This is a genomic window from Agromyces sp. NPDC055658 (assembly GCF_053618155.1).
The window spans coordinates 54152-99434 of sequence record NZ_JBSHHD010000012.1 but is presented as its reverse complement, the minus strand read 5'-3'; the positions used below and the strand labels follow the sequence as shown (position 1 = coordinate 99434).

Annotated in this window: 38 protein-coding genes and 1 riboswitch (1 of these 39 only partly in view); of the genes, 14 read left to right on the top strand and 24 right to left on the bottom strand. The window is 71.9% G+C overall.

The features are described 5' to 3' along the window. Window positions 1-58: 58 nt before the first annotated feature. The 5 genes from typA to ACWGPE_RS07970 form a co-directional block, all read right to left on the bottom strand. On the bottom strand, window positions 59-1963 hold the full coding sequence (gene typA, locus ACWGPE_RS07990) for a translational GTPase TypA (protein WP_231430500.1): 1905 nt from the start codon (window positions 1961-1963) through the stop codon (window positions 59-61). A gap of 299 nt (window positions 1964-2262) precedes the next feature. After that, window positions 2263-3981 (bottom strand): dipeptide ABC transporter ATP-binding protein, encoded by a 1719-nt coding sequence (locus ACWGPE_RS07985; RefSeq protein WP_231430499.1) that lies wholly within the window; start codon window positions 3979-3981, stop codon window positions 2263-2265. Then, complete coding sequence (locus ACWGPE_RS07980; RefSeq protein WP_231430498.1) at window positions 3978-4937, bottom strand: ABC transporter permease; 960 nt, start codon at window positions 4935-4937, stop codon at window positions 3978-3980. The genes ACWGPE_RS07985 and ACWGPE_RS07980 overlap by 4 nt, the downstream gene beginning before the upstream one ends. Beyond that, window positions 4930-5856 (bottom strand): ABC transporter permease, encoded by a 927-nt coding sequence (locus ACWGPE_RS07975; RefSeq protein WP_231430497.1) that lies wholly within the window; start codon window positions 5854-5856, stop codon window positions 4930-4932. The genes ACWGPE_RS07980 and ACWGPE_RS07975 overlap by 8 nt, the downstream gene beginning before the upstream one ends. Before the next feature lie 132 nt (window positions 5857-5988). Then, a complete protein-coding gene (locus ACWGPE_RS07970; RefSeq protein ID WP_231430496.1) occupies window positions 5989-7617 on the bottom strand; it encodes a peptide ABC transporter substrate-binding protein in 1629 nt (542 codons plus the stop codon). 206 nt (window positions 7618-7823) lie between these two features. Between ACWGPE_RS07970 and ACWGPE_RS07965 the strand changes: the two genes are divergently transcribed. Further along, window positions 7824-8648, top strand: a complete 825-nt coding sequence (locus tag ACWGPE_RS07965; protein ID WP_255679888.1) for a CPBP family intramembrane glutamic endopeptidase — start codon at window positions 7824-7826, stop codon at window positions 8646-8648. Here the strand turns inward: ACWGPE_RS07965 and ACWGPE_RS07960 are convergent. Continuing rightward, entirely contained in the window at window positions 8590-9075 is a 486-nt protein-coding gene (locus ACWGPE_RS07960; RefSeq protein ID WP_231430494.1) for a hypothetical protein, read from the bottom strand. The genes ACWGPE_RS07965 and ACWGPE_RS07960 overlap by 59 nt on opposite strands. Before the next feature lie 176 nt (window positions 9076-9251). Here ACWGPE_RS07960 and ACWGPE_RS07955 point away from each other — a divergent pair, with 176 nt between their 5' ends. Next, the gene (locus ACWGPE_RS07955; protein ID WP_231430493.1) at window positions 9252-9467 is read left to right on the top strand and encodes a hypothetical protein; all 216 of its coding nucleotides are present in this window, start codon (window positions 9252-9254) and stop codon (window positions 9465-9467) included. A 12-nt stretch (window positions 9468-9479) separates the two neighbouring features. Here ACWGPE_RS07955 and ACWGPE_RS07950 read toward each other — a convergent pair whose 3' ends face one another. From ACWGPE_RS07950 to ACWGPE_RS07940, 3 genes are all read right to left on the bottom strand, one after another. Next, window positions 9480-9995, bottom strand: coding sequence for a COG4315 family predicted lipoprotein (locus ACWGPE_RS07950; protein ID WP_231430492.1), 516 nt, complete (start codon window positions 9993-9995; stop codon window positions 9480-9482). An 81-nt stretch (window positions 9996-10076) separates the two neighbouring features. Continuing rightward, a complete protein-coding gene (locus ACWGPE_RS07945) occupies window positions 10077-10778 on the bottom strand; it encodes an anti-sigma factor family protein (protein WP_231430491.1) in 702 nt (233 codons plus the stop codon). Continuing rightward, window positions 10775-11305 carry a sigma-70 family RNA polymerase sigma factor gene (locus ACWGPE_RS07940; RefSeq protein ID WP_452048478.1) on the bottom strand — a complete coding sequence of 177 codons (531 nt, stop codon included), beginning with the start codon at window positions 11303-11305 and terminating at the stop codon, window positions 10775-10777. The genes ACWGPE_RS07945 and ACWGPE_RS07940 overlap by 4 nt, the downstream gene beginning before the upstream one ends. 101 nt (window positions 11306-11406) lie before the next feature. Here ACWGPE_RS07940 and ACWGPE_RS07935 point away from each other — a divergent pair, with 101 nt between their 5' ends. After that, window positions 11407-11922, top strand: a complete 516-nt coding sequence (locus ACWGPE_RS07935; protein ID WP_231430489.1) for a DUF2231 domain-containing protein — start codon at window positions 11407-11409, stop codon at window positions 11920-11922. Between the two features lie 111 nt (window positions 11923-12033). Here the strand turns inward: ACWGPE_RS07935 and gcvP are convergent, their stop codons facing one another. The 3 genes from gcvP to gcvT form a co-directional block, all read right to left on the bottom strand. Next, the gene (gene gcvP, locus ACWGPE_RS07930; protein ID WP_452048477.1) at window positions 12034-14922 is read right to left on the bottom strand and encodes an aminomethyl-transferring glycine dehydrogenase; all 2889 of its coding nucleotides are present in this window, start codon (window positions 14920-14922) and stop codon (window positions 12034-12036) included. A gap of 12 nt (window positions 14923-14934) precedes the next feature. Then, a complete protein-coding gene (gene gcvH / locus ACWGPE_RS07925) occupies window positions 14935-15306 on the bottom strand; it encodes a glycine cleavage system protein GcvH (protein WP_231430487.1) in 372 nt (123 codons plus the stop codon). 71 nt (window positions 15307-15377) lie between these two features. Further along, complete coding sequence (gene gcvT, locus ACWGPE_RS07920) at window positions 15378-16553, bottom strand: glycine cleavage system aminomethyltransferase GcvT (RefSeq protein ID WP_452048476.1); 1176 nt, start codon at window positions 16551-16553, stop codon at window positions 15378-15380. A gap of 164 nt (window positions 16554-16717) precedes the next feature. Next, window positions 16718-16830: riboswitch (glycine riboswitch) on the bottom strand. A gap of 158 nt (window positions 16831-16988) precedes the next feature. Here gcvT and ACWGPE_RS07915 point away from each other — a divergent pair. Further along, the gene (locus ACWGPE_RS07915) at window positions 16989-20222 is read left to right on the top strand and encodes a hypothetical protein (RefSeq protein WP_452048475.1); all 3234 of its coding nucleotides are present in this window, start codon (window positions 16989-16991) and stop codon (window positions 20220-20222) included. Window positions 20223-20267: 45 nt separating this feature from the next. Here ACWGPE_RS07915 and ACWGPE_RS07910 read toward each other — a convergent pair whose 3' ends face one another. Both ACWGPE_RS07910 and ACWGPE_RS07905 read right to left on the bottom strand, forming a co-directional pair. After that, window positions 20268-22253 (bottom strand): multicopper oxidase family protein, encoded by a 1986-nt coding sequence (locus ACWGPE_RS07910; protein WP_452048474.1) that lies wholly within the window; start codon window positions 22251-22253, stop codon window positions 20268-20270. A 34-nt stretch (window positions 22254-22287) separates the two neighbouring features. After that, window positions 22288-22770, bottom strand: coding sequence for a DUF6220 domain-containing protein (locus ACWGPE_RS07905; RefSeq protein WP_231430483.1), 483 nt, complete (start codon window positions 22768-22770; stop codon window positions 22288-22290). Window positions 22771-22975: 205 nt separating this feature from the next. On the opposite strand from ACWGPE_RS07905, the gene ACWGPE_RS07900 reads away from it, so the two are divergent. The 6 genes from ACWGPE_RS07900 (at window position 22976) to ACWGPE_RS07875 (ending at window position 30453) form a co-directional block, all read left to right on the top strand. Beyond that, window positions 22976-23680: an NUDIX hydrolase gene (locus ACWGPE_RS07900; RefSeq protein WP_275505676.1), complete on the top strand. Its 705-nt coding sequence runs from the start codon at window positions 22976-22978 to the stop codon at window positions 23678-23680. Next, window positions 23677-25011: a quinolinate synthase NadA gene (gene nadA, locus ACWGPE_RS07895; RefSeq protein WP_231430481.1), complete on the top strand. Its 1335-nt coding sequence runs from the start codon at window positions 23677-23679 to the stop codon at window positions 25009-25011. Before ACWGPE_RS07900 ends, nadA begins: the two co-directional genes overlap by 4 nt. Before the next feature lies 1 nt (window position 25012). After that, on the top strand, window positions 25013-26665 hold the full coding sequence (gene nadB / locus ACWGPE_RS07890) for an L-aspartate oxidase (RefSeq protein ID WP_452048473.1): 1653 nt from the start codon (window positions 25013-25015) through the stop codon (window positions 26663-26665). Next, on the top strand, window positions 26665-27570 hold the full coding sequence (gene nadC, locus ACWGPE_RS07885; protein WP_452048472.1) for a carboxylating nicotinate-nucleotide diphosphorylase: 906 nt from the start codon (window positions 26665-26667) through the stop codon (window positions 27568-27570). Before nadB ends, nadC begins: the two co-directional genes overlap by 1 nt. Next, window positions 27567-28712, top strand: coding sequence for a cysteine desulfurase family protein (locus ACWGPE_RS07880; RefSeq protein ID WP_452048471.1), 1146 nt, complete (start codon window positions 27567-27569; stop codon window positions 28710-28712). The genes nadC and ACWGPE_RS07880 overlap by 4 nt, the downstream gene beginning before the upstream one ends. Before the next feature lie 202 nt (window positions 28713-28914). Beyond that, on the top strand, window positions 28915-30453 hold the full coding sequence (locus tag ACWGPE_RS07875; protein ID WP_231430477.1) for an MDR family MFS transporter: 1539 nt from the start codon (window positions 28915-28917) through the stop codon (window positions 30451-30453). A gap of 66 nt (window positions 30454-30519) precedes the next feature. Here the strand turns inward: ACWGPE_RS07875 and ACWGPE_RS07870 are convergent, their stop codons facing one another. Continuing rightward, window positions 30520-32154 (bottom strand): substrate-binding domain-containing protein, encoded by a 1635-nt coding sequence (locus tag ACWGPE_RS07870; protein WP_452048470.1) that lies wholly within the window; start codon window positions 32152-32154, stop codon window positions 30520-30522. A gap of 245 nt (window positions 32155-32399) precedes the next feature. Between ACWGPE_RS07870 and ACWGPE_RS07865 the strand changes: the two genes are divergently transcribed. Next, window positions 32400-33068, top strand: a complete 669-nt coding sequence (locus tag ACWGPE_RS07865) for a phosphoribosyltransferase (protein ID WP_231430475.1) — start codon at window positions 32400-32402, stop codon at window positions 33066-33068. A gap of 13 nt (window positions 33069-33081) precedes the next feature. Here ACWGPE_RS07865 and ACWGPE_RS07860 read toward each other — a convergent pair whose 3' ends face one another. Further along, window positions 33082-33909, bottom strand: coding sequence for a putative protein N(5)-glutamine methyltransferase (locus tag ACWGPE_RS07860; RefSeq protein WP_452048469.1), 828 nt, complete (start codon window positions 33907-33909; stop codon window positions 33082-33084). Between the two features lie 186 nt (window positions 33910-34095). On the opposite strand from ACWGPE_RS07860, the gene ACWGPE_RS07855 reads away from it, so the two are divergent. Continuing rightward, entirely contained in the window at window positions 34096-36000 is a 1905-nt protein-coding gene (locus ACWGPE_RS07855) for an anthranilate synthase family protein (protein ID WP_452048468.1), read from the top strand. Here ACWGPE_RS07855 and ACWGPE_RS07850 read toward each other — a convergent pair. From ACWGPE_RS07850 to ACWGPE_RS07825, 6 genes are all read right to left on the bottom strand, one after another. Beyond that, window positions 35963-36424 (bottom strand): nitroreductase family deazaflavin-dependent oxidoreductase, encoded by a 462-nt coding sequence (locus ACWGPE_RS07850; RefSeq protein WP_275505669.1) that lies wholly within the window; start codon window positions 36422-36424, stop codon window positions 35963-35965. The two genes, ACWGPE_RS07855 and ACWGPE_RS07850, sit on opposite strands and share 38 nt — an antisense overlap. A gap of 23 nt (window positions 36425-36447) precedes the next feature. Beyond that, window positions 36448-37050: a GNAT family N-acetyltransferase gene (locus ACWGPE_RS07845; RefSeq protein WP_275505668.1), complete on the bottom strand. Its 603-nt coding sequence runs from the start codon at window positions 37048-37050 to the stop codon at window positions 36448-36450. A gap of 54 nt (window positions 37051-37104) precedes the next feature. After that, window positions 37105-37965: an Fpg/Nei family DNA glycosylase gene (locus ACWGPE_RS07840; protein WP_231430470.1), complete on the bottom strand. Its 861-nt coding sequence runs from the start codon at window positions 37963-37965 to the stop codon at window positions 37105-37107. A gap of 55 nt (window positions 37966-38020) precedes the next feature. Next, a complete protein-coding gene (locus ACWGPE_RS07835) occupies window positions 38021-38827 on the bottom strand; it encodes a GNAT family N-acetyltransferase (protein WP_452048467.1) in 807 nt (268 codons plus the stop codon). A 77-nt stretch (window positions 38828-38904) separates the two neighbouring features. Continuing rightward, window positions 38905-40143: an MFS transporter gene (locus tag ACWGPE_RS07830; RefSeq protein WP_452048466.1), complete on the bottom strand. Its 1239-nt coding sequence runs from the start codon at window positions 40141-40143 to the stop codon at window positions 38905-38907. Beyond that, window positions 40127-41338 (bottom strand): amidohydrolase family protein, encoded by a 1212-nt coding sequence (locus ACWGPE_RS07825; protein WP_452048465.1) that lies wholly within the window; start codon window positions 41336-41338, stop codon window positions 40127-40129. The genes ACWGPE_RS07830 and ACWGPE_RS07825 overlap by 17 nt, the downstream gene beginning before the upstream one ends. Before the next feature lie 150 nt (window positions 41339-41488). Here ACWGPE_RS07825 and ACWGPE_RS07820 point away from each other — a divergent pair, with 150 nt between their 5' ends. Together ACWGPE_RS07820 and ACWGPE_RS07815 are read left to right on the top strand one after the other, a co-directional pair. Then, complete coding sequence (locus tag ACWGPE_RS07820; RefSeq protein ID WP_452048464.1) at window positions 41489-42958, top strand: chlorohydrolase family protein; 1470 nt, start codon at window positions 41489-41491, stop codon at window positions 42956-42958. A 338-nt stretch (window positions 42959-43296) separates the two neighbouring features. After that, window positions 43297-43512 (top strand): hypothetical protein, encoded by a 216-nt coding sequence (locus ACWGPE_RS07815; RefSeq protein ID WP_231430465.1) that lies wholly within the window; start codon window positions 43297-43299, stop codon window positions 43510-43512. 44 nt (window positions 43513-43556) lie between these two features. Here the strand turns inward: ACWGPE_RS07815 and ACWGPE_RS07810 are convergent, their stop codons facing one another. Both ACWGPE_RS07810 and ACWGPE_RS07805 read right to left on the bottom strand, forming a co-directional pair. After that, window positions 43557-44396 (bottom strand): DNA-formamidopyrimidine glycosylase family protein, encoded by an 840-nt coding sequence (locus tag ACWGPE_RS07810; protein ID WP_452048463.1) that lies wholly within the window; start codon window positions 44394-44396, stop codon window positions 43557-43559. A 57-nt stretch (window positions 44397-44453) separates the two neighbouring features. Beyond that, a protein-coding gene (locus tag ACWGPE_RS07805) for a hypothetical protein (protein WP_452048462.1) crosses the window boundary here: on the bottom strand, window positions 44454-45283 show its 3' portion. Its footprint extends 748 nt past the window's final position; only the last 830 of its 1578 coding nucleotides appear in the window; the start codon falls outside the window, past its right edge — the gene reads right to left on this strand; it ends in the stop codon at window positions 44454-44456.

Sequence of the window (45283 nt, the reverse complement as noted above, 5' to 3'; positions counted from 1 at the left end):
CGCGGATGCCTCGGGGCCGGCCCCGGGGCATCCGCGTCGTGTGGTGGCGGAGCTGCGCTCAGCCCTGCTTCTTGAGGCGCGACGCCGCACGGGCGCGCGCCGTCTGGTCGAGCTCGACCTTGCGGATGCGCACCTTCTCGGGCGTGACCTCGACGCACTCGTCCTCGCGGGCGAACTCGAGGCACTCCTCGAGCGTCAGCTGGCGCGAGGGCGTCATCGACTCGAAGGTGTCGGCGGTCGACGAACGCATGTTCGTGAGCTTCTTCTCCTTCGTGATGTTGACGTCCATGTCGTCGGCGCGCGAGTTCTCGCCGATGACCATGCCCTCGTAGACCTCTTCGGTCGGGTTCACGAAGAAGGTCATGCGCTCCTGCAGGGCGATGATCGCGAACGGGGTCACGACGCCGGCGCGGTCGGCGACGATCGAGCCGTTGTTGCGGGTCGTGATCGCACCCGCCCACTCGTCGTACCCGTGCGAGATCGCGTTCGCGATGCCGGTGCCGCGCGTGATCGTCAGGAACTCGGTGCGGAAGCCGATGAGACCGCGGCTCGGCACGATGAACTCCATGCGCACCCAGCCGGTGCCGTGGTTCGACATGTTGTCCATGCGGCCCTTGCGGGCGGCGAGCAGCTGCGTGATCGCGCCGAGGTACTCCTCGGGGGCGTCGATCGTGAGGTGTTCGTACGGCTCGTGCGTCTTGCCGTCGACCTGCTTCGTGACCACCTGCGGCTTGCCGACGGTGAGCTCGTAGCCCTCACGGCGCATCTGCTCGACGAGGATCGCGAGCGCGAGCTCGCCGCGGCCCTGCACCTCCCACGCGTCGGGGCGGCCGATGTCGAGCACGCGCAGCGACACGTTGCCGACGAGCTCGCGGTCGAGCCGGTCCTTCACCATGCGGGCGGTGAGCTTGTGGCCCTTGACCTTGCCGACGATCGGCGAGGTGTTGGTCCCGATGGTCATCGAGATCGCGGGGTCGTCGACGTGGATCGCGGGCAGCGGACGCACGTCGTCGGGATCGGCGAGCGTCTCGCCGATCGTGATGTCCTCGAAGCCCGCGACGGCGATGATGTCGCCGGGGCCGGCCTCCTCGGCCGGGAAGCGCTCGAGCGCCTTCGTCTTCAGGAGCTCCGTGACGCGCACGTTCGAGTGCGAGCCGTCGTGGCGCACCCAGGCGACCGTCTGCCCCTTCTTGATCGTGCCGTTGAAGACGCGCAGGAGCGCGAGGCGGCCGAGGAACGGCGACGCGTCGAGGTTCGTGACCCACGCCTGCAGCGGCGCCTCGTCGTCGTACGAGGGCGCGGGGACGTGCTCGAGGATGGCGCCGAACAGCGGCTCGAGGTCTTCGTTGTCGGGCAGCGCGCCGTTCGCGGGCCGCGTGAGCGAGGCGCGGCCGGCCTTGCCGGATGCGTACACCACCGGCACGTCGAGCAGGGCGTCGACGTCGAGGTCGGGCACGTCGTCGACGAGGTCCGACGCGAGGCCGAGCAGCAGGTCGTGGCTCTCCTCCTCGACCTCCTCGATGCGGGCATCGGGACGGTCGGTCTTGTTGACGAGCAGGATCACGGGCAGTCGCGCCTCGAGCGCCTTGCGCAGCACGAAGCGGGTCTGCGGCAGCGGGCCCTCGCTCGCGTCGACGAGCAGCACCACGCCGTCGACCATCGAGAGACCGCGCTCGACCTCGCCGCCGAAGTCGGCGTGGCCCGGGGTGTCGATCACGTTGATCGTGACGGGCCCGTCGGTCGCGTGGACCCCGTTGTACTCGACGGCGGTGTTCTTCGCGAGGATCGTGATGCCCTTCTCGCGCTCGAGCTCGTTCGAGTCCATCGCGCGGTCGTCGACGTGGGCGTGCTCGGCGAACGAGTGGGTCTGCTTGAGCATCGCGTCGACGAGCGTCGTCTTGCCGTGGTCGACGTGCGCGACGATCGCGACGTTGCGCAGGGAATTGCGGGTGGCCTTCGCCATGGATTTTCGTCCTCGCGGTGAGGCATCCGCCGGATCGGCCCGCCGGCCCGGAAACGGGCTCGGCTGGGCCGCGCGGATGCGCTGGATGGGAGTCTGTGGGAGCGCGGACGACCGTGGATCGACGGTTCGCGCCATGACAGCCTACCGCGCGCAACCGTGTGAACGCCGAACGCCCGGCATCCGATGTCGGATGCCGGGCGTTCGGGCGCATCTTGGGCGGCGTGGATGCCTCTCGGCCTCCTGCGCCCCCAGCTCGATGTCTCGCGCGCTTCGGAGCAGGTTGGCTGCCTTGCGGCGGCCTACGCCCCCAGCTCGATGTTCGCCCCGGGGATGGCGGCGAGCAGGTCGCGCGTGTACTGCTCCTTGGGGCTGCCGAAGACCTCGTCGGTCGTCGCCGCCTCGACGATGCGCCCCTTCTGCATCACGCAGACGTTGTCGGCGATGACGCGCACGACCGCGAGGTCGTGGGTGATGAAGAGGTACGTGAGGTTGAGCTCGGCCTGGAGCTCGGCGAGCAGGCGCAGGATCTGCGCCTGGACGAGCACGTCGAGCGCCGACACGGCCTCGTCGAGGATGACGATCTCGGGCTTGAGCGCGAGCGCCCGCGCGATGGCGATGCGCTGTCGCTGGCCGCCCGAGAGCTCGTTCGGATAGCGGCCGAGGAGCGTGCGCGGCAGCGACACCTGGTCGAGCAGCTCGAAGACGCGCTCGCGACGCGATGCCTTCGTACCGACCTTGTGCGTCTGCAGCGGCTCGGCGATCGTGTTGCCGATGTTGCGGAGCGGGTTGAGCGAACCGTACGGGTCCTGGAAGACCGGCTGCATGCGGCTGCGGAGCGCGAACAGCTCCTTGCCGCTCGTCGACGCCAGGTCCTTTCCGCCGACGACGATCTTGCCGCTCGTCGCCTCTTCGAGCTTCAGCAGCATCTTCGCGACGGTCGACTTGCCCGAGCCCGATTCACCCACGAGCGCCGTGGTGGTGCCGCGCCGGATCTGGAACGAGACGTCGTCGACCGCCTTGAAGTCGCCGGAACCGCGGATCTTGAACACCTTGGTGAGGTTCTCGACCACGATCGCCGGCGGCTGCGCGGCGGCGGCCTCGAGTGCCTCGGCGCGGGCCTCGGCCGTCGCGATGAGGTCGATCGCCTCGCCCGCCGCGGTCGCCGCGTCGGCCGCGATGGCCGACTCGGCCGCCGCGATGCTGCCCGTCGCCTGGATGCGGCGCGAGGCGAGGCTCGGTGCCGCGGCGACGAGTCGCTGCGTGTACGGGTGCTGCGGGTTCTGCAGGATCTCGCGCGACGGGCCCGCCTCGACGACCTGGCCCTTGTACATGACGAGCAGCTGTTCGGCGCGCTCGGCCGCGAGGCCGAGGTCGTGCGTGATGAACAGCAGGGTCGTGCCGAGCTCGCGGGTGAGCGACTCGAGGTGGTCGAGGATGACGCGCTGAACGGTGACGTCGAGCGCCGAGGTCGGCTCGTCGGCGATGAGCAGCTGCGGGTTCGCCGCGAGGCCCATGCCGATGAGCACGCGCTGGCGCATGCCGCCCGAGAACTGATGCGGGTACTGCTTGAGGCGACGGTCGGCGTCCTGCAGGCCCGCCTCCTTCAGCACCTGGATCGCACGCGCCTTGACCTCTTTGCGGCCCGTGGCGATGCCGTTGGCACGGATCGCCTCCTCGACCTGGAAGCCGATCGACCACACGGGGTTGAGGTTCGACATCGGGTCCTGGGGCACGAAACCGATCTTGCGACCGCGGATGTGCTCCATCTCGTTCTGCGAAGCCTTGGCCAGGTCTTCGCCGTCGAGCAGGATCTGCCCGCCGGAGATGTGGCCGGTGCCCGGCAGCAGGTTGATGATCGCGTGCGCGGTCGTCGACTTGCCGGAGCCCGATTCGCCCACGATCGCGAGGCTGGAGCCGCGGTCGAGCGTGAAGCTCACGCCGCGGACCGCCTGCACGACACCGTTCTGGGTGCGGAACGCGACCTCGAGGTCTTTGACTTGGAGCAGGGGGGTGCTCATCGCTGGGCCCTCGCCTTCGGGTCGAGTGCGTCTCGCACGACTTCACCGAGCATGATGAACGAGAACACGGTCAGGGAAAGCGCGATCGACGGGTAGATCAGCACCTGCGGAGCGGTGCGGAGCGTCGTCTGCGCCTGGGCGATGTCGTTGCCCCACGACATGATGTTCGTCGGCAGGCCGACGCCGAGGAACGACAGGGTCGCCTCGGCGACGATCGCGCCGGCGAGCGAGATCGTCGCGATGACGATGACCGGGGCGATGGAGTTCGGCACGACGTGCGCCCAGAGGATCTTGAACCGCGATACGCCGATCGCCGTGGCGGCGGTGACGAAGTCGGAGTTCTTGACCCTCAGGATCTCGGACCTCAGCACTCGGGCTGTGGCCGGCCACGCGAAGATGCCGATCGCGAGGGAGATGACCCACACGCTGCGGTAGTTCGCGAGCACCGTCATGATCACGACCGCCGCGAGGATGTAGGGGATCGAGAAGAAGATGTCGCCGACGCGCGAGAGGATGCCGTCGGTCCAGCCGCCGTAGTAGCCCGCGAACGCGCCGAAGATCACACCGAGCGTGAACACGAGGATCGTCACGATGATGCCCACCGAGAGCGAGGTGCCCGCACCGTGCACGATGCGCGACCAGACGTCGCAGCCCTGCCGGGTGAAGCCGAGCGGGTGACCCGCGACGGGTGCGCCGTTGCTGTTGGCGAGCAGGCAGTTCGCGTTCGGAGGCTCGTTCGTGAACAGTCCGGGGAACAGCGCGATGAACACGATGATGAGGATCAGCGCGGACGAGATCCAGAACATCGGTCGGCGGCGCAGGTCGGCCCACGCGTCGATCCAGAGGTTCGACGGCTTGCCCTCGGTCTTGACCGAGTCGATGGCCTCGAGCTTGGTCTCCTCCAGCGGGGCGACGTAGTGCTCGATCGGGAGCTTCGATGAAGACTGGTCAGGCATAGCGGATCCTCGGGTCGAGCACGGCGTAGAGAAGGTCGATCAGGAGGTTCACGATGAGGTACAGCAGCACCATGATCGTGACGAAGGACACGACGGTGGGTCCTTCACCTCGGATGACCGCCTGATAGAGGGTTCGACCGACGCCGGGCACGTTGAAGATGCCCTCGGTGACGGTCGCGCCGACGAGGAGCGTGCCGAAGTCGGTGCCGAGGTACGTGACGACCGGGATCAGCGAGTTGCGCAGGATGTGCACCGGCACGATGCGCTTGCCGGAGAGTCCCTTGCTGTACGCGGTGCGCACGAAGTCGAGCCCCTGGGTCTCGATGACCGAGGAGCGCGTCAACCGCGAGATCTGCGCGAAGCTGATGGTCGCCAGCACCAGGGCCGGGAGGATGAGGTCCTGGGTCGGAGCACCGGCACCCACGGTCGGGCTGAACCAGCCCCACTGGATGCCCATGAAGTACTGCGCGACGAAGCCGAGCACGAAGATCGGCAGCGAGATGAGCACGAGGCTCACGCCGAGGCCGGTCGCGTCGAAGATTCCGCCCTTGCGCAGGCCGCTGATGAGGCCGACCGAGATGCCGGCGATCATCTCGAAGAAGATCGCGAGCAGCGCGAGGCGGATCGTCACCGGGAACGTTCGGGCGAGGACTTCATTGACCGGCTGGCCCGAGTAGGTGACGCCGAAGTCGCCTTGGAAGATGCCCGCGAGGTAGTAGAAGTACTGCACGATGAACGGTTCGTTCAGGTGGTACTGCTCGCGGAGCTGCTCGATCACACCGGGCGCCGGTGGCCGGTCGCCGAAGAGCGCCGCGATCGGGTCTCCGGGCATGGAGAAGACCATGAAGTAGATGAGGAAGGTGGCTCCGAGGAGCACGGGGATGATTTGGAGGAGTCGCTTTCCGGTGTACCAGAGCATCAGCGCTCCTCAGTGTCTAGTGCTGAGAGCATTTTGGGCCGCAATCACAGAGTCGTTCGGATATCAGCATGATGTCCGGGGCGTTGCCGCCCCGGACATCATGTTAGACGGGATTATAGACGAGGTGTCGTCTTAGCCCTGCGCCTTGGTGATCTCGGTGTACAGCGGAACCGAGTCCCAGCCGAACACCACGTTGTCGACCGTGTCGGCGGAAGCGCCGGTCACGTTCGAGTACCAGAGCGGGATGGCCGGAAGGTCCTTCAGGAGGACCTCCTGGGCCTTCTGGAAGGTCGCGGTCGCGTCTTCCGGAGTAGCGGCCTGCGAGCCCTCCTTCAGGAGGCCGTCGAACTCGGCGCTCGAGTAGCCCTCGTAGTTCGACCCGGCACCGGTCTGGTAGAGCGGCGCGAGGAAGTTGTACATCGAGGGGTAGTCACCCTGCCAGCCGGCGCGCGTGCCGCCGGTCAGCTTCTTGTTCTCGCGGTCGTCGAGGGCCGCGGCGAACGTCGGGTAGGGCTTGCCCACGGCCTGGATGCCGAGGGTGTTGGAGATCGAGTTCACGACCGCGTCGACCCAGGCCTGGTGGCCGCCGTCGGCGTTGTACGAGATGTCGAACACGGTGTCGCCGTAGGGCGAGATCGCGTCGGCCTCGGCCCACAGCTTCTTGGCCTCTTCGGGGTTGTAGTCGAGCACCTCGGCGCCCTCGAGCTGGTCGGTCCAGCCCGCGATGACCGGCGAGGTGTAGTCGGTCGCCGGGGTACGGGTGCCCTGGAAGATCACGTCGGTGATCTCGTCGCGGTTGATCGCCATCGAGATGGCGGCGCGACGGAGCTTGCCCTCGTCACCGCTCCAGTGCTCGAGGTAGTACGGCATGTTGAAGCCCTGGAAGATGGCCGCCGGCTGGTTGACCGCACGGTCGCCGAACTCGTCCTCGTAGGTCGCGAGCGCCGAGTCGGGCACGGCGTCGAGCACGTCGAGGTTGCCGGCCTGGAGGTCGGCGTACGCCGAGTCCTGCGAGGCGTAGAAGACGATGGTCAGGCCACCGTTCTTGGGCGTGCGAACGCCGTCGTAGTCGGGGTTCGTGACGAGGTCGATCTTCTCCTCGTGCGTCCACGCGTCGTCGCCGGCGAACATGTACGGGCCGTTGCCGATCGGGTGCTCGCCGAAGGCCTCCATGTCGTCGTACGCCGACTCGGGGAGCGGGTAGTACGCCGTGTAGCCGAGACGCAGCGGCCAGTCGGCCTCGGGGGCGACGAGCTTGACCGTGAAGGTCTTGTCGTCGACCACGTTGAGGCCGGTCAGCTCCGAGTCCTCGGTGTAGCTGAAGCCCTCGATGTTGTCGAAGAAGTACGAAGCGCTCTGGGCGTTGCTGAACTTCGCGCCGTAGTTCCACGCGTCGACGAACGACTGCGCGGTGACGTCGGTGCCGTCGGTGAACTTCTGCCCGTCCTTGAGGGTGACGGTCCAGGTCTGCTTGTCGTCCGACTCGATCGACTCGGCGACATCGTTCACGATCTCGCCGTCGGCCGTGTACGACACGAGGCCCGCGAAGAGCGAGGTGACGATCTTGCCGCCGCCGGTCTCGGTGGTGTTGGTCGGGATCAGCGGGTTCTGCGGCTCGGAGCCATTCGTCGTGATGATCGCGGTGGGGTCGCCAGCGGCCTCGGTGGACTCGCCCCCGCCGCCGCTCGTGCAGCCGGTGAGCACCAGTGCGCCGGCGGCAGCAAGAGCAATGGCTGCAGCGCCGATTCTCTTGTTCTTCAATGTTCCTCCTGTGAGATGGGCGCGGAACAACACGGCTCTTGGCCGGGCTGTGCGCTTCGTGGTGCCAGACTACGAATCGTTCCCTGAGATGCAAAGTCGAGACGGAAACCGTTACCGAGGCGCAACCTAGCGACACCTTGCACGACATATTCCGCCGCGAATGCGCACGATCGTTGCGTGGGCGCCTCCCGTGCGATGATTGCGGCATGCCGGATGCACGACCACTGCACAGGCCGCACACAGGTGAACCCAAGGTGCGTGGTGCGCACGCGCGCTGGGCGTTCCGGCTGCGCGCCGAGATCGTCATCGTGCTCGGGCTCTCGCTCGGTGCGTCCGCGGTCTACTCGATCGTGTCCATCATCGCCCGCGTGACCGACACGACCCCGCTCGCGAAGCAGTCGGCGGCGATCAACCAGTCGCGTTCGAGTCGCGAGTGGCTCGACTTCACCTACCAGTTCCTCGACGTGTTCTTCGGCCTCTTCGTCGTCGCCCTCGCGATCTACCTGCTGTGGCAGCCGACGCGCAGCGGATTCCGCCGCATCGGGTTCGACCTCACGCGGCCCGGCCGCGACGCGGCATCCGGCCTCGCCCTCGTGCTCGTGATCGGCCTGCCCGGCCTCGCCCTCTACGCGCTCGGACGCGCGGCCGGCATCACCGTGACCATCGTGCCGTCACCGCTCGACACGCACTGGTGGACGGTGCCGATCCTCGTGCTCGCGGCGCTCAAGGCCGCCCTCACCGAGGAGATCATCGTCGTCGGCTACCTGTTCACGAGGCTGCGCGAACTGGGGGTGGGCCCGTGGGCGACGATCGTCTCGAGCGCGCTCCTGCGCGGCACCTATCACCTCTACCAGGGCTTCGGTCCGTTCGCGGGCAACGTCGCGATGGGGATCGTGTTCGGCTGGTGCTATTCGCGCTGGGGCCGCACGATGCCGCTCGTCATCGCCCATTGGGTGCTCGACATGGCGTCGTTCATCGGGTACCCGCTCGCGGTCGCGTGGTGGCCCGGGCTCTTCGCTCCGCCGGCCTGAGCGACCGCGTCGTCCCGCGATGGCGGGGACCGACGAGCACGCGGATGCCTCGGGCGAGTCGCCTGCGGGGCGAGGCGTGCCTCGGGGCGAGGTGCCGTGCCGTCCGTTCGGGGCGCACCTCGGCGACGACGGCCGGCGCCTCCGCGACCGCCCGCACCTCGGGTGCGGCCTCGTCGGGCGGGATCGTCGCCGGCTCGAGGTCGCCCGAGAGTCGCATGCGCCGGGTCGGGGTGCAGACGACGCCGAGGTAGCCGCCGCGGGCGTAGTCCATCACGTCCTGCGCGTGCCGGATCGCCTCGGCCGCCTCGCCGACGCTGCCGCGGCGACGCATGCGCTGCTCGAGCACCCCCGTGTCGGCCGTCGCGACGCTCACGATGACGAACGTCGCGATGATCGCGATACCTGCGATCACATCGATGCCAGGCATGCGGCACCTCCCCGTGCGAGTGGAGCTCGGGCAGCCCGAACGGAAAGCCCGAGAGAATCTCAGTGTACTCCCGGGGTCGGTTCGGGGGTCCACCCGGAATCGGCGATCCGCCGCGCCGACGAGTCTTGAACCGCCCCCGGCCCGGGGGCGCCCACCGGCTCCGCCGGATCACAGAGATGGAATCGATTCCCATGAACCTCGCCGCCGCCTTCGCCGCCGGGCACCTCGCCGGCCGCGCCACCGACCGCCTGCACCGCACGACCGAGGCGGAGATCCGCGAAGCGCACGAGCGTGCCGTCGCCCGGCGAAGCGTCCGCTCCGGCGAGCCCGTGCCCGCGGCCCGGCGCGAGCTCACGGAGCGCGGCCGACACGCCGCGCCCCGCCTCGTGTAGCTGCGAACGCCGTCAGCCGCCGACCTTGTCGCCCGCCGGGGTCAGCACCCACCACACTCCGCCGACCCCCTGGCCGTTCGTGTCGCCCGCGGCGCTGTCGCCCGCATAGGTGTACAACGGCCAGCCGTTGAGCGTCACCTGCTTCGAGCCGTCGACTCCCGTGATCGTGCCGACCTCACCGGTCACGCCCTCGACCTCCGGCGCGTCGGAGTCGGTGGTCACGGCGGGCCAGTTCGTCGCGCACTGGCCCTCGCAGGTGCTCGAGTCGCCGCCCTGCGTGTCGGTGTCGAACATGTAGACGGTCATGCCGTGGCCGTCGACCACGATCTCGCCGAGGTCGGAGTCCGCGGTCGTGAGCGCCGACGACGAGCCGGCACCGCTGTCGGGCGCCTCCGTCGCGGTCGACGTCTCCCCACCGTAGCCCGTTCCGTCGGACGTGCCGCCCGACCCGCCGGACGTCCCCGTGCAGCCCGCGAGCGCGATGACGAGCCCGAGCACGGCGGCTCCTGTTGCAATGCGCGATTTCATGCGAATTCCCTCTTCTCCGGCATCGGCCGCGGTCGCGGCCCTGCAGTGAGCACGAGAGGGAGCGACGGATGGTTCAGCCGTTCAGTCGAGTGCGCTCCGCATGAGCACGTCGCCCGAGCCCACCGCCCGGATCTCGAGGGATGCGATCTCGTCGAGGTCGAGAGCGGCTCCCGCCGTGAGCCGGGCCTCGGTGCCCGGACTCGCCCGCCAGCTCGACACGTCCGTGCGCCCGCCGTCGTGCCCGACCACCACGAGCACGTACGGCCAGCTCGCGTCCGCGTCGCCGGATGCCCCGGTGTCGGCGTAGCGGCAGTCGAGTTCGATCCTCGTGCCCCACGCGACCTGTGTGAGCCTCGCGGTCGCGGTCAGCGGCACCTCCGCGACGGATTCGAAGGCCACCGACTCGGAGGCGACGGGCGTGCCGGTGAGGCCGATCGGCACGGCGATCGCGGCGACGAGCAGGACGGCGGCCGCCGCGGACGCGAGCCACCAGGTCCGCGCCCTGCGTCGGCGACGGCGACGACCCTCGAGCCGCACGACGTCGAGGAGGTCGTCGCGCGGGCCCGGCTGGGTGCCGGGCTCGCCCTCGCCGAGGAGTCCGTCGGCGCGCTCGGGCGTCAGGCGTGCGAGCAGGCCGGGCATCGGCGCGAGCTCGGCGACCGCGCGCCGGCAGCGGTCGCAGCTCTCGAGGTGCCGCTCGTACTCGCCGCGCTCGGCCGGCGAGAGCGCACCGAGCACGTAGGCGGAGTCCCATTCCGCGAAGCGCGCGTGATCGGGGTTCATCGCGTCACTCCCTTCTCCTGCAGTGCGAGCCGCAGCGCCCGGAGGCCGTAGTGCAGCCGGGACTTCACGGTACCCTCCGGGATCCCGAGCCGCCGCGCGACCTCCGCCACGCTGCATCCGCCGTAGTAGGCGTGCACGATCACCGCGCGGTGCTCCAGGCTCAGGGTCACCAGCGCCTCCTCGATCAACAGGCTCTCGAAGAGGGCGTCGGTCTCGTCCCCCGTCGGCGGCCCGGGCGGCTCGGGCGCCTCGGCGACTCCGATCTCGTGCCGTCGGCGTGCGCTGCGCGCCTCGTCGATCACGAGGTTGCGGGCGACGGTGATCATCCACGACCTCGTCGACGCGGGTTCTTGGGCGAGGATTCGAGGGCTCCGCCACGCACGCAGGAGCGTCTCCTGCACGATGTCGTCGGCGCCGGCGGGGTCTCCGGTGAGGTGGACCACGTAGCGCCACACCGTCGGGCCGTGCGCCTCGTACAGCGCGACCAGTCGTCGATCGTCATCGAGCGGCTCGTCGTCTTTCGGCATCCGTCACCTCCGGTCCTTCGACGGGAGAACGAGACGGCGGCGCGAAACGTTCAGCCTGCGGTGGAGGTGAACCGGCCGGGCGTGCGCGACGTGTTCTCGGCATGGATTCCACGATCGTCGCACCGCTCGCGTCCGGCGACCTCATCCAGGTCGCCGGACTGCCCCTGCATCCGCTCATCGTGCACGCGGTCGTCGTGCTCACTCCGCTCACGGTACTCGCGCTGCTGCTGGGCACGTTCTGGCCGCGGGCACGCCGCCGCCTCGGCATCGTGACCGCGCTGGGTGCCGCCCTCGTGCTGGTGCTCGTGCCGATCACGGTCGCCGCGGGGCGGTCGCTCGCGGCCGTGCTCGGCCCGATCCCCGCGGTCGCCCGGCATCAGGGGTTCGGCGAGATGCTCCTGCCGTGGGCCATCGCGCTCTTCGTCGTCGCTGCGGGCCAGTGGGCGTGGTTCCGTTTCGCCGACGACCGGGTGCGCCGAGACTCGCCGGGCGCGGCTCGCGCCGTTCGAGTCGGACTCGCCGCAGCATCCCTCGTCGTCGGGGTGGGCACGATGGTGCTGCTGGTGCTCATCGGCGACTCGGGAGCCCGCGCCGTGTGGGGCGGGCTCCCGAGCTGACGGTGGTCGCGACGAGGGCCATCGAATGTCGCCGTCTCCGCCCGACGCATCGGCTCCAGAGGAGACCGACGGTCGGAACGGCAACACTCGTGGGCGGGACACCCGAGCGGGCTACGCGAAGGCCTCCACCGGCGGGCAGGCGCACACGAGGTTGCGGTCGCCGTAGGCCTGGTCGATGCGGCGCACCGGGGCCCAGTACTTGTTGCGCACGAGGGAGCGCACCGGGTAGACCGCCTGCTCGCGGGTGTACGGGTGGCTCCACTCCCCCGCGATGGCCGACTCGGCCGTGTGCGGGGCGTTCCGCAACGGGTTGTCGTCGGCCGGCCACTCGCCGCGGCCGACCGCGTCGGCCTCGGCCTTGATCGCGACCATCGCCTCGACGAAGCGCTCGAGCTCGGCCAGGTCCTCGGACTCGGTCGGCTCGACCATGAGGGTGCCCGCGACCGGGAACGACATGGTCGGCGCGTGGAACCCGTAGTCGATGAGGCGCTTGGCGACGTCGTCGACGGTCACGCCGGTCTCCGCCGTGAGCGGTCGCAGGTCGAGGATGCACTCGTGCGCGACGAGCCCGTTCTCGCCCGTGTAGAGCACCGGGAAGTGCTCGCGCAGGCGCGACGCGACGAAGTTCGCCGCGAGCACCGCCGTCGCGGTCGCCTGCTTGAGGCCCTCCGAGCCCATCATGCGCACGTACGCCCACGAGATCGGCAGGATCGACGGGCTTCCGTACGGCGCCGCCGAGACCGGTCCGCCGCCGTGCACGAAGCCGCCGGCGTGGTCGGCGCGCTGCGCCATCGGGTGGCCGGGCAGGTAGGGCGCGAGGTGCGCCTTCGCCGCCACCGGCCCGACGCCCGGGCCGCCGCCGCCGTGCGGGATGCAGAACGTCTTGTGCAGGTTGAGGTGCGAGACGTCGCCGCCGAAGTCGCCGAAGCGCGAGTAGCCGAGCAGCGCGTTGAGGTTCGCACCGTCGACGTACACCTGCCCGCCGGCGTCGTGCACCGCCTGGGTGATCTCCTTCACCTCGTGCTCGTAGACGCCGTGCGTCGACGGGTACGTGATCATGAGGGCCGCGATCGATGCGGCGTGCTCGGCGATCTTCGCGCGCAGGTCGTCGAGGTCGACGTTGCCGAGCTCGTCGGTCGCGACGACCACGACGCGCATGCCGGCGAGCACCGCCGACGCCGCGTTCGTGCCGTGCGCGCTCGAGGGGATGAGGCACACGTCGCGCTCGGCCTCGCCGTTCGCACGGTGGTAGCCGCGGATCGCGAGCAGGCCCGCGAGCTCGCCCTGGCTTCCGGCGTTCGGCTGCAGCGACACCGTGTCGTACCCGGTGACCTCGGCGAGCCACGACTCGAGCTGCTCGACGAGCCCGAGCGAGCCAACGACGTCGGCCTCGGGCGCGAACGGGTGCAGGTTCGCGAAGGCGGGCCAGGTGACCGCCTGCATCTCGGTCGCCGCGTTGAGCTTCATCGTGCACGAGCCCAGCGGGATCATGCCGCGGTCGAGCGCGTAGTCGCGATCGGCGAGCTGCTTGAGGTACCGCATCATCTGCGTCTCGGAGTGGTGCGTGTTGAACACCGGGTGCTCGAGGTACGGCGAGGTGCGGCGGAGCGCCTCGGGGATGGTCGTCTCGGTGATCGCGCCCTCGAGTTCGCGCTCGTCGGGTCCGCCGAACGCCTGCGCGACCCGGTGCAGGTCGTCGAGCGTGGTCGTCTCGTCGACCGACACGTACACGGTCGCCTCGTCGGCCTCCCACAGCAGCACGCCGAGCTCGCGACCGCGGGCGACGACGTTCTTCGCGAGGCCCGGCACGTGCACCGCGAGCGTGTCGAAGTAGGCGTCGTGCGCGACTCGCTGGCCGAGGTCCTCGAGCCAGCCCGCGAGCAGCCTCGCCTTGCCGGCGGTCTGGGTGGCGATCGCGCGGATGCCGCGGGGCCCGTGGTAGACGGCGTACATCGAGGCCATCACGGCGAGCAGCACCTGCGCGGTGCAGATGTTCGACGTCGCCTTCTCACGGCGGATGTGCTGCTCGCGGGCCTGCAGGCTGAGGCGGTAGGCGGGGTGGCCCGCCGCGTCCTGCGAGACGCCGACGAGGCGGCCCGGCATCTGCCGCTCGAGGCCCTTGCGCACCGCCATGTAGCCGGCGTGCGGTCCGCCGAATCCCATCGGCACGCCGAAGCGCTGCGAGGTGCCGACGGCGACGTCGGCGCCGAGCTCCCCGGGGCTCGTGATCAGTGCGAGCGCGAGCAGGTCGGCGGCGACGACGGCGAGCGCGCCCTGCGCCCTCGACGCGGCGATCACCGTCGACGGGTCCCACACCCGGCCCGAGGCGCCGGGGTACTGCACGAAGATGCCGAAGTGCTCGCCGAAGGCGGAGGCGTCCGTGTTCTCGGTGAGATCGACCTCGAGCAGCTCGATGCCGACCGCCTCGGCGCGCGAGGCGAGCAGCGCCTTCGTCTGCGGCAGCGCATCGGCGTCGACGACGAAGCGATTCGCCTTCGACTTCGAGCCGCGGCGGGCGAGCAGCATCGCCTCGACGACGGCGGTGCCCTCGTCGAGCATCGACGCGTTCGCGATGTCGAGGCCCGTGAGGTTCTCGACCATCGTCTGGAAGTTGATGAGCGCCTCGAGCCGGCCCTGGCTGATCTCGGGCTGGTACGGCGTGTACGCCGTGTACCAGCTCGGGTTCTCGAGCACGTTGCGCTGGATCACCGCGGGAGTGATCGTGCCGTAGTAGCCGAGGCCGATGAGCGGCGTGCGCACCGTGTTCTGGGCGGCGAGCGCCGCGAGCTCGGCGAGCGCTTCGCGCTCGGTCGCCGCCGCGGGGATGGCCGAGTTCAGCACCTCGCCCATGCGGATCGACGACGGCACGGCCGCCGACATGAGCGCGTCGAGCGAGTCGTAGACGAGCTCGGCGAGCATGAGCGAGTGGTCGCTCGGCGAGGTGCCGATGTGGCGGCGCCCGAAGGCGTCGAGGTCGAAGGCCGACGAGGGCGAAGTCATCCGGGTGGTTCCTTACTCTCCGGTGAGGGCGACGTACTCGTCGCGGGTGAGCAGCTTCGGCAGGCTCGTGACCGTGACCTTGAGCAGCCAGCCCTCGCCGAACGGGTCGCTGTTCACGAGCTCGGGCGCGTCGACGACGGCCTGGTTCGCCTCGGCGACCTCGCCGCTCAGCGGGGCGAAGAGCTCGCCGACCGACTTCGTCGACTCGATCTCGCCGACGACGTTGCCCTCGGTGATGGTCGAGCCGGCGGCGGGCAGGTCGACGTAGACGACGTCGCCGAGCTTCTCGGCGGCGTAGTCGGTGATGCCGATCGTCGCGACGTCGCCGTCGACGACGACCCACTCGTGCTCTTCGGTGTACTGCAGGGCGTTGAGGTCGGTCATGGGGTGCTCCTTGTGGTTGGGATGACTCGGGGTTCGCGCCGCCCGCCCGTGCCGGGCCGGCGGCGCCGGGATCAGGAGGCGCGCTTGTAGAACGGCAGCGCGACGACGGTCGCGGGGATGCGCGTGCCACGCACGTCGACGAAGAGCGACGTGCCGTGCTCGGCGAGGCCGGGACTCACGTACGCCATCGCGACCGGGTGGCCGAGGGTCGGCGACAGCGCGCCGCTCGTGACGATGCCGACGCGAGCCGCATCGGCACCCTCGCCGTCGAACACCTCGTAGTCGGCGCGGGCGGCACGGCGCCCCTCGGCCGCGAGGCCGACGAGCACGGGCGCGTCGTCGGCGGGACCGCGTTCGATCGCGGCGCGACCGACGAAGTCGCCCTCCTTCGAGAGGGCGACGACGCGACCGAGGCCGGCCTGCACGGGCAGGATGTCGCGGCTCAGCTCGTGGCCGTAGAGCGGCATGCCCGCCTCGAGTCGGAGGGTGTCGCGGCTCGCGAGGCCGCAGGGCACGACGCGGGGACCGCCGGTCTCGGTCAGGGCCGCCCACAGGCGCGACGCCAGCTCGGGCGCGACGTAGAGCTCGAAGCCGTCTTCGCCGGTGTAGCCCGTCCGCGCGACGAGCACCGGCTGCCCCTCGAAGGTCGCCGGGAACGCCCGGTAGTACTTGAGCGCGGCGATCTGCGCGTCGAAGTCGTCGTGGTCGTTGCCGGGGCCGTCGACGCCGAAGCCGGGCGTCTCGAGCAGCACGGCGCGTGCGTCGGGTCCCTGCAGCGCGACGAGCGCGATGTCGTCGCTCTCGTCGGAGACGAGGGTGTCGAAGCCTGCGGCGCGGGTGCGCAGCTCGTCGGCGACGACGGCGGCATTCGAAGCGTTCGCCACGACCATGTACCGGTCGTCGCCGGTGCGGTAGACGACGAGGTCGTCGATGATGCCGCCGTCGTCGGCGAGCAGCAGCGAGTACTTCGCCTGGCCGACCTCGATCGCCGACAGCTTGCCCGCGAGCGCGTGGTCGAGCGCTGCGGCGGCCTCGGGGCCGACGAGCACGATCTCGCCCATGTGCGAGAGGTCGAAGATGCCCGACGTCGTGCGCACGGCATGGTGCTCGGCGAGGTCGGACGAGTAGCGCACCGGCATCTGCCAGCCGGCGAAGTCGGTGAAGCTCGCACCCGCGGCGCGGTGCACGGCATCGAGCGGGCTCCGTCGCTCGTCGGCGGGGATGGTGGTACCGGGGTCGTTCGTCACGAGTTCTCCAGACTGGCCGACGGACGGTGTCGGCGCGGTCGCGATTCGTGCGGCGGATGCCGCATGAGAACTCCCCCTCTGTCATGAGCCTGAGAGTTTCACGCGATGACGCGCTTTCACCGTGGGCGGCCCCGCGCGCATCGCGGGGCACTTTTCAGAGCGGCCTCGTCATCGCGGTGTGTGACCTGAGAGATTGGCAGGGAGGCTTGCTCCTTCGGTGCCGGGCGGCCCTGTTCGATGGAACTGAACGAGGCTCCGGCTCTCCCGCGACGCGTCGATGGCCCGGTATGAGGTTGTACCGTGATCCTAGCAGCGCCCGACCGGGCGGGCCGATGGTGTCCCCCTTCGCCCCCCCCGTACGCGGTACGGACGGCGATGTCCGCCGGGCGATAGCCTCGTCGCAACAACAGGTTCGAGCTTGGGCGGGTGGTGCTGGTGACGCAAGCCTCGGGCGCGCGCGCGGCGGTGCAGGACGACGCCGCCGGACGCCGCGACGACGTGCCGCGACCGACGTGGCCGGGCATCGGCGACGCGGTGTGGAGACGGGTCGGCCGCGTGCTCTCCCTCGCCGCGACCGTGCTGCTCATCGCCGTGGCCCTCGCCGAACTCGATCGGCTCATCGCGAGCGTCCCCGACGCCGACGGGCGGAGCCACTCCCTCAACCTCGTGCTCGGTCCGCTCGGGCCGTTCCAGCACGAGAGCTGGGCGGCCTGGGCGCACATGCCATGGCATGCCGACCTCGGCGTGTGGATCGCACTGTCCGCCGTGCTCGACCTCGTCATGGTGGCGGCGTACGCGACACTGCTCCGCGGCCTCGTGCGGCAGGCGCCGCGCCGGGCGCAGACGGTGCCGAGGATCGCCCTCATCGCGATCGTCGGGGCGGAGGTGCTCGAGGACGCGCTCCAGCTCGTCGCCGGACTCACCGTCGCGAACGGCCTCGAGGCGGCATCCGGTGCGGTCGGCGGCGTGCTCGTCTGGGCCACGGTCATCAAGGTGCTCGGGTTCGTCGTGTTCGGGGTGGCGGTGCTGCGGATCACGGCGTACCGGAGCTGGCTCGCCAACCGGATCGCCCGGCTGGGCCGCGCGATCTGGGTGCACCGCCTGGCCGCCCTCGCCATCGTCGTCCTCCTCGTGCTCGCCTGCATCCCGGCCGCCGACCTCCTCGACCAGCTCCCCGATGTGCAGCGCCAGTGGGCCGACGGCCCGATCGGCGCCGTGCACGGGTTCGCCGCGATCGTCGCGATGCTCGTCACGGGCGCACTCGCGCTCGCGCTCGGGCGCCGCCGCACCCGCTACATGATCGAGACCCGGGTGAACGGGTGGGTCGGCCGGCCGACGCCCCGGCCGTTCGATGCGGCGTTCCCCTGGCTCATCGCACCGGTCGCCCAGATCGGCCTCGCGATCGCGACCGTCGCGATCGTCGGACCCGTCGATCCTGACGGGGCGTTCCCCGTGCACCTGCCGACCTTCCTCGCCGTGCTCGTCGTCGAACTGGTCATCGCCGGCCTCGCCGCGATCGGCGCCCGCTGGGTCGCACATCACCCGGAGCAGCCCAGGCCCCTGTCGGTCGAGCGGGCGAGCGACAGCTGGATCGTCGGCGACTCGCTCTCCGCCGTCGTGCTCGTCGTCGGCGCGGTCGGCGTCGTGCGCTCGTTCCTCGTACCGCTCGTGCTCGGCGGCTCCGCGACATCCGTGGCGGCTTGGCTGCTGGTGCCCGTGTCGGCCGCCGTCGCCGTGCTCGCGCCGATGGCCGTCATCGGCTTCGCCGACCGCACCTCGTGGGGCGGGCGCCTGCTGCGCGCGGGGCGTCTCGACCCGACCGACCACCGCTCGGCGAAGGACGGCAACGTGTCGCGCGCCATGCTCGTCGAGTGGATCGCGCTCGGGGTCGGCTCGGTCGCCCTCGTCGCGGCGATGCTCTGGCCGGCGCAGCTCGGCGCGGCGCTCGGCGCGGTCGCCGTCGTGCTCCTCGCACTCGGCGCCTGGGTGGCGGTGCTCGGCTCGTTCACGCTCATCCTGCAGGCACGGGCGCTCATCGCGCCCTTCCGCTGGCTCAACATGAAGGCGAGCCCCGTGATCGCGCTCGCCCTCGTGATGCCGCTCGCGATCAACGTCGCCCTCTCGGCCGTGCCGTGGGGGCTCTCCGACACGGCCCTGCACCGGGTGCACGTCTCGAACGAGGACTCCGCCCGCAACCTCGTCGAACCCGACGCGCTGGCCCAGCGTCTCGGCGACCTCCGATCGGAGAGCGCCTGCACCTACGAGGCCGAGGACGGGACACGGATCCGGCCGGTGTTCCTGATCGCGTCCGAGGGCGGCGGCATCCGGGCCGCCTACTGGACCGCCTCGGTGCTCGACGCGCTGCCGGGCTGCGCCGGGAAGTCCGGTCTCGTCGCGAGCGGGATCAGCGGCGGCTCGGTCGGACTCGCGCTCGCCAGTTCTGCGGGCACCAACCCGCAGGACGCCGACGGATCGCTCGTCGACTCGGCCGCGCGGCTCTCGGCGCCGGGCGCCGTGTCGACTGCGGCGCTCGCGCTCGTCGTCGGCGATGCGGTCGCGGGCGGGTGGGGCGTGCACATGCCGTCGTACCTCGATTCGTCTGAGACCGACGACGACGGCTGGCGCTGGCGGGATCGCGCCGCGCTCATCGAATCGTTCTGGGAGCAGGGCACGGCCCTCGGCGAGCCGTTCACGAACGACATCGACCCGCTGACGGGGGCGTTGCTCATGAACTCCGCCGACGTCGTCACGAAATGCCGGCTGCTCGTGCAGCAGGCGCCCGTCACCGCCGAGCGGGCGGCGTCGGACTTCGCACCGGTGGGCGGCGCGATCGGCCCGTGCGACGCCACCGGCGGGCTGCCGTCCATGCTGCAGTTCGGCGAGCTGCCCGGAGTCGACGGCGCGCAGGACGCGGCCGACTGCCTGGCGGGCCTCGACTGGTCGACGGCCGCCATGCTGTCGGCGCGCTTCGCGGTGATCACCCCGACCGGCAGCATGCCGGGCACGGGTCCGTGCCGCGACGTGGGCGGTCGCGCCGGCGCCCAGTTCGTCGACGGCGGGTACGTCGAACCGACGTCGCTCGCGACGATCGCCGACATCGCCCCGGCACTCATGAAGGTCTTCGCCGCCGTGAACGACGATCCGGCGTCCGACACCAAGCTCGTTCCGGTGCTCCTCTACCTGCGCAACTCGCAGGGCTACGACCTCGTCACCGACGTCACGAGGGCCGAGGCCGAACCGCTCGCGCCGATCACCGGCAATGCGGCACGGGTCCGGCTCACCGCGCAGGACGCGTGGATCCAGCGCATCGCGCTCACCCTCCCCGAGGCCTGTCCCGAAGGCGATGCCGCGTGCGCCGCGGCCGTCGACACCCTGATCGGCGACGAGGGCCGGATCGACGGCGGCGTCGTCGTGGTCGCACCCGCCTCCGAGCCGGCCGTCGTGCCCCCGCTCGGCTGGGCGCTGTCGTCGGCGAGCCGCGATCGGTTCACCGAGGCGCTGAGCACCGCCGCGCACTGCGGACAGGACTCGTTCGGCGAGCTCGAGGCCGCGAGCAGCCACTACCCCGGCCTCGACGAGCTGCCCCGGCTCTTCGAGCGCGACGGCGACGTCCGGGCCCTCCGCGACGACATGTGCGACCGGATCGCCGCGCAGCGCACCTCCGAGTGACCGGCGCGCCGGCGAGACATCCTGCCCCGCCGGCCCGCACCGCGCTCATTCCGGTCGGTTGCCGTGCCCGTCGTGCTCGAACGGGCTCGTGACGCCCTCGTAGGCGAGCGTCATCATCATTCCCTCGGCGGCGTGCTCGAGGTTGTGGCAGTGGTCCATCCAGATGCCGGGATTGTCGGCGACCAGGAGCACCTGCCACACCTCCCCCGGCCGAACGTCGACCGAGTCCAGCCGGAGCGGGGCACCGGTCGCGACGACCCCGTCGCGGGAGAGCACGAGCACGTGGTGCCCGTGCACGTGCATCGGATGCGATTCGAACCCGCGGTTGACGATCGTGAGCCGCACGAGGTCGCCCTCGCGCACCGACACGGGATCGATGTGCGGGAACACTCGGCCGTCGACCGTGTAGGCGTACTTCGGCGCACCGCCGACGAAGCGCGGCAGGCGGTCGAGCACGAGGCGCGCGTCGACGTCGGGGGTCGCCGCCGCGAGACGCACGGCGGCCGGGTCGGGCGCGCCGTACGACAGCAGGTCGAGCTCGGGCGCGGCCGAGGGCACCGGCATCGGAACCGCCGACGCGGTGTCACCGGCAACGGCGAGCGCCGGCCCCGAGGCATCCCCCTCGCCCGGCAGGAAGACGAGTCCCGCCTCGCGGGACCGGTCGACGCCGAGCGCGACGCGGGCGTCCGGCATCGTGAACTCGACGTCGATCCGTCCGCCGGCGGGCAGCCTGAGCGAACGATCCGCGACCTCGGCACCGCCGGCCAGGTCGCGGCCGTCGACCGCGACCACGGTGAACGGGACCCCCTCGAGTCGCGCAGCGAGCGGTTCGAGATCGGTGTCGGCGAGCCGCACCCGCACGCGCGTGCCCGGTGCGACCTCGCGGGTCTCGGCGTGCGCGTGCTCGCCGACGACGACGTGGGAGCCGAAGGTGTGCACGGGCGCGGAGACGTCGAGCGTCCCGGCGCCGTCGGCCGGCCTCGGGGGGTCGGCCGGTTCCACGACGAGCATGCCGTAGAGCCCCTTGCGCACGCCCTCGGCCGAACCCTGATGGGTGTGGTACCAGTACGTGCCCGGCTCGTCGGCCACGAAGCGGTAGTCGAACGAGTCGCCGGGCAGCACGGCGTCCTGCGTGACGCCGGCGACGCCGTCCTCCCCGTTCGGCACGTCGACGCCGTGCCAGTGCAGCGTGACCCCGGCGGCGATGTCGTCGTTGCGGAGCTCGACCTCGACGAGGTCGCCCTCGCGCACGCGGAGCTCCGGGCCGGGGACCTGCCCGTCGAACGTCCACGCGTCGATCGTCGCCCCGTCGTCGAGCACGACGAGCGAGCGCTTCGCGGTGAGGGTGAACCGGTCGGTGCGGCGGCCGGGGTCGGCCGGCGTGCGCAGGTCGGCGACCGAGACGGATGCCTCGGCACCGGCGCCGGCCGACGCGCCGGCCGCGACGGCGTGGTGGCCCGGGGCCGCCTCGAGGCTCGGTGGCGCGGTGTCGGCGAGCCATACCCAGCCGATCGATGCGCCGACGGCGAGGCCGGCGAGCGCGGCGAACCCGGTGACGGTGCGGCGGCCCCGCCTGTCGACGACGGCCCACGTCGCACCGATCGCGAGCGCGACCACCGCGAGCAGGACGACGGTCGGCACGAAGCGCACCGGCCCGCCGATGATCCAGGTCTCGGCCGCCGCCCCCGCGACCGCGATGACCGCTGCGATGAGCGCGATGCGCGTCGCGGGGTCGTCGGTGCCGTCGGCTCCGTCGGCTCCGTCGGCGCAGCGGCGACGACCAATGGCGGCCAGACCCGCGACGCAGCCCGCGAGCGCGAGCGGGACGCCGACGAACAGCTTCTCGTCGGCGAACGCGACGTCGCGCACGGCGAGGCCGGCGGCGATCGCGGCGGCGCCCACGACGGCGAGGCATCCGCCCGCCGCGAACCAGCGGGCGTGCCGTGCACCGGTCGTCGCGGCGGCCGCCCAGAGGCCGGCCGCCGCGATGATCACGATGCCGTACAGGGCGAGGAGGGCCGCCGTGCTCATCGTGGGGTCCTCCTCGCCGTGGTGGTTGCGCAGGTCAAGCGACGCTCGTCGGCTGGGCCTGTTCGACCACGGTGTCGGTGGTCGGCTGCGACGACGCCGAGCCCTCGCGAACGAGCTTGCGCGCCCGGAAGAACAGCGCGACGCCGAGCACGATGATGAGTGCGCCGTTGAGGCCGTGCAGGCTCACCATGAGCATCGCCGGCAGCGGCGGGGCGGCGCTCTCCGGCCCGATGCCGAAGATCACGCCGGTCAGGATGAAGATGAGCAGCTGCAGGACGGTCAGCAGGAACACGGTCACCGTCATCCAGATCGTGCGCTTGCCGGCCCTCGCGAGCGCGGCGAACGCGATCATGGCGAGGGCGAGCACGCGAAGCACGATCTGCCCGTTGATGCCGTGCGCGCTGAACGCGTTCTCGTCGCCGGTCTCCATGCCGAACGTGCCGAATGCGGCGAGGTACACCTGCAGCATCGAGTCGACGATGAACAGGACGGTGGTCACGAGGAACGCCTTCTTCATGGCGCGCCTCCTCTCTGGTCGGGTGGGGATGGTGTCGGGACCCATCGAGCGTGCTCGCCCCCGGGCGCCCGGGCATCAGTGCCGACCCCGATCCCGGGTCAGCGGCGCCACCGAGTTCGCGTTCTGGTCAGAGTGACTGTAAGCTGTCGTCGACCACAGTTCGAGTCAGACTGACCTGAACTCTCCGAACCGAAGGACCGCTCGCATGCCGCAGCCCCGCGACGCCCAGATGCGCCTCGCCGTGTCGACGGTGATCTTCGCGCTGCGGCCGGACGCCGCCGGGCGCGCGGTGCTGTGGACTCCGCTCGTGCGCCGCACCCGCGAGCCGCAGCTCGGGCTCTGGGCACTGCCCGGAGGCTGGCTTCCCGTCAACGAAGAACTCGAGGTCGCCGCGGCGCGCACCCTGCGCGCGACGACCGGCCTCGCGCCCAAGTACCTCGAGCAGCTCTACACGTTCGGCGAGGTCGACCGCTCCCCCGACGCGCGCGTCGTCTCGGTCGTCTACTGGGCACTCGTGCAGAGCGACGAGGCGGCTCGCGCCGTCGCCGGGCCGAACGTGCGCTGGGTGCCGGCCGACACGCTGCCCGGGCTCGCGTTCGACCACAACCGCATCGTCGAGTACGCACTCTGGCGGCTGCGCACCAAGGTCGAGTACACCGAGCTCGCCCACTCGTTCCTCGGCGAGACCTTCACGCTCGCCGAGCTGCGCGAGGTCTACGAGGCGGTGCTGCAGCGGCCGCTCGACCCGGCGAACTTCCGACGCACCATGATCGCGTCGGGCCGCCTGCGCGAGACCGGCGAGCTGCTCGCCGGTGCGGCGCACCGCCCGCCCAAGCTGTACCGCTACGACGCCTCCGTCCGCACGGCCGGGGCCCGAGAACCGTTCCAGAGCGAGAGGCCAGCCTCATGACCATCACGACGCCGAGCATCCGCCGCGAGGCATCCGTCGACCGCAGCCTGCAGCTCATCGCTTCGGGCGCCGCGCCGGGGGCGAGCTGCGCACCCGAACTCGCCAAGGGCCCGTGGGAGTTCGACTCCGGCCCCGCCGGCTACGGCCCGGGCGCCTCGATGGGCGACGTCATCCCGACCGGGTCGCCGCGGCAGGGCGCGCTGCCCGAAGAATACCGGCTGGCCTCCGACGACGAGCTGCACGAGCGCATCCGCGCCGCGAAGGCGACGCTCGGCGACCGGGTCGTCGTGCTCGGCCACTTCTACCAGCGCGACGAGGTGGTGCAGCACGCCGACTTCGTCGGCGACTCGTTCCAGCTCGCGAACGCCGCGCTCACCCGGCCCGACGCCGAGGCGATCGTCTTCTGCGGCGTGCACTTCATGGCCGAGACCGCCGACCTGCTCTCCCGGCCCGACCAGGCGGTCATCCTGCCGAACCTCGCCGCCGGCTGCTCGATGGCCGACATGGCCGACCTGTCGAGCGTCGAGGAGTGCTGGGAGCAGCTCGCCGACGTCTACGGCGACCTCGACGCGGTGGACGCCTCGGGGCGGGTGCCCGTCGTGCCGGTCACCTACATGAACTCGTCGGCGGCGCTCAAGGGGTTCGTGGGCCGGCACGGCGGCATCGTCTGCACCTCGTCGAACGCCCGCACGGTGCTCGAGCAGGTCTTCGAGCGCGGGCAGCGCGTGCTGTTCTTCCCCGACCAGCACCTCGGGCGCAACACGGCCAAGGCCATGGGGGTCGCGCTCTCGCAGATGCCGATGTGGAACCCCCGCAAGCCCCTCGGCGGGAGCACCGTCGACGAGCTCGCCGACGCGAGGGTGATCCTCTGGCACGGGTTCTGCTCGGTGCACAAGCGCTTCACCGTCGACCAGATCGCCGAGGCGCGCGCGACGCACCCGGGCGTGCAGGTCATCGTGCACCCCGAGTGCCCCATGCCCGTCGTCGACGCCGCCGACGCCGCGGGGTCGACCGACTTCATCGTGAAGGCGATCGCGGCGGCGCCCGCCGGTTCGACCTTCGCCATCGGCACCGAGATCAACCTCGTGCAGCGCCTGGCCGCCGAGCACCCCGAGCACACCATCTTCTGCCTCGACCCGGTCGTGTGCCCGTGCTCGACCATGTACCGGATCCACCCCGGCTACCTCGCATGGGTGCTCGAGGAGCTCGTCGAAGGGCGCGTCGTCAACCGCATCAGCGTGCCCGCCGATGTCGCGGATCCCGCGCGGCTCGCGCTCGAGCGCATGCTCGCGGCGAAGCCGCCGGCACCGACGCCCGCTCCGGGAGCCTGAGATGACGAGCGTGCTCGTCGTCGGCGGTGGCATCGGCGGCCTCTGGGCCGCCGTTCGGGCCGCCGACGCGGGGGCGGGCGTCGAGCTCGTCACGAAGACCGAGCTCGCCGAGACCAACACCCGCTACGCCCAGGGCGGCATCGCCGCGGCGCTGTTCCCCGACGACTCGGCCGAGCGGCACCTCGCCGACACGCTCGCCGCCGGCGCGGGTCTCGCCGACCCCGAAGCGGTGCGCGTGCTGTGCGACGAGGGGCCCGCGCGGGTGCGCGACCTCATCAGGTTCGGCGTCGCGTTCGACCGCGGCGAGTCCGGGCTCTCGCGCGGCCTCGAGGCGGCGCACTCGCGAGCCCGCATCGTGCACGCGGGCGGCGACGCGACCGGTGCGGCGATCGAGGCCGCGCTCGTCCACACGGTGCGCCGGCGTGCCGTGCGCATCGACGAACGCACGATGCTCGTCGACCTGCTCGTCGAGCCGGGCGACGACGGTCGTCCCGTCGTCGTCGGCGCCCGGCTGCTCGACGAGCACGGCGCGCTCGTCGAACGACGCGCCGACGCGGTCGTGCTCGCGACCGGCGGCAGCGGATGCCTCTATCGGCATACGACGAACCCCGACGTCGCGACCGGAGACGGCGTCGCCGCGGCGTGGCGCGCCGGAGCCGCGGTCGCCGACCTCGAGTTCACCCAGTTCCACCCGACGGCCCTCGCCGCGCCGGGCACACCGCTCATCTCCGAGGCCGTCCGGGGCGAAGGCGCGGTGCTGCGCGACGCCGCGGGCGCCCGGTTCATGGCGGACGTGCACGCCGACGCCGAGCTCGCCCCGCGCGACGTCGTCGCCCGCGCCGTCTGGCGTCGCATGACCGAGCAGGGCGGCGAACCCGTGCGACTCGATGCGACCGACCTCGGCGCGGCGTTCCTCGCAGAACGCTTCCCCGGGCTCGACCGGGTCGTGCGCGAGGCGGGCTTCGACTGGGCGCGCGAGCCGGTGCCCGTCACCCCGGCCGCGCACTACGCGATGGGCGGCATCGTCACCGACCTCGACGGCCGGTCGAGCCTCCGCGGTCTCTACGCGGTCGGCGAGTGCGCCCGCACGGGCGTGCACGGCGCGAACCGCCTCGCGTCGAACTCGCTGCTCGAGGCGGCCGTCTTCGGCGAGCGCGCCGCCCGCGCGATCACGGGCGGCGGCGCATCGCAGTCCGCCTCCCCGTCACCGACTGCAGCACTCGCTGCACGGCGCGCCGACGCGGCCTCCAACGGCGCGCCGTCGGAGCGTTCCGACGACTCGATCGGACGGCGCGGCGGCGTCGCCGACGGAGACGGAAGCGGAACCGGCTCGGGCGAGCGCACCCGCCTCGCTGGTGCGCCGGTCGAGCGCACCGCACTGCAGGAGCTCATGTGGCGCCGTGTCGGGCTCGAGCGCGACGTGCGCGGGCTCGCCGAGGCATCCGCGCTGCTCGACGCGTGGGACGCCCCCGCCCCCGTCGATCGCCGCCGCGCGGAGGACCGCAACCTGCTCGACCTCGCCCGACTGACCGTCGCCGCAGCGCTCGCGCGCCGCGCGAGCATCGGCGCCCACTTCCGCACCGACGACCCGCGCGCCGCGACCACCGCCGACCGGACGCGCACCACGACCCCCGACCTCGAGGAGGCCGCCTGATGACCGACACCCGTGAAATCGAGCGCATCGTCACCGCAGCCCTCGACGAGGACGCCCCCTGGGGCGACCTCACCGGCGACACGCTCATCCCGGCCGACGCGACCGCGACGGCCGAGCTCGTCGCACGCGAGCCCGGCATGCTGAGCGGCATCGACGTGTTCGCGGCGGCATTCCGCCTCGTCGACGCGCGCATCGCCGTGGAGCCGCTCGCGCGCGACGGCGAGCCCTTCGCGGCCGGTGCGGTGCTCGCCCGAGTGCAGGGTCCGGCACGGGGCATCCTGCGCGCGGAACGCGTCGGGCTCAACCTGCTGCAGCGCATGTCGGGCATCGCGACGCTCACGGCCCGATACGTCGCGGCGGTCGCCGGCACCGGCGCGCGCATCGTGGACACCCGCAAGACGACGCCGGGCCTGCGCAGCCTCGAGCGCCAGGCCGTGCGCGACGGCGGCGGGCGCAACCACCGCCGCTCGCTCTCCGATGCGATCATGGCGAAGGACAACCACCTCGCGGTGCTCACGGCCGGCGGCGTCGACCTCGCGACCGCGCTCCGCGAGGCGCGCGACCGGATGCCGCACACCGCGCACCTCGAGGTCGAGGTCGACCGCATCGACCAGATCGCGCCCGTGCTCGCGGGCGGGGCCGACACGATCATGCTCGACAACTTCACGACCGACGAGCTGCGCGCGGGCGTCGCGCTCATCGACGGCCGCACGATCGTCGAGGCGTCGGGCGGGGTGAACCTCGACACGGTCGCCGCGATCGCGGCGACGGGAGTCGACGTGATCTCGGTCGGCGCGCTCACCCACTCGGTGCGGTCGCTCGACCTCGGGCTCGACGTGGTGGTGGAGAGCGCCGCCGCCGGCGCCGCCCCCGCTGCCGCTGCCGCTGCCGCGAGGCATCCGTGATCTTCCTCGATCACGCGGCGACGACGCCCGCGCGCCCCGAGGTGCTCGAGGCGATGTGGCCGTACCTGACGGGTGCGTTCGGCAACCCGTCGAGCCGGCACGGGCTCGGCGACGAGGCGGCGCGGGCGCTCGCGGCCGCCCGGACGGCGGTCGCCGAGGCGATCGGCTGCCGGCCCGGCGACGTCGTCTTCACGAGCGGCGGCACCGAAGCCGACAACCTCGCGGTCAAGGGCCTCGCGCTCGCGGATCCGCGGGGCCGGCACGTGGTGGTCTCCCCCATCGAGCACGAGGCCGTGCTCGAATCGGCCGCCTACCTCGCCCGCCACCACGGCTTCGACGTCGACGAGGTCGCGGTGGACGCCGGCGGGCGCACGACACCCGACGCCCTGGCGGCCGTGCTCCGGCCCGACACGACGCTCGTGTCGGTGCAGCTCGCCAACAATGAGATCGGCACCGTGCAGCCCGTCGCGGAACTCGCACGACTCGCCCACGGCGTCGGTGCCCTCGTGCACACCGACGCGGTGCAGGCGGCCGGCCGGCTGCCGCTCTCGCTCGACGCGCTCGGCGTCGATGCGATCTCGCTCGCCGGCCACAAGATCGGAGCCCCGAAGGGCACCGGCGCCCTCATCGTGCGGGGCCGGCTGCCCCTCGAGCCCGTGCTGCACGGCGGCGGACAGGAGCGCGGGCGCCGGTCGGGCACCGAGAACGTCGCCGGTGCGGTCGCGTTCGCCACGGCCTTGCAGCTGGCCGAGGCCGAGCGCGCCGAGGCCGTCGAGCGCATCGGCGCGCTCGGCGCGCGGCTCACCGCGCGCGTGCTCGCCGAGGTGCCGGAGGCCCGGCTCACGGGCGACCCCTCCGACCGGCTGCCCGGCACCGTCTCGTTCGTCTTCCCCGGCACGAGCGGCGAGGCGGTGCTGCTCGAACTCGAACGCGACGGCGTCATCTGCTCGAGCGGCTCGGCCTGCGCCGCCGGACGCGACGACCCGTCGCACGTGCTGACGGCGATCGGCGTGCCCGCCGAGCTCGCGCAGACCGCGGTGCGGTTCACGCTCGGTTCCGCGACCACGCCGGCCGAGATCGAGGATGCCTCGGCCGCCGTCGCGCGGGCCGTGTCGGCGGTGCGCACTATCGTGAGGCCCTGATCGATTCGACACCGGTCGCCGCAGCCGCGGCGACCGGCACGGGCTTCGCAACGCGACTGTTTCCATGCATTCCGATCCATCTCCGAATCCGGGAATAGCGCGTCGCCCGTACCGGGTTGACCCACCTGTCCGCTTCTTCCGCACCTTTCACGTCTCGACGCACGTTCCGGCGCGCTCCGCGCCGATCTCGATTGGAAACTCTGTGACCGAACGCGCCGTATCCGACCTCGACCCCTCGACCGCCTCCACTCCGGCCGTCGACGCCGACGCCGCGGCCCAGGACGCCGCGGTCGTCGCCCATCAGCCCGCCCACGGCGCGAGCAACACGCGCGTCATCTGGCTGCTGCTCGCCGCGACCTTCGTCGTCTTCCTCAACGAGACGATCATGGGCGTGGCGATCCCGCATCTCGTCGACGACCTGCACATCACGCTCTCGGCGGCACAGTGGCTGACCACGGCCTTCATGCTGACGATGGCCGTCGTGATCCCGATCACGGGCTTCCTGTTGCAGCGGTACCCGACCCGTCCCATCTTCATCACCGCGATGAGCCTGTTCTCGGCCGGCACGCTGATGGCCGCGCTCGCACCGGGCTTCGAGGTGCTCCTCGGCGCCCGTGTCGTGCAGGCCACCGGCACCGCCATCATGATGCCGCTGCTGATGACGACGCTCATGACCCTCGTCGCCCCGTCCGACCGCGGCCGGTTCATGGGGCGCGTCTCGATCGTCATGTCGGTCGCACCCGCGATCGGGCCGACGATCTCGGGGCTCATCCTGAACTACCTGACCTGGCGGTTCATGTTCTGGCTCGTGCTGCCGATCGCACTGGTCATGCTCGTCATCGGCATCCGCCGCGTCACGAACGTGAGCGAGACGCGCAAGCTGCCGATCGACGTGTTCTCGGTGATCCTCTCGGCGTTCGGCTTCGGCGGCCTCGTCTACGGGCTCAGCCTCGTCGGCGGTGTCGTCAGCGGTCGCAGCGCGGCCGACGCGACGGCCATGTGGGTCTCGCTCGCCGTCGGCGTCGCCGGCATCGCCGCGTTCATCGTGCGTCAGCTGATGCTGCAGCGCCACGACCGCGCCCTGCTCGACCTGCGCACGTTCACCTCGCGCAACTTCGCGCTGTCGGTCGCGCTCATGGTCGTCATGATGGCGGCGCTGTTCGGCACGATCATCCTGCTGCCGATCTACCTGCAGGACGTGCTCGGGCTCGAGCCGCTCTACACGGGTCTCCTGCTCCTGCCCGGCGGCCTCATCATGGGCCTGCTCGGGCCGACCGTGGGCCGGCTCTACGACCGGTTCGGTCCGACGCCCCTGCTCGTACCGGGCTCGATCGTCGTGTCGGGCGTGCTGTGGAGCCTGACGCTGGTCACCGACCACACGTCGCCCTGGCTCGTCCTCGTCGCGCACATGGTCATGTCGGCGGCGCTCGCCTTCATGTTCACGCCGCTGTTCACCTCGGCGCTCGGTTCGGTCGAACCGAGGTTCTATTCGCACGGCTCGGCGATCGTCGGCACCGTGCAGCAGGTCGCGGGCGCCGCGGGCACGGCGCTCTTCATCACCGTGATGACGTCGCGCGCAGCGATCGCCGAGGCGAACGGCGCCTCGACCGTCGCGGCGAACGCGGCCGGCATCAGCTCGGCGTTCATGGTCGGCGCGATCCTGTCGCTCGTGGCGATCGTCGGCGCGTTCCTCGTCCGCCGCCCGGCCGACATGGAGCAGGGGGCGCCGGTGGGCCACTGAGCCGCGGTACGTCCGAAGGGCGAGGGAGCACCGCTCCCTCGCCCTTCGTCGTCGGGCGCGCCGCCGTCAGCCGCAGTTCGGGCGGCAGCTGCGCTGCGAGAGCGCGTCGACGAGCACGGTCGAGAGGTCTTCGGGCTCCGTCGCCGAGTACGCGGCGCCCTGCGTGGCCTGGGCGATCTGCTGCATCGCCGCGAGGTCGGTGTCGGGCCCGAAGCCGATCATGATCACGGGCACGGGCTTCGCCGGGTCGTCCAGCTTCTTGAGCTCGGCGAGCAGGGTGTCGAGGTCGATGCCGTTCTCGTCTTCGTTGCGCCCGTCGGTGATGAGCAGCACCGAGTTGACCTTCTCGGGGTCGTACGACTCGCGCACGCGCTTCACGGCCGCGAGCGTCGTGTCGTAGAGGCCGGTCGCCCCACCGAGCCGAGCGGGCAGCGACTGGATGATGCCGGCGATCTGCTGAGTGTGGGCGGCGTCGGCGAGCGGCGCGATCGGCGAGACGTCCTCGTAGTCGAGGTCGCCGTTGCGCGCGGTGGAGAAGAGCCAGACCCCGAGCTCCACCTCGCCCGAGAACTTCTCCATGGCCCCGAGCGCCGCCTGCTGGAAGACGTCGATGCGTCGCAGCCCGTTGGCCGCCGGCTCCTCCATCGACCCCGACACGTCGATCACGGTCAGCATGCGCGAGCGCAGCGTCAGCACGCTCCAGGCGCGCAGGATCTCGAGCTGGGCCTGACCGTCGGTCGCCGGCTCCGCGCCCGGGCCCGAGGCGCCGACCCCGGCGAGGTCGAGCTTCCCGCTGCCGTCGGGCGCACGGAAGCCGTGCTTCGCGAAGGTCTTCGCCCCGTCGGCGAGGGCCGCCTCGAAATCGCCGAGCACCTCTCGCTTCGACTTCTCGAGGGTGAGATGCACGAAGGGGTAGTCGAGCGCGACGGTGCCGTCGGCCGGGTACGCGGCGACGAGCGGCTCGGCCGGCTCTTCGCCGTTGTACGCCGCGACCTGCGCCTCGCTCGTGACGACGACCGCCGGAGCCTCACCCACACCGAGCGAGCCGAAGGCGGCGCTCGTCGACGCGGGGATCGACTTGCCGAGCGCGAGCATCGCGCCCGCGAACTGCCGCGGATCGTCGGGCGAGGCGTGGCCGCGCAGCGCGAGGAGGCCCGCGAGGCTCGCCGCGGATGCCTCGGGGTCGGGCAGGATCGTCGGCAGGGTGCCGCGCAGCACCCGCGACCAGCTGACCGGCTCGCTCGCCAGCGCCGTGGCGTCGGTCGCCGCGGCGGCGAACACGATCGGCGTGGAGGCGACCGACCCGCCCGCCTCGACGACGGGGGGCGCCTGGCCGAGCGATGCGGCCGTCGCATTCATGCGATCGAGCCAGACACTCGATTCGGGCACCCAGGCGTCGGCTTCGATGGTGCCCGATGCGAGGACTGCGGACGTGTCGGCCGAGTCCTGCGGGGTGACCTTCGTCGTGACGCAGTTCTCCGACGCGCGGTCGAAGCGATCGGCGATCTCGGCGACCGCCGGCGCGATCGACCGGTCGGCGACGACGACGAGCTTCTGGGGGTCGTCGCAACCGGCCTCGGCGGAGGCGAGCAGCGGGTCGAGGTGCCCTCCGACCCAGAGGAAGATGCCCGTGCCGACGACGGCGACGACGGCGACCGCCCCGACGACGGACATGACGAGATTGCGGGCAGGCTTCTTCACCGGCGCCGCGACAGTATGACGTCCCACGGGTTCTCCAAGTGACGGGGTTGGGGGCCCGCCGAATCCTTGAACGGGTTCGCCCCGAACCGGGGAGCCCGGGGGAAGGATTTGCACCAGTGTAGGCGACGAGCCCCTGAACACGAAGTCCCCTCGGCTTTCACGGCGCCGCGCAAGGGGTTGACGCTCCTGCCGCGTCGGGCTAGTCAGGAGAGTGCAGCCACCCACGAGGCATCCTGGCCGTTCTCATGGAGCATTTCGCGAACCGCGTCGAGGCGGGCGGGCGACTCGCCGCCCGGCTCCTCGAACGGTCGCGCTCCCAGGCGTCAGCGGCGCTGCACGACCCGGTCGTGCTCGGGCTGCCGCGCGGAGGCGTGCCGGTCGCCGCACCCGTCGCCGACGCGCTCGGCGCCCCCCTCGACGTGCTCGTCGTGCGCAAGCTCGGCACGCCGGGACAGCCCGAACTCGCGATGGGCGCGATCGGCGAGGAGGGCGCACTCGTGCGCAACGACGACGTCATCGCGTCGGCGCGCGTCGACCGTGCGCGATTCGACGCCGTGCTCCAGCGCGAACGGGCCGAGCTCGACGCACGGGTGGCGCGCTTCCGCGGCGGTGCGTCGCCGGTGCCGCTCGCGGGGCGCGCCGCGATCGTCGTCGACGACGGCGTCGCCACCGGCGCGACGATGCGCGTCGCCTGTCGCGTGGCCCGTGCCCGCGGCGCCGCCCGGGTCGTCGTCGCCGTGCCGGTCGCCGCGCCCGACAGCCTCGCGGCGCTCGAGGCCTCGCCCGAGGTCGACGAGGTCGTGTGCCTCGCGGCACCGCCGGGATTCATGGCGGTCGGCATGCACTACCTCGACTTCGCCCAGACCGGCGACGACGAGGTCGCGCGCCTGCTCGCCGAACGCCGGCGACCATGACCGCGCGGCGTGGTCAGCCTCGCGGGTCGGTCGCCCGCGGGCGGCGGCCGACGACCACGACCGTGTCGTCCTCGTCCGTGTCGTCGGCCCGCACCGATCGCGGTTCGAGGCCCCCGGCGCGCATGAGCTCGGCCGCCGTGTCGGACTGCCACTCGCTCGTCTCGATGAGCAGGCTCCCGCCCGGCGCGAGCCACTCGCGCGCGGATGCCACGACCCGGCGATGCACGTCGAGCCCGTCCCGCCCGCCGTCGAGCGCGACCACCGCCTCGTGCTCGCGGGCCTCGGGCGGCATGAGCGCGATCTCGTCGGTGGGCACGTACGGGGCGTTGACCGCGAGCACGTCGATGCGGCCCGCGACCCCGGTGGGCAGGGCGTCGTAGAGATCTCCCTCGAACACGCGCCCGCCGCGCGGCTCGAGGTTGCGTCGGGCCGCGCGCACCGCGACCGGGTCGAGGTCGGCGGCGTACAGGTCGACCTGCCCCGCCGTCTCGGCCACGACGGCCCCGATGGCGCCCGCTCCGCAGCAGAGGTCGACGACGATCGCGGGGCGTCCGTGCGACCTCGTCGCCTCGCGCGCGATCCCGGCGGCCTCTGCGGCGAGCAGCTCGGTGCGATGCCGCGGCACGAACACGCCGGGTTCGACGGCGAGCCGGAGCCCGGCGAATTCGGCCCAGCCGAGCACGACCTCGAGCGGCTCTCCGGCGACTCGGCGGACGACGAGCGCCTCGAGCTCGACGTCGTCGTCGGTGGCGGCCGCCAGCAGCTCGGCCTCCGCCTCGGCGAAGACGCAGCCGGCCGCGCGGAGGCGGGCGACGAGCATGGGATCCGGATCGGCGGGCATTCCCGAAGCGTAATACGGGTGGCGCACCCTCGCGTCATGCCGTATGGTGCTCGACATGACCGCGTCGAACCGCAACTGGTGGCCCGCCTCCTAGGCGGCCTGCGCGTTCCGACGACTCACGACCGCCCGAGGGCGGTCGTTCCGTTTCTGCGGAGGGTCCATCCGAGGGCCCGACCCGGAGACACCATGACGAAGCTCCTCACCGCCCTGCTCGCCGCGAGCACGCCGCCAGCGTTCGCCGTCATCCGCCGCGAACGCGAGGCGACGCTCGATGTGCTCGTCGGCGACGTGCTCGACGTCGAGCACCTCGCCGACATCCCGCTCGACGGCGCCGAGGTGCTCGCGCTCGTGCCGTTCCGGCAGGTGCGCGAGCGCGGTTTCGCCGCGCACGACGACGGCGCTCCGCTCCGATGCCTCGTCGTGCGCGAACGCGAGCAGGTCGCGGTCGACGCCGCGACCGGGCTGCTGCCGCGCCATCCGGTCGTCGTCGACGACCTCCGCGTCGACGTCGCCGACGACGAGTACGCCGCGATCGTTCGGCGCGTGATCGAGCGCGAGATCGGGCAGGGCGAAGGCGCGAACTTCGTGATCCGCCGCGAGTTCGCCGGCTCGACCGCCGAACGGCCCGCCATCGCCGTGCTGGGCTGGCTGCGCGCACTCCTCGAGCACGAGGCGGGCGCGTACTGGACGTTCGCGGTGCACACCCCCGGCCTCTCGGCGGTCGGCGCGACCCCCGAGCGCCATGTCTCGAGCGTCGGCGGCGTCGTCACCATGAACCCGATCTCCGGCACGTTCCGCCACCTCGACGGCCCGCCGTCGAACGACGCCCTCGAGGCCTTCCTCGCCGACGTCAAGGAGCGCGAGGAGCTCGTGATGGTCGTCGACGAGGAACTCAAGATGATGAGCGCCGTCTGCCCCGACGGAGGTCGCATCCGCGGGCCGTTCCTCAAGCGCATGTCCCGCCTCACGCACACCGAGTACGTGCTCGAGGGCCGGAGCACCCTCGACCCCCGCGAGGTGCTGCGCCGCACGATGTTCGCCCCGACCGTGACTGGCTCGCCGATGGGCAACGCCTGCACCGTGATCGCCCGCCACGAGACCACGCCGCGCGGCTACTACGCGGGCGTGCTCGCGCGGTTCACGCCGACGGCGTCGGGCTACGACCTCGACGCGCCGATCCTCATCCGCACCGCCTACCTCGACGGCGACGGCAGCGTGCGCGTGCCCGTCGGCGCGACGCTCGTCCGTCACTCCGACCCCGCCGGCGAGGTGGCCGAGACCCACGCGAAGGCGGCCGGGATGCTCACGGCGCTCGGTGCCATCCCGCGGCAGGACGACGCACGAGGCGGATCCGCCGTCGCCGGCACCACGGGCGACGCCTCGGCCTCCGACCCGGTCGCGCTCGCCGAGCGCAACGCGCACCTCGCGCCCTTCTGGATCGCGCCCCAACCCGCCGCTCCCCCGCGCGGCGTGTCGGCGCTCGTGGTCGACGCGGGCGACGACTTCACGACGATGCTCGCGCACCAGCTGCACCACCTCGGCGTCTCGTCCCGGATCGTGCCGTGGCACGAGGCCCCGCTCGACGCCGCCGAGGATCTCGTCGTGTTCGGCCCCGGCCCGGGCGACCCGCGCGACGCCGGCGACGCGCGCCTGTTCCGGCTGCACGAGCTCATCGCCGCACGGCTCGGCCAGCGGCGCCCGATGCTCGCCGTCTGCCTCAGCCACCAGGTGCTCGCCCGTCTCTCGGGTCTCGCCGTCGCACCGCTGGCCGCACCGCAACAGGGCCTGCAGCGCGAGGTCGCGCTCTTCGGCGAGACCGCGACGATCGGGTACTACAACACGTTCACGGCGTACGATGCGGGGCTCGACCGCACCCCGCGACACGGGCTCGAGATCGCCGCAGACCCGCACACCGGCGCCGTGCACGGCCTCAACGGCGCCGGCGTCGCATCGGTGCAGGGGCACCTCGAGTCGGTGCTCTCGATCGACGGTCTCGCCGTGCTCGAGCGCCTCGTCGACGGGGTGCTCGATGCCGGTGCGAGGCCGGGGGCGGTCAGCCGCGCGGATGTCGCGGCTCGAGGTGCAGCCTGACCATCGGGATCTCGGGGTCGGCTTCGCCGGTCGCATCGACGATCGAGCGCTGCAGCATCGCCCACGTCTTCGGGCGTTCACGCGCGTAGCGGTCGAGCAGGGCACGGCTCTCGACGGCGTCGAGCAGCTCGGCGCGCGCGGGGACCCGACGGCGCCAGCCCACACTGACGCCGCACCTGGGTTCGGCCTCGAGGTTCCGGTACCAGTGCGCGGTCGGCCCGAACCCCGAGGCGACGACGATGCGATCGCGCGACTCGTGCCGTGCCGCTTCGACGACGACGTACCGGCGTTCGCCGCTCACCCGTCCGCGATGCTCGAGCATGAGCAGCCGCCCGAAGAACAGGAAGCCGAACCCGGCCGTGAACATCGGGATCGGGAGTCGGACCGCCCACCGGGTCGTCAGGATCTTCGCGCCGAGATCCACCGCGCGCCTCTCGTTCGCCGCGCTCAGTTCGCCGCGGTCCGCTCGGCGACCCGCCGCTCGCGCCACTCGTCGGCGAGGATGGCGTAGGTGTACCCGTCGATCCACCCGAGCTCGGCGTGCCACGAGTCGCGCACGCCGTGCTGCTCGCGCCGCATGCCGAGCCGCTCCATGACCTTCCACGAGGCGATGTTGTCGGCGTAGCAGCCGGCGGTCACGCGGTGCGCGCCGAGCTCGTCGACGGCGAGGTCGATGAGCGCGCGGGCGATCTCGGTCGCGAACCCGCGACCTGCGTGGTGCGGGGCCACCCCGTAGCCGATGCCCGCCTCGGCGCGCACGTACTCGGCCGGGTCTCCGTGGGTCTGCCCCATCGCATCGGTGATCCAGAGGGATCCGGTGCCGACGACCTCGCCGTCGAGCACCGCGATCGCCGAGTGGTCGAGCGGGTCGTCGATGCCGTCGAGCCAGGTCTTCGTGAACGCCTCGGGCTCGACCTCGGTGCGCAGCAGCCACCGGGTCACCTCGGGGCGGTTGCGCCACACGAGGACCTGCTCGAGGAGTTCGCGGGTCGGCAGCCGGAGCTCGAGCGGGCCGGCGGGGCGCGGCCAGGCCACGTCGGAAGTCGTCATCCCCCCTGCCTACCATCCGGCACCGACGGTGTGCCACCCGCGGCAGGCGGGGCGCTACTTCACGAGCCGCGACAACACCCGGTCGGCCAGCGGCTTGCCGCCCGTCTGGCAGGTCGGACAGTACTGGAAGGTCGAGTCGGCGAAGATCACCTGCCGGATCGTGTCGCCGCACACCTCGCACGTCTCGCCGGTGCGGCCGTGCACGCGCATGGCGCGGCGCTTCGCGTCTTTCAGCTCCGCCGGAGGGCGACCGGATGCCACGGCCGCCGCCTCGGCGAGGGTGTCGCGCATCGCCCGGTAGAGCACCTCGGTCTGCTCGGGGGTGAGCTTCGCCGCGAGCAGGTAGGGCGAGAGCTTCGCGGCGTGCAGGATCTCGTCGGAGTAGGCGTTGCCGATGCCTGCGAACACCGACTGGTCGCGCAGCAGCCCCTTGATCTGCGTGCGCCGCCCGGCGAGGATGCCGGCGAAATCGTCGAGCGTGAAGTCGGCGGCGGTCGGGTCGGGGCCGAGCCGCGCGATGCCGGGGACGTCGGCGACGTCGCGCACGACGTAGACCGCGAGCGACTTCTTCGTGCCGGCCTCGGTCAGGTCGAATCCGGCCCCGTCGTCGAGGCGCACGCGCAGCGCGAGCGGCGACCTGCCCGGCTTCACCGGGGTCTTCGGCACCTCGTCGTACCAGCGCAGCCAGCCGGCACGCGCGAGATGGAACACCAGGTGCGCACCACCCGTCTCGACGTCGACGAACTTGCCGTGCCGATGCACGCCGTCGATGCGTTCGCCCTCGAGCGCGGAGAGCGGCGGGTCGAACGTCTTGAGCGCCGAGATCGCCGCGACCCGCAACGAGGCGAAGGCACGCCCGGTCAGCCGCTCGTCGAGGAAGGCGACGAGCGCCTGCACTTCGGGAAGCTCGGGCACAGAGGCATCCTGTCACCGACGGGCGACATCCGCACCCGGTGCATCGCGCGCTGCGTCAGGCCCGCCAGACGTACGGCGTCGTCGTCGAGACCTTCACGAGGCCCGACCGCTCGAGGATCGGGCGCGAGAACTCGGTCGAATCGCTGTGGAGGTATCGCTTGCCCATCGCCAGCGCGGAGCGCGCCCGCGCCGCGGTCAGTGCGCGGTAGATACCGCGCCCGCGCCATTCCTCGCGCGTCGCGCCGCCCCAGATGCCGGCGAAGTCCGATCCCTCGACCGGCTGGAGCCGTCCGGCGCTGACGATGCGCCCGTCGGCCTCGGCGATCCAGAGTTCGGTGCCGTCGTCGCCGTCGAGCCGCCGCACCAGATCGTCGGCGCGCTCGGCCGACACCGGGTCGCCGAACACCTCGTCCTGCATCGCGCTCATCGCCCGCACATCCCGTTCGTCGGCGGCGCGTCGCAGCACCACGCCCTCCGGCAGCGGCACGTCGGCCGTCAGCAGAGCGGCCTCGCCGACCATGATCGACTCCGGCTCCTCCGCGACGAACCCGTGCGCGACGAGGGCATCGAGGAGGCCGGGTGCGCGATCGTGCCCGCGGGTCTTCCACTCGACGGCCGTGATCGCCGGGTCGGCCGCGAAGTGCGCGAGGGTCGAGCCCACGAGCTCGCCCATCGAATCCTCGCGAACGCCCTCGAGGTCGCGGTAGCTCACGAAGCCGTACCCGCCGGGGAACATCGCGAGTCGAAGCGGCCCGCGCCGCTCGGCCCTGACGGCGTGCGCCGTCTCGGCGTCGGTGCGGAGCTGGTCGTCGTAGGCGTGCAGCAATGCGGCGGCGTCGGTCACCGCTCCATGATGGCCCATCCGCGCGGCTTCCGGCGCGAGGCATCCGATCGCCCCGGCCGGGGCCGTGCGGGAGGGCGCCGGCCGGGCCGGGGCGGTCAGCGACCGGCCCGCTCGGCAGGCACCGGCCCGGCGATCACGAGATCGACGGGTTCGCGGCGGATCACGAGGGCGACCGCGACCGCGAAGACGACGGCGATGACGGCCATGAATGCGAAGCTCCACTCCCAGCCGCCGGATGTCTCGTGCAGGACGCCGACGAGCAGCGATCCCGCCCCGGCGATGGCGTAGCCGCCGCCCTGTGCGATCGCCGAGATCGCTCCGGCCGATGCGGCGTTCGCCGACATCCCGACGATGAGGCTGATGCCGAGCCCGAACGCCGCACTCTGCACGGCGCCGAGCAGGCCCACGACGAGCACGAACCCGTCGCTCGTGGCGAGGTGGAGCGCCCCGAGGCCGACCGCGACGGCGATGCCCAGGCCGGGGCCGAACCACGCCAGCACACGCGGCCTGCGGGCGAGCACGGGCGTCATGAGGGTCGGCACGAACCCGGCGATGCTGAACCATGCGAGGAGCGCACCGCGCACGGCGGGCGGCTCGCCCCGATCGGCGAGGAACTGCGGGAGCCACGCCGTGACCGCGAAGTAGAGCAGGGCCTGCAGCCCGAACACGGCCGTCACGAGCCCGATCGTGCAGCCACCGCCGGGCGGCAGCCGGAGCCCGGGACGCTCGACCGCTCCGCCGCGGCCCGCGCCACGTCGCACCGCGAACGCCGTCGCCGCGGTCGCCGTGAGGGCGAGGAGGGCCCACATGCCGAGCGCGACGGGCGCGGAACCGGTCGCCGTGTACGCCGGCACGGCGAGCCCGGCCCCGAGCGCCGCGCCCACGCCGAACGACATGCTGCTGAGGCCGACCCAGAGTCCCGATGCGCGGAGCTCCTTGAGGAACTGCGGCAGCAGCGTGCCCGCGGCCATGATGGCGACGCCAGCGACGAAGGTGCCGGGCAGCACGAGCACCGACGCGACGACCCGAGCCGCGAGCGTCGCGGCGAGCGCCGCCATCGACCATGCGAGTGCGCGGGCGACGCCGACCCGCCTCGCGAGCCAGGGGCCGACGGGGGCGGTGAGTCCGAAGGCGATGACGGGCAGGGTCGCGAGCACGGTCGCGTCGGCCGAGGTCAGCCCGAACGCGAGGCGGGTCTCGTCGAGCAGCGCCGCGACGCCGGTGATCGCGGGGCGCAGGTTCACCCCGATCAGGAGGGCGGCGACGAGGCCGGCGGTCGTGCCGGCATCCACCCGCCGCTTGCGCCCGGCCCGCCGCTCAGGCGCCGACGACACGGAGGCCATCGGCGACGACGCGGCCGTCGTGGATGACGGTGCGGTCGCGACCCCGGTCCATGACCGCGCTCGTGGGCGTCTCACCGTCGACGAGCACGAGGTCGGCGCGGTCGCCGACGGCGACGCCGGGGCGGTCGCCGACACCCGTGACGCGGGGCGAATCATGCGACATGATGCTCGCGCCGCCCATGGTCGCCACGGCGAGCGCGAGCTCGATGTGGTCGTCGCGGCGGAACCCGTTGACGAACGCGAGCTGCCAGGTGCGGTCGAGCATGTCGCAGTTGCCGTACGGGCTCCAGTAGTCGCGCTGGCCGTCTTCGCCGAGGCCGACGCGCACGCCCGCCGCCGCGAGGTCGACGAGCCGCAGGTGGCCCGTCGTCGACGGCGCGACGGTGGCCATCGCGATGTCGAGATCGGCGAACTCGTCGATGAGGCGGCGGCTGACCGCCTCGGACACCGAGCCGAGATCGTACGCGTGCGACATCGTGACCTTGCCCTGCATGCCGAGCGCGCGCGTGCGCTCGAGCACGAGCTCGGTGCTGAACACGCCGAGCTCACCCGGCTCGTGCAGGTGGATGTCGATCTCGACCTGGTACTTCTCGGCGAGGCCGAACACGATGTCGAGGTGCTTCGCCGGGTCGCGGTCGAGCTGGCTCGGGTCGATGCCGCCCATGACGTCGGCGCCCTGCTTGAGCGACTCCTCGAGGAGCTCGACGGTGCCCGCCTCGCGCAGGATGCCGGCCTGCGGAAAGGTCATGACCTGCACGTCGGCGTGCGCGGCGAACTTCTCCTTCGCGGCGACGACCGCGTCGAACTTCTCGAGCCTGCAGTCGACGTCGACCTGCGCGTACGACCGCACCCGGGTCGTGCCCTTCGCGATCATCTGCTCGAGAGTGCCGGCGACGATCTCGTCGTGGGGCACGTCGGTGCTGCGCCAGTTCTCCCGGTCGTTCATCATCATGTCCCAGACACCGGGCCGACCCGTGTGCGGGCGGAACGGCAGGCCGATGCGGCTCGAGTCGAGGTGCACGTGCACGTCGCTGAACGCGGGCAGCGCGAGGCGGCCCCGACCGTCGACCGTGTCCGCTTCGGTGGCCGCGGCGGCGTCGTGGGGCCGGATCCCGCTGATGCGCGAGCCGTCGATGACGAGGTCGACGGGGTCGCCGCCCCAGGGGCGGACGTCACGGATGAGCATGCTGGAGTTCCTTTCGTGGCGACACCAAGGCTTTTCGTATACCAAAAGAACTTCACACTTTCCAGCATCGGACGAGACTGCGCAGGAGTGTGACCCAAGGATTATCCATGGTGATATCTTTTGTATACCAAATATTTCGAGAGGATACCCGTGCGCACGCTGATCACCGCCGATCACCTGCTCGCCTTCGACGGCACGAGCCACACCGAGATCAGAGACGGTGCCGTCGTGACCGAGGGCGATCGCATCGTGTACGCCGGTCCTGCCGTCGGCGCGCGCGACCTGGAGGTCGACGAGCGCATCGACCTCGGCGAGAGCCTCGTCATGCCGGGGCTCATCGATCTGGATGCGCTCACCGACATCGACCACCTCATCCTCGACTCGTGGTCGAGCGGCGAGGACGGCCCCCGCCTGCAGTGGTCGACCGAGTACTTCGACCGGCGAGCGCACGTGTTCACCGAGGCCGAGCGCCGTCGCATCCGCGAGATCGCGCTCGTGCAGCTCGCGCTGCACGGCATCACGAGCTACATGCCCATCGCCTCCGAGGTGCACTCCGCATGGGCGGAGTCGGCCGACGACTTCTTCGCGATGGCCGAGTTCTCGAGCCGGATCGGGTTGCGCGGGTTCCTCGGACCGTCGTATCGATCGGGCGTGCCCGTCGTCGACGAGACCGGTGCCCGCGACATCCGATTCATCGAGGAGGAGGGTCGCGCGGGCCTCGCCGACGCGATCCGATTCGTGGATGGCATCCGCGAGCTCGACGACCCGCTGCTGACCGGCGTCTTCCTGCCCTGTCGCATCGAGACCCTCTCCGCCGAGCTCATGGAGGCGACGGCCGCCGCCGCCGAGGCGCGCGACGCACTCGTGCGCATCCACGCCCTGCAGGGCGAGTTCGAGCGCGGGTACGTGATCGCCCGGTACGGGCGCACGCCGCTCGACCACCTGGAGGCGCACGGCCTGCTGCACGATCGCGTGATCGTGCCCCACGCCGTCGTCATCGACGTGCACCCCCTCGTGCACGGCGAAGACCGCGGCGACCTCGGCCGCCTCGCCGAGGCCGGCGTCTCGATCGTGCACTGCGCACTCACGAACGCCCGGTACGGGGCCGAGCTCTGGGACTTCGCGCGCTACCGCGACGCGGGCGTCAACTTCGCGCTCGGCACCGACTCGTTCCCGCCCGACCTCATCCGCGGGATCGACACGGGCGTCTCCGCCGCGAAGGTGCAGCACGGCGACCTCGCGAAGGGCGACATCGCCGCCTACGTCGACGCGGCCACCCTCGGCGGCGCGCGGGCGCTGCACCGGCCCGACCTCGGACGGATCGAGGCGGGTGCGACCGCAGACCTCACCGCGTTCCGCCTCGACGATGTGCGGATGGGGCCGACCGAAGACCCGATCCGCACGCTCGTGCTCAACGGCACCGCGCGCGACGCGTGCCTGACGATGGTCGCCGGCCGCGTCGTCATGCGCGACGGCCGGGTGCCCGGTGTGGACCTCGACGCGGTGCGCGCCGACACGAAACGGCTGTTCGCGAAGCTGCGCGCGGGCTACAGCGAGCGCGACGCCCGGCACGGCACGCCCGACGAGCTCTTCCCGCCCGTCTTCCCGGTGGCGGGCTGAGCGGGCACCATCAACCAGCACTGGGAGGAGGCGCTCGCCCATCGCGTCCATCGCGCTCTCCTGCACGCGATCATCGCCGGCGATCCGCGACGACGAGCAGGCGCACGAGCACGAACGGCTCTGTGAGGCCCTCCTCGCGGGCAATGCCGAGCTCGCCGGCTCGCTCGCCTACGCCCATATCGAGCTCGGGCGCGCACCGATCCTTGCCCAGTCGGCCGACGTGCTCGCCGCTCGACCGAGAACGACGGAACACCCCGTGCCCGGCCCGAGGCCTCCCGTACGCCGAACGCGGAACGGTCCCGGGATGCGATGTCGGTGGGTGCTGAGATCATCTCAACATGGAGGTCACGGAACTGCGGCAGACTCGCGAACTTCGTGTCGGCGACACGCTCGTGAGCTCCACCGGCCGCGCCTACGAGGTGACGAAGCTCACCCGGGTGGGCCGAGGCATCCGCGTGCAGTACCTGACGCCCGAGGGGCAGCCCGGCCGGTTCACCGCCGCGCCCGATGCGACGAGCCGCGTCCGCATCGCCCACGCCCCGTTCGCAGCCTGAGCCGCCCGCCCGACGCTTCGACGCCGCAACGACAGGGTGCCCGCTCAGCGCAGCGGCAGTACCTCGCCGCCGGTCTGGCACGTCGGGCAGTACTGCGCCGTCGTGCTCGCGAACGTGAAGTCGCGCACCGTGTCGCCGCAGACCGGGCACGCTTCGCCCGCCCGGCCGTGCACGCGCATGGCGGCGACCTTCTCCGCTTTGAGGCGGTCGATCGGCACACCCCGCCGATCATCGATCGCCCGGTTGACGACCCCGACCGTGCTCGCGAACAGCCCGTCGAGCGCCGCCTCGTCGAGCGCCGCCGCGTGCTTGACGGGCGAGAGCTTCGCGGCGTGCAGGATCTCGTCGGAGTATGCGTTGCCGATGCCCGCGATCGACTCCTGCTCTTGCAGCACGGCCTTCACCTGCTTGCGTCGCCCCTCGACGGCGGCGTCGAAGTCGGCCCGGGTGAACTCGGGATCGGCCGGATCGGGCCCGAGCTTCGCCACCGCCGGCACCGCGATGGGGTCGTCGACGACCCAGAGCCCGAGCGAGACCCACTCGCCGGCATCGGTGAACTCGACAGCGGTGCCGTCGTCGAACTCGACGATCGCGAGTGCGGGCGGCCGGCCGTCGCCGGAGGCATCCACCTCGTCGTCGGATCCGTAGCGCGCCCAGCCGTGCCGCCCGAGCGAGACCACGAGGTGGCCCGTTCCGAGCACGAGGTCGAGCAGCTTGCCGTGACGCGACACCCCCTCGACGCGTTCGCCGACGAGCGACGTCGGCGGCGCCGTGCGCGTCTTCACCGTGCGGAACTCGACGACGTCGACCGCCGTGATCTCGTGACCGCGAAGTCGCTCGTCGAGCTCGTCGGCGAGCGCCTGCACCTCTGGTGACTCGGGCATGCGTCCAGCCTCGCACGACGACGGGCGGCCCGGAAGGGGCCGCCCGTCATCGTGCACTCACGACTCGGCCGAGAAGTCGAGCTCGGAGTCGGCGACCGCGATCATCGACCAGGTGCCGCCGTCCGCGTCCGTGAACTCGTACGCCGGCACGACGAGCACGCTGCCGTCGGGCTGCCATTGGCTCGCGAGTCCGAGTCGGGTGTCGACGATCTCGACCTCGTTCACCGGCCACGAGATGTGCACGCCGTCGGCGGGGGTCGCGGGCGGCTCGGTCGGCGGCGTGTAGACGTCGGGGGTCGCCACGGAGTCGCCCTCCGCGACGGCGTAGGGCATCGCGGTCATCTGCGCGCCGAACCGGGGGTCGGAGAGGCGCTCGAACGCCTCCTGCTCGCTCACGATCTCGTAGTCGCCGAGACGCACGACAGGGGCGAGGAAGCCGCTCGCGCTGTACGTGCCCTGCGGCGTCAGTTCGATCGACCATGCCTGGTCGAGGCGCTGGCCGTCGACCACGGGCCAGGCCTGCGCCGACCGGGTGAACGCGCCCTCGTAGTTGTTGTCCGTCGTGTACTCGAACGCGCCGGGGTCTCCGCCGGCTGCGGCGATGAGCGATCGCAGCGCATCGGCCGCTGCGGCGTCGCTCGGCAGGTCGGGCACGGCGGGCTCGCACGGCTCGACCGGCGCAGCCGGCTCGGTCGCGCCCTCGAGGAGCTTGTTGCACTCGGCCCACGGGTCGAGCGCGGGGTTCATGAACCAGAAGCTCAGGGTGCCGTCGAGCCCGACCGACACCGAGGGACCGGTGCCGTCCTGCGGACCGGCGATCCATGCCCCGTCCTTGAGCTCGGGCGCGCCCTCGACGCCGAGCGCCGCGGCGAGCGCGGAGACCGTCT

What these genes read in the sequence shown, in the direction of transcription:
- typA (WP_231430500.1), bottom strand. Translation starts at nt 1,963, where the DNA reads ATGGCGAAGGCCACCCGCAATTCCCTGCGCAACGTCGCGATCGTCGCG.
- ACWGPE_RS07985 (WP_231430499.1), bottom strand. Translation starts at nt 3,981, where the DNA reads ATGAGCACCCCCCTGCTCCAAGTCAAAGACCTCGAGGTCGCGTTCCGC.
- ACWGPE_RS07980 (WP_231430498.1), bottom strand. Translation starts at nt 4,937, where the DNA reads ATGCCTGACCAGTCTTCATCGAAGCTCCCGATCGAGCACTACGTCGCC.
- ACWGPE_RS07975 (WP_231430497.1), bottom strand. Translation starts at nt 5,856, where the DNA reads ATGCTCTGGTACACCGGAAAGCGACTCCTCCAAATCATCCCCGTGCTC.
- ACWGPE_RS07965 (WP_255679888.1), top strand. Translation starts at nt 7,824, where the DNA reads ATGCCGGATGCACGACCACTGCACAGGCCGCACACAGGTGAACCCAAG.
- ACWGPE_RS07960 (WP_231430494.1), bottom strand. Translation starts at nt 9,075, where the DNA reads ATGCCTGGCATCGATGTGATCGCAGGTATCGCGATCATCGCGACGTTC.
- ACWGPE_RS07955 (WP_231430493.1), top strand. Translation starts at nt 9,252, where the DNA reads ATGGAATCGATTCCCATGAACCTCGCCGCCGCCTTCGCCGCCGGGCAC.
- ACWGPE_RS07950 (WP_231430492.1), bottom strand. Translation starts at nt 9,995, where the DNA reads ATGAAATCGCGCATTGCAACAGGAGCCGCCGTGCTCGGGCTCGTCATC.
- ACWGPE_RS07945 (WP_231430491.1), bottom strand. Translation starts at nt 10,778, where the DNA reads ATGAACCCCGATCACGCGCGCTTCGCGGAATGGGACTCCGCCTACGTG.
- ACWGPE_RS07940 (WP_452048478.1), bottom strand. Translation starts at nt 11,305, where the DNA reads ATGCCGAAAGACGACGAGCCGCTCGATGACGATCGACGACTGGTCGCG.
- ACWGPE_RS07935 (WP_231430489.1), top strand. Translation starts at nt 11,407, where the DNA reads ATGGATTCCACGATCGTCGCACCGCTCGCGTCCGGCGACCTCATCCAG.
- gcvP (WP_452048477.1), bottom strand. Translation starts at nt 14,922, where the DNA reads ATGACTTCGCCCTCGTCGGCCTTCGACCTCGACGCCTTCGGGCGCCGC.
- gcvH (WP_231430487.1), bottom strand. Translation starts at nt 15,306, where the DNA reads ATGACCGACCTCAACGCCCTGCAGTACACCGAAGAGCACGAGTGGGTC.
- ACWGPE_RS07910 (WP_452048474.1), bottom strand. Translation starts at nt 22,253, where the DNA reads ATGAGCACGGCGGCCCTCCTCGCCCTGTACGGCATCGTGATCATCGCG.
- ACWGPE_RS07905 (WP_231430483.1), bottom strand. Translation starts at nt 22,770, where the DNA reads ATGAAGAAGGCGTTCCTCGTGACCACCGTCCTGTTCATCGTCGACTCG.
- ACWGPE_RS07900 (WP_275505676.1), top strand. Translation starts at nt 22,976, where the DNA reads ATGCCGCAGCCCCGCGACGCCCAGATGCGCCTCGCCGTGTCGACGGTG.
- nadA (WP_231430481.1), top strand. Translation starts at nt 23,677, where the DNA reads ATGACCATCACGACGCCGAGCATCCGCCGCGAGGCATCCGTCGACCGC.
- nadB (WP_452048473.1), top strand. Translation starts at nt 25,013, where the DNA reads ATGACGAGCGTGCTCGTCGTCGGCGGTGGCATCGGCGGCCTCTGGGCC.
- nadC (WP_452048472.1), top strand. Translation starts at nt 26,665, where the DNA reads ATGACCGACACCCGTGAAATCGAGCGCATCGTCACCGCAGCCCTCGAC.
- ACWGPE_RS07865 (WP_231430475.1), top strand. Translation starts at nt 32,400, where the DNA reads ATGGAGCATTTCGCGAACCGCGTCGAGGCGGGCGGGCGACTCGCCGCC.
- ACWGPE_RS07860 (WP_452048469.1), bottom strand. Translation starts at nt 33,909, where the DNA reads ATGCCCGCCGATCCGGATCCCATGCTCGTCGCCCGCCTCCGCGCGGCC.
- ACWGPE_RS07855 (WP_452048468.1), top strand. Translation starts at nt 34,096, where the DNA reads ATGACGAAGCTCCTCACCGCCCTGCTCGCCGCGAGCACGCCGCCAGCG.
- ACWGPE_RS07845 (WP_275505668.1), bottom strand. Translation starts at nt 37,050, where the DNA reads ATGACGACTTCCGACGTGGCCTGGCCGCGCCCCGCCGGCCCGCTCGAG.
- ACWGPE_RS07835 (WP_452048467.1), bottom strand. Translation starts at nt 38,827, where the DNA reads ATGGGCCATCATGGAGCGGTGACCGACGCCGCCGCATTGCTGCACGCC.
- ACWGPE_RS07825 (WP_452048465.1), bottom strand. Translation starts at nt 41,338, where the DNA reads ATGCTCATCCGTGACGTCCGCCCCTGGGGCGGCGACCCCGTCGACCTC.
- ACWGPE_RS07815 (WP_231430465.1), top strand. Translation starts at nt 43,297, where the DNA reads ATGGAGGTCACGGAACTGCGGCAGACTCGCGAACTTCGTGTCGGCGAC.
- ACWGPE_RS07810 (WP_452048463.1), bottom strand. Translation starts at nt 44,396, where the DNA reads ATGCCCGAGTCACCAGAGGTGCAGGCGCTCGCCGACGAGCTCGACGAG.